The organism is Bacilli bacterium, from assembly GCA_035326105.1.
Lineage (GTDB): Bacteria > Bacillota_I > Bacilli_A > RFN20 > CAG-826 > UBA7706.
Genome location: DAOKYO010000001.1, coordinates 57,672 through 113,448, shown reverse-complemented (window position 1 = coordinate 113,448; position 55,777 = coordinate 57,672). Strand labels below are relative to the sequence as shown.

Below are 55,777 nucleotides of genomic sequence, written 5' to 3'. Positions count from 1 at the left end.
ACAATTTCTGCGTCTATTGTGGTTTCAATATTAATGATCTGTTTTAACCTATTTGGCAACGGTCTCCGTGATGCCTTTAACCCATCATTGAAGGGAGTTGATTAATATGGCGACAATAAAAAAAGTTCCTGAGCAGGAAGTTGTTATCAGCGTTCGCGACTTGAAGATTTCTTTCTTTACAGACAATGGGCGTGTTCACGCCGTCCGGGGAGTGAGTTTTGATTTATACAAAGGAGAGATTCTTTGTATCGTTGGGGAGTCGGGATCGGGTAAATCGGTGTCGGCCAAGACGATTATGGGAATCCTACCCGGTAATGCCCGGATTGATTCGGGAAGCATTATGTTTGAAGGTGAAGATTTGACGCAAGTATCGGAAGAAGAATTCCACCGGATTCGGGGTAATAAGATTGGAATGATCTTCCAGGATCCGCTCTCTTCTTTAAACCCAATTATGAAAGTGGGCAAGCAAATCACCGAAGCGGTCATTATTAACAGTGACAAAATGAAGCAGAAGTTTGACGACATTATTGCGCCTACAAATATCAAGTATAAAAACGATCAAGCGAAGATTTTCCATAAGGTCGATGGTATCCAAACGGCGATTGCTCTTAGAAAGAAAGAAACCAAGGAAGCCATCGCAAGTGTAAAAGCCATTTCGAAACGCAATCAAGTCAAAAAGTTGAAAGCGGATTTACGGGAAGAAGAAATCAAGATTAACCGTGAAGTAACGACTTTGCTAAAAAAGTTGGACTTGGCCATTCAAGAAGAGAAAAAGAAAATTAGCTTGGCTCAAGCAGAGATTGAAACGAAGATTGCTTTTAAAAACAATGAATTTAAGGAAGCAATAAATGCTGTTAAAGCCGATAAATTACTTAATGAAGAAGAAAAGGCGACGAAAGTCAAATCGCTTACGGCCGTTTTTGAAAAAGAAAAAATTCAAGCCGAGAACGATATCGCTAATTTAAAAACAAAATTAATCCCATTAATTCAAGATCGGGACGAAAAAGTGGAAGCGGCGAAGAAAGCCGCCCTGGAAAAGATCACCCTTAAGCGCGATGAAAAAAATAAAGAAATCGCTGCTGTTTTGGCGGATGATTCAATTTCAGTTGCTGTTTTAAAAGAAAAAATTCGCGAGTTAAAATTAACTTTAAGAGATGATAAAGCGAAGGCAAAACGCGAAATTGCCGATTATAAGGCAGAGATGAAGCCGATTATTCGCGAAGATAAGGCAAAATTAAAAGTCGTCAAGAAAGAGGCCAAAGCGGAAGTTAAGGCCTACAAAGCTGATTTAGTCAAAAAACGGGATGAAAAGATTGCCTCTTTGGGCGAACGCTTGAAATCCGCCAAGACCAATGGCACTAAAGCGGAAGTTAAGAAGATTGAAGAAGAAATTGCTAAAGTGAAATCCGAATACGTAGACTCAATTAAAATTACGCGTTCAGAAGCTAAAAAAATGGCAATTAAAGTTATGACCGAAGTGGGTATTCCCAATGCGGAAAGACGTTATAAGCAATATCCATTTGAATTTTCCGGTGGTATGAGGCAAAGAATTGTTATTGCCATCGCCTTGACGCAAAATCCAGACATTCTTATTCTCGATGAACCAACCACGGCACTTGACGTTACTATTCAAGCTCAAATTTTGGAGTTGGTTAACAACTTGAAACGCAATCGTAATTTATCGGCAATCTTTATTACCCATGACTTAGGTGTTGTGGCCAATATGGCTGACCGTGTAGCGGTTATGTATGCAGGTAAAATTGTTGAGTACGGATTAGTTAATGAAATTTTTTATGATCCACGGCACCCATATACGTGGGCGCTACTATCATCAATTCCGGATATCGATAGTAAAGAGCGGCTTGAAGCCATTCCGGGTACGCCACCCAATATGATTTATCCGCCTGTTGGAGATGCTTTTGCTTTGAGAAGTCATTACGCAATGGCGGTCGATTTCAAAAAAGAGCCCCCACTTTTTAAAGTGTCGGACACTCATTTTGCGGCGACTTGGCTTCTTGATCCGCGGGCACCCAAAGCACAAATGCCAAAAATTGTTAGCGAACGGATTCGTATTTCGCTCGCTCGGGCCAAGAAAGAGGAGGCGAAAGTCAAATGAGAACAGTTAGTTTTAAGCAAGAATTAGTCGATAAAGACATTGTCCTCTCCGTTCGTCATCTTAAACAGTTCTTCACTGTGGGCAGCGGCGCGAGTAAGTTTCGGACAAAAGCCGTTCATGACGTGTCGTTTGATATAAAAAAAGGCGAGGTTTTCGGACTTGTTGGTGAATCCGGCTGTGGTAAAACCACCACCGGACGCTCCATTATTCGCCTATATGACATCACTAGCGGCTCGGTCTACTTTAAGGGCTACCGGATTACGGGTGGAACCCGGTGGAACGAAAAAGAAATTAAATGGACCAAAATTCGCGGTAAAAAGCAAATTGCCGAATTAAAACAGCAAATGCGCGACGAAATTAATGATTCAAAGACCGAAAACGAAGAATATAACGAACCGTTAATTGCGAGTATTAAGGCCCGTTACAATGAAAAAATTAATGCTATTAGAACCCATATTAATGAAGTTAGAGTGCAAGAAAAAGAAAATATTGCGCAGATAAAATATGACAACCGGCATGTTGATCCTCAATTAATGAGCAAGATTCAGATGATTTTCCAAGATCCTACTGACTCGCTTGATCCGCGGATGACGGTTGAGGATATTATTCAAGAAGGTTTGCACATTCAAGGAATGCACGATCGAGCTGCTAACAGCAATCGAGTCGTAGAAGTTCTAGAAAAGGTTGGTTTGATTGCTGATTATGCCTCCCGTTACCCCCATGAATTCTCTGGCGGTCAACGGCAAAGAATCGGTATTGCTCGGGCCATTATTATGAACCCCGAATTTCTTATCTGTGATGAACCAATCAGCGCGTTGGACGTTTCGATTCGAGCCCAAGTCATTAACCTTCTCAATGATTTAAAAGATGAGATGGGTTTAACTATGATGTTTATCGCTCACGATTTGTCGGTGGTTAAATACTTCTGTGATCGCATCGCGGTTATGTATTTTGGGGAACTTGTAGAGATGACTACGAGCGAAGAATTGTTTAGGCATCCCCTTCATCCGTATACGAAAGCCTTGCTATCGGCGATTCCTAAGCCAGATCCATTAAGCGAGAAAAAACGGAAGCGGATTATTTATAACCCACTCACGGATCACGACTACAGTAAAGAGAAGCCGGAACTTCAGGAAATTATTCCCGGACACTTTGTTTTAGCCAATAATGCTGAAATTGAAAAGTATAAAAAAGAGATGGCTGCGGCCGATGCTGAGGTCGCTGTAGCGGAATAAAAAAACAGGCATCTGGTTAAATACTGGATGCCTTTAATTACTATTGAGGTAAATATTATATGTCAAAAAAAGATGTTACGGAATCAAAGAAACTGATTCTATGGATTATTGCCACCCTTATCATCGGAGTGTTTTTTGCTCTAATATATTTTTTAAGAGCGGACTTTAGTTATCGTGGATTAAGCGATGCTTTTTTCATTCCGGGAGTGACAATGCTAGGAGGAGTAATTCTTCTTTTAGTCGGTCGTTCCGGTTTTTTTGACAATGTGTCTTACTTCTTTGTTCGTCTGCGTGATTTTAGTCATCGCAAGGGAACCAAGTCTTTTGAGGACGCTTATGAGTATCGCGAATATAAACATTCGCGGCGGGATAGCGAACGACCTTACCTTTTGCCATTTTTAATTTATGGCGGTACCTTTGTCGTTGTCGGCATTGTATTCTTGGTATTAATGCTCGCTCAAAAATGAAATTGCGTCCTGATTTATGGTTTTGATAAATCGGGACTTTTTTCATTTTATCACTTCTAATATAATTATCATTGGTAGGAATAATATGAATAACAAACAGCCGTTAAAACGTTTCGCTCGCATTATCGGCGATGATAAAATAGATATTTTAGCCAATAAAACCGTGGCGGTTTTTGGTCTAGGTGGGGTTGGTGGAAGTGCCTGCCAAGCGCTTGCACGGGCGGGTATTGGCACAATTTATGCCTATGATCACGATGTGGTAGATATAAGCAATATCAATCGTCAGGCGGTGGCTTTCTTTTCAACAATTAATAAAAGTAAGGTTGAAGTAATGAAACAGCAGGTTAATGATATTAATCCGGAAATCATTTTCCGGGGTTACGATGTTTTTGTCAATCAGGACAATATCGGCGAAATACCCTTTTCATCATTCGATTATGTGATTGATGCGATTGACAGTGTCGGAGCTAAGGTGGCATTAATTGAGCGAGTCAAGCACTTAAACATTCCCATTGTTTCCTCTTTAGGCGCGGGGAATAGAATGGATCCGACAAAATTAACAGTGATGGATATATATCAAACTAAACTTGATCCTCTAGCCAAAGTAATGCGTCACGAATTAAGAAAAAAAGGCATTGTGTCTTTAGATGTGGGTGTTAGTTTAGAAACCCCCATTGAAATTAAAGATGCCGAAAATAAGCGGACTCCGGGCAGCTCCCCGTTTGTGCCCAATGCCATGGGGCTAGTTCTTGCCGCTTACGCGGTGCGGGTAATTCTTTCTCAATATGATTGATCTAAAAGAACCGATAATTGATACTGATCGTTTGCTGCTCCGGCCCTTTCAAGAGGGGGACGCCCTTTTCTTCTACATAAATATTGCAAGTGATTATCGGGTGACAAAATATTTACTTTGGCCACCAACGCAGAATATGGAAGAAATGGAATTAATGCTCGAACAATGGATTAAAGATTCACAAGAATCTTTTTCTTATCGATTCGCTTTACTGGAAAAAAACAGTTTTGAAGTTATCGGAATGATTAACATTGTTGAAATTGATTATCAAACGGAAACGATGGAAATTGGTTATATGCTGGCGCATCGCAAATGGAATAAAGGATATATGCGAGAAGGATTAGAAGCAGTGATGAATTTTTTATTCCAAAAAGTCAAAGTAAAGGGAATTAAGGCAAGTGTTTTTGTTAATAACATATCTTCGCTGCGCTTATTAAAGAACCTCGGTTTTCAAATTGTTGACCAGGATACCTATGATATTCAAGGCCATGATGAACAGATATATCACTTATTTTTGAAGGCTCAATAAACCGCAATTTATTTATCTTAGTGTTTATATTATAATAAAACTAACACTATGAGCGATTTTAGAAGTAAGTGGCGATATATAGGCGCCTTTCTTAGAAGTATGCCAGCGGTTATTCTCTACCGCTTATTTCGAATTAAACCGCATTATGATCGCCTAGGAAATATTCGTCATATTACCTTTAGTGAAAGTGATGAAGTTATTAAAAACGCAATTCAAGGAAGCCAACCATTCGCCGCCATCCGCTTTGGTGGCACGGAACTGAGCGCTATCAACAATTATGAAAAAATTCGTTTGGGCTTTAAACGCGGATATAAACGCAAAGTCAAAAGGAGTATGAAAATCAATGGCGGCTTTTTTCCAACAACAAAAGAGCAACTGAATTATTATGGTAAATATTTACAAGAGCATCTTTCTGAAGCCGATATTCTCGGTATCAGCGGACTGCATATGGAAAGTTATTATCATCGTAATTTTACACCGGCCGCCACCCCAATTCAAAACTGGGCACTTGACCCCCTATTGGGAAGTTGGAGTCCCCTTCTTAAAGGGAAAAAAGTTTTAGTTATTTCTCCTTTTGCCGATCAAATTGAGAGCCAATATAGACGACGTCTTAAACTCTTCCCCAAGGACAGCAACCTATTGCCCGAGATGAAATTAATGACAATAAAAATGGTAATGAGCAATGGAAGTTCGCACCCTAAGGACTATGGAAGCTGGTTTGAAGTTCTCGATAAGATGAAACTTGAAATATTAAAAAAAGACTTTGATATTGCGCTGGTGGGCGCGGGAACCTATGGGACCCCGCTATGTCTTTTTATTAAAGAGTTGGGCAAAAAGGCAATTCAATCGGGTGGAGCGACACAGTTGCTGTTTGGAATTATCGGGAAGCGTTGGGAAAATCGGTCACCGATAAAAGATTATCGCAATCAGTATTGGGTGCGGCCGGACCCAAAACCAGAGGGATATGAAAAAATTGAGAAAGGATGCTATTGGTAAATCGTTATGGATGAAACGAAAACAGCAAAAAAAGAAACCAATTCAAGTTCTTTATTTGGCTTCTTTCTGATTGAAATTGTTTTCTTTTTAGGACTTAACCTTGATTATAACGGAACTTTTATTCGCCTGTTGGGAATATTTGTTCTTGCTTATGGTCTTTTCTTAGCAATTAATGGCCATCTTGTTTCATGGAAGCAAGAAAAGAAAATATATTTAATGGCGGGTGAATTGGTTTTGCTTATATTTGGGATTGGGATGGCGTCGTCGTTGATGTTTTCTTCCTCGGGATTTATAAACGTAATCAGTTTATCGCTTGGCTTTGTAAGTTTTTTCCTTTTGGGACGTTTATTTCGCATTTTTAGTGACTTTTCATTTACACATATTATTTTGGCTTTTGCCCTTGGAATGACGCTTCTTCTACTAATTTCTCTAGCGACGACATTCATTCGTTATGGCTTTTTATACCGCCTGATTTATAGCGGGAAAGTGGTTTATTTTGATGGAGCTCCCATTCATCTTGATCGGGAGGCAACCTGGCTTTATGGGTTTAACCTTTATGAGACTTCGATGGATGGAGTGGGTATGTTTATTGTCCCCTTTGCTTCTTTGTCGATTCCAAGCCTTTTTTACGCTCTTGAAACGGCAAAGATAAAGAAGAAATGGTTTCTTTTTGTTATACCATTTGCTTTCTTGCTACCCCTGCTAGTTTTCCCCTACATTCAGGGCCTGATATATTTACTGCCCCTTATCATCATACTTATTATGCTTGAATTGACGCGGCTTTATCCCCGAGTTATGAAAATTGTGTGGATAACCCTGGCGGCAATTGCTTTTTGTGGCCTTGCGGCAGCTGTTTTTTGGGCTAACGATGCTGCGTGGGCCATCAAACTAATCGACAGCAATTCCCTAATACATTCGCTTTTTTCACACCCCTATATTGCTCGCTATAAAGAAGCAATTGCCGATACTTTTAAATATCCGTTTGGCACGCTTAATTTCTTCAGTGATGGGCGTACCTACTCAACGCAGAATATCTTGCTTGACACTCTTCGCCAGGCGGGAATAATTCCCTTTTTTGCGCTTGTGACTTTATTAGTTATGATGATTAAAGAGAGCATTCGTACTTATTTTGGCGCGCATAATGCAATCATGAAGTTTACGTATATATCATTACTGCTTTCATTTATCACCTACGCTTTAATTAACTATCCGTTTGTTCCTTTAATGGATGCGAGCAATCAAATATCTTTTCCGTTGGCCAATAACGGCATCTGGCTATTTCTCATATTGTTATTTGGTTATTGCCTAGATCATACTCAAAAAAGCAAGGGGGTAATTTAAAATGAAAGAAAGACTTAATAGATGGAAGGCAATCCTTGTTTTATTACCAATATTGATTTTATCCTCCTGCGGAACAATGACTCGGGAAATTTATGAAGATGGTCAATTTGAGGATCCGATTTTTGGCGCCAACTACTATACGTATCTTCCTGCCACCCTTAAGACGGCCACGGATTTTCGTACTTATCAACTGGATGAAAGCAATTCAAAATACGGGGAAATCACCAACAACACCTTCACTCAGTCGCTAGCAGCGCAGGACGTTATTAGAAATCTTCCTAACGCGGCGACTATTTTTAATAAATTATATGGGGAGAATTCTACTTTAAATGATTATGAGCGAACGGATGCTTACTATGAGGAGAATGCCTTAGGAAAAGTTAATGATAGTTTTCGGTATGGATATTTTTCCAAATTGACAGATGGACTTGCTCATTGTGATGGAAGTGGGGCTCGAGTCCGAATTCAAGCCGCCGAAGATGGATTTGGAACGATATTTAATCAACAGTTAACTCAGTACTACTCGTTTGTTCTGGCGCTTCGAGGAGGAACTGATATTCCCTGGGGCAGCAGTGAATATCCGGTTATGAGCAATGAAGATGCCCAAGCAACGATTGCACTGACACTCAGCTTTTATGTTATGAATAGCGATTTTGCCACCTATAAACGAATATCATTCACTAAAACCATAGAAACAAGAACCGATGATCATGGTTCCAATACCAACATACTTCAGTTTTATTTTAGCGATGTAATGGGAAGTGAAATGGAGCAAATAAAAAATGCCTCCGGCTTTTCTTTAAATTATCAAATGTTGGAACACAATGTCTTAAAACCCGGGGGCGTCAGTCAAGATTTACCTTATAAATTTGGCCTTATGATCTATGAGACGGAACTCCCATCTTCGCATTGGAATTAATTTATTTTTAACCATTGTCCGATTATTTCATCCGCTTTGGGATTGTCAAATTTTAGAGTTCCTTTAGCGGGAGTGAAAGTGCATTCGCCAAAGTATATTTTCCCTTTTATCGAATATAAATCGACGCGGACAAAAGGGAAACCTTTAGCGATTAATTCAGCGATGGCAACCATTTTTTGATACGCTTCCGGCCATTCGATTTTGTCTTCTTCCCGGCTTTGCCAGCCATTGAACTGCGCCTCGGGAAAGGGCGTTTTATCGATATAATAATTGTTGTACTTTATATCTTTGCCCCGTCCGGTGACAATATAAAGATAGCGAGCCACACCACCGAAAACATGAATTTTAAACTCATCGGGCAACCGGTTGTCTTCACCGATATATTCTTCGATTAAAATCTGGGGCTTTATTCGCGAATAATGAGGTTCCACAGTTGCTTTTCCGTAGTCTTTATTCAGCCATTCCGAAAACTTTTTCTGACTTTGAGCATAATTCATTTTCCTTTTATCAATTATGATTTCATTAAAGCCGGAAGCGTGTGAGCATTTTAAAACAAAAGATGCGGGTAAAGAAGAAAAATCAATATCGGAAAAAGCTTGATAGTGACCATAATCAGGAATAAGAATATTCTCCAGCCCGAGGGCCCTTATTTCGTCGCGAACTTGTACCCGATCGCTGAAGGCGATTACTTTGGGATTTTTCGCATCAACAAAAAGGCGTAGATACTGAAGTTTTTCGGTATATAAAGAGGGGTGTAGGAGATTTAGTTTATGACCGGTGATGTAGCGATACTGCAGTCTCACATAAAGGGAAGAAGAAAAGAAACGAATAATCGGCTGTAAAAACTTGGCAATACTGCGCTTAATGCGGTTTTCTTTTAGTCTAGGATTCATGTTCAATCTCCTTCTTTGGGGTTAAAAAACTAGTTACCAGTTTTTCTTTGCTGACGGCAAGTAAGAATGTATATGCAATACCGTCAATTAAAATAATTATTAGTATCTTAACAAAGGGCGTGCCACCAATAATGGTTTGTAGATAATATGTCAGCGCTCCGATGATTGTTCCGGCAACAATGATTTTTAAACTGTTCAGGTTAAATAAGGCGGATTTAATATATTTCCACGCTCCGACAATTAGGACAATTAAAACAATCAGGTCGCTTAAAGCTGTGGCGACGGCTACGCCTATAACCGGACGACTTTGAAAAACGGTCTTTCCCAATATAATACAACCAACGACATTTAGCACCAGACCGACGGCAATTGTCCAAAGATATATTTTTTCCTTTCCCATCGGTAAAAGGATGCTTGAAAAAATAATATCAGCCAGCGAATAGGTGATTACTAAGGATGAAATGATGATGACGCTTAAAGTGGCATTGCTGATACTGCTATCCGTCCAGGTGCCGCTAAGGTTGCTGTTGACTAGAAAGGCGATGATGTCCGGAGCTAAAATCACTAAGGCGACATACGCTGGTATGGCGATAAAAAGTGCAATATTAGTTGCATACCGAGCTAAGTTTTTGAAGAAAAACTTATTTTCATTTTGATAAAGCCGCGTTGCTCGAGGAATAAAAACCGCGCTCAAAGAAGTGATGATTGTAATGACGATTTCACTGCCTTTCACCCCGATTGCGTAGGAACCAACACTTGCGGTGCTCGGGTCTAATATCCCCAGAATAATGGTATCGGTTTGGTTATAGAAAGTTAAAACGATCGTGAGGACTCCCATTGCAAGAATGGGCTTGATGTACTGACGGAAGTTATATTCGCCCAAGGGTTTTAAACTTACGCCTTCTTTCTTGAGAAAAGCAAGGTTAAAAACCACGGTAAAGATGGTGTTTAAAAAGGCTAAAGCAGCATATAGAATAAGCTGTCGCGAATTATGAACAAAAGATATAATCAAAAGGCTTCCGATAGTCAAGGCAAAAATAGAGCGCACAGCAATATAAAAATGTTTTTCTAAACTGATATAGACCCATTCAAAAGATAAAGCTCCGAGTAAAAAGTTAATCGATAAGATAAAAATCAGACGCCTAATTAACTCGGGCTCAGCTGTCCAACTGGACGGCAATGAAAAGGCTATAGCAATAAGAAAGACAAAGGAAATAAGCGTGGTAATCAGCTGAAGAATAAAGAAGGTCTGGACTTTGCGCGAAAAAGCAACTGGATCATCCCGGACTTTTGCGCATTCGCGGATGGCAAGATTTGGAATTCCTAACTTGGCAATAATCAGAAAATAGTAAACAAAAGTATTGGCCAAGGTGTATTGACCCATACCGATATCGCCTAAGGCCCGCGCAGCAAAAGGGAAACTTACGAACGATAACACGGTGATGGTTACCGTGCGAATTAGGTTGATAACAACCGAACTGCGAATATTAGGGCTACTGTTAAGATTTGATTTCATGAATAAGGTCTTCTTCACTTCTATTAATTTTTAGTAATAAACTCTCGATTTTTTTGCCGGTTATTTCTAACCCAAAAATGGCCACCATCCTCTGCTGTGATGAAAGAATAATTTTTTTCCTCTGTCCCCAAGATAAATTCAAGGCTTGATTAAGACCAAAGGCGATCTCTTCCTTTGAACCGCGGCCCAAAGAAATGTAAGCATCGGGTAAATTAGCGGTTAAAATCTCATGGTCGGTCGACAGTAGCAAGCCACCATTCTCAATAATACTGATAATTTTACTGGGGAAGGAGCGGAGATTTTTCTCGTATTGTCGAGGATTTATCACCCCGATTGAACGGTTGATATAGCGGTTGTTGGTTTCGGGATCAATGGGGCCTAAAAACTCAATATGGGAGTTATTTTGTCCGGTTGCTTTAATCGTTTCGGTCAATGGTCCATAGCCAGCCATAATTAATTTGTCATTCTGCCCAAAGGAAATGAATTCGAGAGACTTTAAAAGATTAATTATTCCATACTGTTTATAAAGCGCGCCTGAAAAATAAAGACAAGAGTCGGTTTTTTTAGTCGGCTCAAGAATTTTTTCCTCATCGATAATCGTCGGAATAATAATTGTTTTCTTGGGCCGACCGATTAATTTGTTTAAGCCTTCACTGATGGCGATGTAGCCGTGATGATGCTGGTAATTCAGCCAGATCAGTGCTCGTAAAAGCGGTTGTATACTCTGCACTTTAAATGGATCATCTGTTATTACGGCTATCCGCTTCAAATGATATTTTTGCGAAACTTCTTTAGCCAGCCGGCTGATGAGAAGATTTATGGCGTCGAAAACAATGATTGGCATTTCTTCTTCACCTTCTAAAAGATGCGGAAAAAGGTTTAAAAACGATTTTTTTAAAGCCACCTTACGATTTACGCCTTGGTTTTCAATCGGAAGATAAATATAATTTTCCTTTCGGTGTTCGGGAATAATATCCACTCCCAAAGTTTTAGGGGTGATTGGGCGAAAAGAAACCACACTAACTTTTGCCACTTTCATCAGCGATTTAATCACTTTGCGGTGAAAGAGCTGATTGGATGGATTCGGTTTAACTTTGGATAAATTGAACAGTTCATTAAAGTCATCATCCAACATCGAAGTTGTTAAATAAATAATTTTCATAAGCCCAAGTCCTCAATTATTGCTTTGTGAGCAGAAACCATCTTTTCGATGGTATTTTTTTTAGCGGTCGCCAATGCCGAAAGGCTCATGTCCGTGTTGAGACTATCGATATGAGCAATAATTGCCTCGTCATTGTCCGGGTCTACTAAAAAGCCGTTTTTTCCTTCTTTAATTAAAGAACGAGCGGATATTATTTTGCTACTGGCAATAACCGGCAGACCTTGAGACAAGGCTTCATTAATCATATGTCCATAGATGTCTTCACGGGAAAGGAAGATGGCGCCATCAGCGTGGCAAATAAATTTTAATAAATCAGTATGACTCATAAAGGGAAAGATATACACATTGCGCAAATGCCTTTTTTTTATTATTGACTGATATTTTCTTCTTTCGGGGCCCTCGCCAATGAGAACTAAAGCGCAATCGGAATTTGCCTTGCTCCATAAATTAAGCAAATGAACATTATTTTTACGGGCAATAAATTGCCCAAAAGAAACGAAGATATGCGAATGGAAAATTTTATTTTTTTCCCAAAAAGCGCGTTTTTCCTCCCTCGACAGCAAAGACGGAAGTATCTCATCAGCCGTGATTGTCGCATAAGGATAATGGCATATTATTTCTTTTGCGATTCCATACCGCGACAAGTATTCATCGGCGATGGTCGAAGGAGAGAGATAACGATAGGCCCCCTGAAGCATTTTCTTTTTAAACCAAAATTTCAATTTTGATTCATCTTTAACGATGCCGCCGTTGATTGCAAAAAGATAAGGGATGCGCCTTGCTTTTAAAAAGTGCAAGCCGATCATTTCGGCAAGCGTTGAGTATCCATTAATAATTACCAAATCGTATTTATTCTTCTTTAATTCACTCCTAATTCCCCAAGAAAAAAAGTTTTCTTTACCGAGGGATATTCCGTTTATTTTATGAAGTTTAAAGGCGTACCTTTTTTCATGGTAAAAAAGGGAAGGACGATTTTTCGCTTGCAAACGCTCAAAAATAACATGGATATCAAAGAAAGAAGATAATCCATTATAGAGGGCAACTTTGTAAGGAGCCGGATGGTTGAAAACAAACAAGATTTTTTTCATAACTATTATAATTATACATAATTATTTCCGAAAAAAGGCGATAAATATGCTACAATTTATCCGGTAAATGCTATGGAATGGAAAGATTTTTTTAATATCGTGAAAGAAAAGCCATATAGCAAAACATTGCATGCTTTTCTCGATGACGAATATCGTCACCATATATGCTATCCTCCGCGGAACTTAGTGTTCAATGCTTTTAATCTCACGCCGTTAAAAGAGGTCAAAGTCGTAATTATTGGACAAGACCCCTACCATGAGCCCCATCAAGCAATGGGGCTGGCTTTCAGTGTCCCCAACGGCGTTCCACTGCCACCTTCACTTCAAAATATCTATAAGGAAATCGGCAACGATTTGGGATTAAAGATGAAAGAGGAAGGGGATTTGACTTATTTAGCCAAACAAGGTGTTTTGTTGCTTAATGCCCGGCTTAGTGTGCGGCGAGGTAATCCGCTTTCGCATAATGTAGAGGGATATCAATTGTTTTTGGCCGATGTAATGGAATTACTGGATAGGCAGGATCAGCCGATAGTTTTCATGCTTTGGGGAAATTTTGCTCGTTCACTAAAAAAGCTCTTGCATAATGAAAGCCATCTCATCTTAGAAAGCACCCATCCGTCCCCCCTTAGTGCCAATCGGGGAGGCTTTTTCGATACGCATCAGTTTTCTCGGGCCAATGAATATTTAAGAAAGCATGGCTTATCGCCAATTGATTGGCAGAACTAATCGTGGTATAATCATTCTTGTCGGGAGCTGGGCTTAACCTGGCTGAGAGGACTTGTTTTCCAAGTCGACCGCACCTGATCCGGGTAATGCCGGCGGAGGTAATGAGGTTATATACTTACACTTCACTCCTTTCCGCTGGAAAGGATTTTTTCTTAAAAGGAAAGAGGTAAGTGTATGGAGAAAAAATCATTCTGGCAGTTGTTGAATAGCGATAAGGCAAGAAAGTTGGTTCTTGCAATTATCGCCGGTCTGGTTGCTGTTGCATTTTTTATTCCCCCCGTTTTTAGTGAAGGGGAGGCGGTTGCTAGTTGGAGTTTATTGAGCGGAGGAAATAGCGGCAGCGCTGTTTGGCTTGGCTTGGCTATCTACTTATTGCCGATAGTTGGCGCTGTTTTATTCATTTTCAGGCGAAAATCCATTTTGCTAAGCCTGGCATTTTTTAGCGAATTACTCGCCCTTGTTTTAACCCTGACTTTAGTTTTTATTGCCAACGAATTCAACAAGGACAATGGTGTTGTTTACACCTTTGGCATTGGTTTAGGAATTATTGCAGGCTTATTGCTGGTCGGCACGGTCTATGCTTTAATGCCAATCTTGGATCAGTCTCATTTTACGGTTCGAGAAATTTCGGAAATATCTGTTTTGGTGGCTTTAGCATTAGTGTTAGATCGTTTTGCTCGGATTCCAGTCGCCATTGGAGGCGCCGGTTCCATCAATTTGGGAATGATTCCACTGTTTTTGATTGCCTATCGCCTAAACTTTTCCAAATCGTTTTTAGCGATAGGAGTTATATTTGGATTGATATCTTGCCTACTGGATAATTGGGGGCTCTATACTTTTCCTTTTGATTACTTTTTAGCCTATGGTGCGATTTCGTTCGCGGGGCTTTTTTCCAATCTTGCCTTTCCTAAAGATGCCAACAAAGTCAGCTGGCAAAATTTGGTTTTCTTTGCGTTATCGGTTTTTGTCGGAATTTTCGGCCGCTATATCGGAAGCACTATTTCTAGTGTTGTCATTTATGGCACGACATTAATTGGCGGTTTGGAGTATAACTGGTATATATGGGCCAGCGGCCTGGTTACTTTGGTCATATTGGGAGTGCTGTATCGGCCGTTTATAACCATTCGGAAGTTATTTCCGGTTAAAAACAACTAACTTGTTTTAATATCGTCTATGTTATAATAAATTATAAAAGATGGTCAAAGGAGGTAGTATCCGATGGCTAAATACATAGCGATGGATAATCGAGAGTTGGAAAAGCGAATTGAGCGAAAGGAAGTTGGGGCTAAACACGAGCTTGCTCGGCGATTGGTTCAAGGCGAAAATATCGCCGAGGACGATGCCCGAGGATACGCTTTGGCTTTGGAAGCAGCGGAAGAAGGCTATGCACCGGCTAAAACTGTGCTTGGATATTGCTATTTTTATGGCAAAGGCGTTAAGCAAGACGAAAAACAAGGAGTTGATTTCTTTCTTCAAGCCGCCGAAGGAGGCCATGATGCCGCCCAGTACAATATGGGAATCGCCTATGAACGAGGATCGGTAATTGCTGTTGATTACGAGAAAGCTTATGCGTGGTATGAAAAGGCTGCTGCCCAAAACTTCGCCAAAGCGTTCTATAAACTTGGCTTCTTCCAAGAGATGGGCTATGGGCGACCAATTGATTTGAATAAGGCATTTGCCTTTTATTTGGAAAGTGCCGAACGCGGTTATCGCAAAGCTCAATATATCGTTGGTCTATGGTACTCGTCAGGTCGAGGCATAATTAAGGATCTTGACTTGGCCCGCAACTGGCTTACAAAAGCCGCGGTTCAGGGATTTGGCCCGGCGAGAACAAAATTAAAAGAATTGGGCTAATAATTGACCATCTGTTAAACAGATGGTCTCTTTTATATTTAATTAAATGGTTTATATAGTAAAAAAAGCGATTTTTTGCTAATATTAACATGCATATGAGGAGATAAGAATATGGAAAATTGGTTAGTTGATCTAGAGACAAAAAGACATGAGTTTTTAAAATTTTATAAAAAATTCCGAACGGTTAACACGGTTTTAATGTTTGTAGTGTTAATTGCGATTTTACCCGTTATGATGTTTATTATGCCAATTGAGGGCTGGGGAACATGGGCCGCCATCATCATTGTTATGGTTTTGCTAGCTGGCGTTTTTGTTTATGGAAACTACATGAAGAAGAAGACAAACGCTGGAGCGGAAAAATATATTGATGAGTATTATCAAACGGTCGACAAATACGTGTTTGAAAGTGCGGACGTTAAGGATTATGAGCAATCAACCAGTGCAAAGTTTACAACCGAGCAATTCGTCAATGCCCATATTCTTAAATATATCGGACAATCAGCCTCACGCAATGTCGTAACCTATAAGGTCGATGATAAGAGCGTCGCCATTAGTGACTATGTAGCCTACACCTATGGTACAGGTCGGCATAAGCGACTTAATGCGCTCTTCGTTGGAAAATTTATTGAGGCGGACAACAAAGTTGAAGATCTTCAAACATTGATTTTCTTGAAACCAAAGATTAGTTCCGAGGGAGCGACCGGACCTAATGATCACGATGATCTCAATACGATTATCGATGATCAAGATATTGCCATCTATTCAAATAAGTCTAAATCACAGGCAGTTGACAAGGAAGTCTTAAGTCTATTAGAAAAAATTCCCGTTGGTCAGCATATTGTCGATTTGTCGCTTTCCATCTTGGCGGGAAAGACTTACATTGCAATTTCCTTAAGTGATCGGTTAATGAATGTTCCGTTAGAGCAAAGCGTCGGCATTGAAGCCATCAATGAGTATAAGAAAACAATAGAACTAATAAACAAGATTATCAGCAAACTATAATAGCCCTTCGGGGCTATTTTTGTACTTCAACAAATGCTATATATTCAGTCTAACATGTTGCAAAAGAACTTTTTACTCTCATGATTTAAGAAATCGTTTTTAAGCTGTCAAAATAGCAGTGAAAAGTAACGGAAAGGTTAATAAAGTAGACTGATATTATCACATATCAACTTTATCTTTATGAAGGTTGCTCAATAGATATGATGGAAGAGAAAAATTATTACTTTATATATCTCACCGGCTTACAACTCCTTATTTATATGTAACTAGTCAAAACGAAAATTGATAAAATAGTTTAATCTTAAAAGAAGAAATCCCAAGGCCTCTTCTTTAGAAATTTGGCTTAAGTTTACTCAAGCCGATTTTTCTCGTTGTCGGAAATATAAAAGAGAACTAATTCAATTAAAGTTTAACAAATTAGAGTCCGGCCCAATTGATTTGTTTTGGTAAGGGTTCACTACTTGCCGTTTCTCAATTTTAAATATTTCATATATTTTGGAAATGTGCGCAGGAATGAGAAGCAATGGCGATAGTATTCGCAAAACTATTGGAAAATTTAACTTTTGCGAATATAATCAATATGAAAGGTGATTGCCATGATAAAAAGAACTGGTTATATAAATAAACTATTGAAGTATAAAGATCGAGATTTAATAAAAATTCTTACTGGAATTCGCCGTTGTGGCAAGTCCATATTACTTTTCGAATTATATTATGACAAATTATTAAGTTTGGGAGTTAATAAAAATCACATAATCAAAATAAATCTTGAAGCTGCTTCTTCGTATAGTCTTCGAAAAAGAGAGTCCTTCGTATCATATGTTAATAGTCAAATTAATGATGATTCCAAGTATTATCTGTTAGTAGATGAGATACAGTTTCTCGAAGAATTTGAAGAGGCAGTAAACGGCATTCGTGTTGACTATAATATCGATATTTATCTTACCGGCTCGAATTCAAAACTCCTTTCAAAGGATATATCTACAGTGTTAAGAGGTAGGAGCATAGCTATTGAGATATTTCCGTTGTCTTTTCAAGAGATATATGAAAGTTTGGGCGGCGATAAAAACTCTTTATTAAACGAATACTTCCAATATGGGGGGCTACCTTATCTTCAAGATATTGATAAATCTGAAAAGATAGACTATCTAAGAATGGTCGATGAAACGGTAGTTCACAAGGATATTATAGAAAGATACAGAATCAATAACATTCAAATGTTTGGAGCGGTTTATGATTTCTTGTGTTCTAATATTGGCGCTTACGTGAGTTCTTATAAAATTGCCAATTCATTGGTCAGTTATGGATTTAAAAATGTTAGTCATGAAACTGTTGGTAATTTTTTAGAGTACTTATGTGACGCGTATTTGTTTTATAAAGTTAACCGCTACGATATAAAAGGTAAAAATTATTTAAAAACTTTAAATAAATATTATTGCTGTGATATTGGAATGAGAAATGCAAGAGTTAATTTTCGTCAAGTAGAAGTAACACATACCTTAGAAAATATAGTTTATTTAGAATTGCTAAGGAGAGGATACTTGGTCGATGTGGGTAAAAACTATCAAAATGAGATAGACTTTATTGCAAGAGGAGTTTCGGATACATATTATATTCAAGTCGCCTATACTATTAATTTAGAAGAAAAGAGAGAACAGGAACTTTCATCTTTTAGGAGCATTAATGATGGCTTCAAAAAAATAATAATAACAATGGATTCAGATCCCTTCACGTTGTTAGAGAATGGATATAAAAAACTGAACTTACTCGATTTTCTATTAGACAACGATGCCCTCAAAAAAATATAGTTTTAATGTTGAGTTGTTGCACATTGGCTTACAATGAGAGCGATCAATCTTCTTTAAATGATTTAGATGGTTTCTTATTAAATGGCACCGGGTGAAGTTGGAAATGATTGGGCTTCCTCTATCGAGAAGCAAGCATTAGACAATCAAAAAGATTCAGATAATTGCTTCGCTTAAAGGAAGATAAGATACCTAATTGTTTCACATCGGCTGTTGACCAACCTATGATAGCCCTTCGGGACTATTTTTATTTTCGATACCGGCAGCGACTATGATATAATCAACTTGAGATTTAATCTATGCCTCCGGGCTCGTAATGCGAAAGAAGAATTTTACTATGGAAGAAAAGCGCCGATGGTTGGCCATCCAAGGTTATAAGCACGATGGTCAACTTCATCGATATTGGGAACACAATTATCTTTTGGAGGAAAATGAAGATTTTTTTATTGTGGCTTCAACGCGGACAAAAGTAGTCGAAGCCGATGGCCGATACTGGTATACACGCGAACCGGCGATAACCTTTTTTAGCAAAAAAGAATGGTGGAACACAATCGCTATGATTAAAGATGATGGAATTAGCTTTTACACTAATATTGCCTCGCCTTCCATTATGGATAAAGGCTACATCAAATATATAGATTATGATTTGGACGTTAAACTTTTTGCCGACGGCACGATGCGACTGCTAGATGAAAAGGAATATCGGAGACACCGCAATCAATATGCATATGGCAAAGATCTGGATTTTGTACTTCGCAACCAAACCAATTTAATCATTGAAAAAATGAAAGAAAAACAATTTCCCTTTATAGATGAAGTGGTTGAAAATTATTATCGCGAGTTTAGGCAACTGCAAAAATTAAAGTGAAGCCTTTATATCTTTGATGATAGATTCGATTTCTTTTAGGGCGGGGGCTAATCGCCGGATTTTGCCTTCATAACCGGCAATATCGCCGGCGGCATATAAGTGATTGGCAATTTTAAAGCCATTACTACATTCAATGCCAATTCCTAATTTTGGAAGTCCGAAGTTATCGCTTAAAGGGATATTGCCATAATTTACCATAATATAGTCGACCGGTAACCGCTCAATATTTTTTGTCTCGACATTTTGAATTTCAAGGGCCGCGAGTTCTCCGTTGTCACCAATTAACCGATACGGAATATAAGGGGTGAGTATTTTGACAATTTGGTTGTTTTTTAAGGTTAAAATATTGCCGCGAAATTCATTTCTTCGATGAATAAGTGTGACTTTGGTGGTCACTTTGGAACACATATCGGCCCAATCAATCGCGGAATCTCCTCCTCCGAGAACGATGACACGCTTGTCCGTCAAAAATTGATAATCTTTGAGCGAATAATGAATGGCGGAATATTTGTCCTCATCGGGGATGCCCATCGGCCGCGGGCGGTAGACGCCAAGTCCGGTGGCTATAACTACATCATCCGCGAGAATACTTGTTTTATCATCGAGTTCAATTTCAATGGGGCTCTTTTGATAATTGACGGTTGTAACTTTATGACCAAAACGAAAAGCTATCGAATCCTTTTTGGCGGCCACTTGCTTTAATAGCAGGGCGATATAATCCTTCGCCTTTATTAATTCAATTCCCGGAATATCGGTAATGTCCTTTTCCGGATATAACTCGGTCAGTTGACCACCGGCAGAGTCTCTTCCTTCAATAATAAGCGCGGGAATATTTTCACTGCTAGCCTTTAGAGCAGTTAACAGTCCAACCGGACCGGCGCCGATGATAAGTAATGGAACTCGCGTTTGATTCATAATTTACCTCATATTCTTCTTTTCTTAATGATACCATTATATTACCTCACTTAGATAAATATGATTTTCGGTGTATTTAAAAATGCTAAATGCTATAATTAGCCCGCAAAGAGGAGTTTGCTATGAAGTATACTTTTTTTACAAAATCAGCTGCGGAAACAACCGCTTTTGGTTCACATATTGTCGAATTTCTTCAAGCCGGAGACGTGATTACAATGACGGGGGATTTAGGCGCGGGGAAAACAACCTTGGCTCGAGGCATTGCGTCCGCCCTAAAAATTGAAGAAAAAGTTATCTCGCCGACTTTTAACATCATGAAATGCTATTTTTTTGGGACGATACCCCTCTATCATATTGATGCCTATCGTCTTGAAGATGGGAACAAAGATATTGGACTAGAGGAGTATATTGAAGGTGATGGCATCTGTCTTATCGAGTGGCCGCAGTATATCGGAGAGTTACTTCCCAAAGAAAGATTAGAAATTCGCATTATCAATGTGGGAAATGACAATCGCGAAATAACTTTGGACAGCGATGGCAGCGAACACTATGCGCAAATTATTTTGCAATTAAAAGAGGGCATATGAAATGATTACTTTATTATTGGATAGTTCCGGCACAAATATGTCGGTAGGCTTGATGGAGAGCAATCAGCTTTTGGATGAAATCAATGAAGAAGCCTGGCAAAGACAAAGCGAGAAAATGGTGCCGGCAATTGATTTTCTTTTAAAGAAACACCAACTTGATCGCCGCGATATAGAAAAAATTATCGTAGGGATCGGACCCGGTTCTTATACTGGGGTACGAATTGCCGTGACGATAGCGAAAGTTATCGCCGTGGCTTTAAAAATAGATATTTATCCGGTTTCTTCCCTCGCGATATTAGCCCATTATGAACAGCCCACGGTTTGTTTACTCAACGCGCGGAGCAATCGTTCATATGTCGGTGTTTATGAGCAAGGAAAGACCATTTTGGCGGATACTATTATGAGCAATGATGAAGTTAAGGACTACCTTTTATTACATCCCGATTACTTGATTTCGGGAAAAGTTTCCTATCTTGGGTTGAAAGAAGTGCCTCAAGATCCGTTGGCAACAATGGTCCAACTGGCACCAAGTTTAAAAGCGGCTTCACAGCCGCTGGCCGTCAATCCGGTTTATTTAAAGGACTGATATATGGAAGAAAAAAAATTACTAGTAAGACCAATGAGTGAAAAAGACCTTCCCGATGTTTTAGAAATTGAAAACCAAGGGTTTATTTCTCCTTGGACGGAAAGCCAGTTTTTGTATGAATTAAATGAGAATCCGGTAGCGACACTTATGGTGCTTACATATGGTGAAAAGGTGATAGGCTTTGTGGATTTTTGGATTACTTTTGACAGTGCATGCATCAATCAGATTGCCGTCACTAAGGAACTTCGCGGCCATAAGTTGGGAAAGTTGCTGATGACCGATACAATTGCGCGCATTGAGGGAGTGGAAGAAGTAAAAGCCATCACATTGGAAGTAAGGGTTCATAATGATGTGGCTATTAACTTTTATTTGAGTTTTGATTTTGATATTGTCCTTACTAAAAAGCAATATTACGACAATGGCGATGATGCATACTATATGATGAAAGTGGTGAGAGAATAATGAGTACGATATTAGCAATTGAATCAAGTTGTGATGAGACCGGAGTGGCGATTGTTCGCGATGGTAATTTGCTGTGTAATATTGTTTCCACACAAATTGAAGTGCACCAAAAGTATGGCGGTGTAATGCCGGAAATTGCCAGCCGACTTCATGCAGAAAATATTGGAGTTTGCCTCCAAGAGGCCCTTCAAAAGAGCGGGGTTAAACTTGAGGAGGTTGATGCCTTTGCTGTCACGCGCGGACCGGGATTAATCGGCGCTCTTCACGTCGGACTTCAGGCGGCGAAAACTTTAGCCATGCTATATCAAAAGCCTTTAATTCCAGTTCATCATCTTGCCGCGCATATTTACGCAAACGAATATGTCGCTCCAATGGTTTTCCCGCTTTTGGCGGTGGTTGTAAGTGGAGGGAATTCAGAATTGGTGATTATGCGCGACCATCTTAATTTTGAAATTATCGGTGAGACAAAAGATGATGCTGTCGGTGAATGCTATGATAAGGTGGCTCGGGTATTGGGATTACCCTATCCGGGCGGAATTCCTATCGATCGTTTAGCATCTACAGCCGAACCCATATATTCTTTACCCAATCCGCTTCATAACGGAAATACCTATGACCTTTCGTACTCGGGATTAAAGACGCATATTATCAACTTAGTTAATATGGCAAAAATGAAGGGTGAGACAATTGACGTGCCAGGGATGTGCGCCTCTTTTCAAAAGGTTGCCATCGGGCAAATTATAGATAAATCGGTGCGAGCAGCCCGCGAATATCAGGTTAAGCAAGTTGTGCTGGCCGGTGGAGTTTCAGCCAACTCTTATCTTCGGAGTCAATTGCCTGAAGAATTAAAAGCGGATAATATTCCGGTCATTCGTCCGCCGATGTGGTGCTGCACCGATCAAGCAGCCATGATTGCCAAATTGGCTGAAAGATTATATACGGAGCATATTTTTGCACCTTTAACTCTCGGTGTTGATCCAAACTGGCCGATTGATCATTTTCGTGATTTTTGATGATTTAATGGTGTCAATGCAATATAATTATTAAATAGTAAAACTTCGAAAGGAGCTCTTTTATGGCACAACCAGAGGTAATTCGCTATATCTATGAGATGTTGGTTAATGGCGAAGAGCAAGACAAGCAAGAATTAGTGACGGAAATTGAACTGAATGGTTGGGTTAGAACCAATCGTAATAACGGCTCAATTGGTTTTATGGAAATTAACGATGGTACGTATTTTAAAAATGCGCAGATTGTTTACGATAAAGGTGAAGGCTTTGATTTTGACACCTTTAGTAAGATAAACACGGGAGCGGCCGTGCAAGTAATCGGCAATCTTGTCCTTACGCCGGACAATAAGCAACCATTTGAGATGCATTTAAAATCATTTGCGGTTTTAGGCGAAGTGGCGGACGACTATCCGCTTCAAAAGAAACGTCATAGTTTTGAGTTTTTGCGGGACATAGCCCACCTTCGTCCCCGTTCCAATACTTTCGGAGCGGTTTTTCGGTTACGGAGTGTGCTTTCGATGGCTATCCATACTTTTTTTCAATCACAGGGATTTGTCTATGTGCATACTCCCATTATCACCGGCAATGATGCTGAAGGAGCGGGAGAAACATTTAAAGTGGCAAGTGGCAAAAACAATTCATTTACAGAGTTTTTTGGCAAACCCGTGAGTTTGACGGTCTCCGGTCAGCTACATGTCGAAGCTTTTGCGATGGCCTATCGCGATGTATATACCTTTGGCCCGACATTTAGAGCTGAGATTAGCAATACTGTCCGGCATGCATCTGAGTTTTGGATGATTGAGCCGGAGATTGCTTTTGCGGATTTAGATGATGATATGAATCTTATCGAGGAATGCATCAAATATTGTATTTCCTATGTGCTTGACGAATGCGATGCCGAGATGGAATTCTTTAATCAATTTATTGATAAAAATCTTCTTGAACGACTTCATCATGTTTTAAGCAGCGATTTTAAGCGAATGCCATATACGGAAGCGATTTCGCTTCTTCAGGAAGCAGTTAAGAATGGTCATAAATTTGACAACCCAAATATTTATTGGGGCATGGACTTGCAAAGTGAACATGAGCGATATATTACGGATAGTGTAGTTCAAGGACCGGTTTTTCTTATAGATTATCCTTCGGAAATTAAAGCTTTCTACATGCGGCAAAATGATGACGGAAAAACCGTTGCTGCCTGCGATCTGCTTGTCCCGGGCGTCGGGGAATTAGTCGGCGGCTCCCAACGGGAAGAGCGGTATGAGATTTTGAAAGCAAAGATGGAGGAACTTGGTAATTTAAAAGATCTCGAGTGGTATCTGGATTTACGCAAATATGGTGGTTGCAAACATGCCGGCTTTGGCATTGGGTTTGATCGTTTGATAATGTACTTAACGGGCATACAAAATATTCGTGACGTTCAACCATTCCCCAGAACACCCGGATCAATTCGGTACTAGGAGTTTATTATGGGGAAGCAAAAGCACAATTTTGATAAAGAAAAAGCCCAACGGCGTTGGAGTGGGCTTTTGATTGCTATTGATATCGTCCTTTTTGCGGCTGTTGTTTATGAAGCTTATTTATTTATTCAAAAATTCTTCTAATCAAGCCTCGGGTTTCGGGGTATTTATAGTTTCGTTTTTTGAGAGATTCTTTGCATCGGATAAATCGTTCAGCTTCTGCTTCGATAAGTCGATTGTAAAAATCTCTTTTTTTAACTTTAAAATCCGATAAATGCGGGCGATGTAAGCCTGAATGACCACTAGCATGTACCCGCCACCGACAATATACAGCGGAACGACAAAGTAACTCATGATAGCTTCGACTTCAAAGTGCGGTGAGTTTTTAACCGGCGGCCAGTCACTGGGAATAACAAGTCCGAAGAAAGAAGACCGCGGTTGATTAGACCAGTCAAAAGTGTAAAGAATGGTTGTGAATCCTTCGTGATCGGCATCCCATAAATTAACCTGATGCCCGATTACGGAATTATAAATTAGATTGGTTGCCAGGGCGACTAAAATAATTAAAAAAGGAAGCGTGAATTGCTTAAACAGAATCTGGCGATTTTTACGATAGGCTTCATGAGCGAAATCCTTGGGGCCAGTGATCATACCGCTGGCGACAAGCGTATGCATGGCAGTGTCAATACGATGCCCTTGGTTACGCATAATTTTCTTAACTAACTCGGTTACATAACCGATGATGACAAACAGGAGAATGAAAATGATGAAAAGAACGAGGATTAAGCGCTTGTCACTCTCGGTTAACTTTATAAACATTGATAATTTGTTGCTCATAATCGTTCCCTTATTTTCTGTTCTTGTCTTCATCTACTTGATTTTCGATGACATTCATAGGCCGGTTGTTGGCATTGTTTTGGGAAATACCGGGGTACATACCGGACTGGTCTATATATCCGGGTTGACCATTGTTTTGAGGATATCCGTTATTTATTTGACCGCTATACCCGGGAGGATAAGCACCGTTATAATTTTGCGGAATGTTAACGCCGTTAAATTGCGTATTGGGAGGGAGTTGGGCGCCATAAAAAGTGGCGTTATTTACATAGAGCGGTTGTTGAGCGTTTTGGGACGGACCCATAGCTTGATTATTTCTTCCCTGCCGGGCCAATTCTTCCGCTGCCTTCCGATCTCTTTCGGTCGGCTCAAAAATTCTCCCGCCACGAAAAAATATAAAGATGGCTTTTAGCAGCATTAACAAATAGGTTAATAAAGCCCAAACAAAACCAACCGCCAGGACAACAACAATCAGCGGTAAAGCGAGAATCGTGAGGACTCCTTGACCCATCTTCTTGAAAAAATCGAGCATATTATTTCCCTCTTTAAACTACATTTTAGAAAAAGTATGTCTATTTAGCAAATAAAAACCAAAAAGATACGTGATATTACTGAAAAAGATGAATGAAAAAGCAATTACAATTTTAGCTGTCGATGGCAAAAAGCTGTCACTGAGAGCGAGAATAACCAGTGTAATGGGAATACTTATTCCGACACTGATCAATGTTGGATAATAGTGAATGCCAATGCTGATTATAATGGTCAGGATGCCAAAAAAAGTACTTATCAGTAAAAGGGGCAGAGTAAGTGGCTGATAGGTAAATGATGAAATTATGGATAATAAGTAAAAGCCAATCGCGAAAAAGAAATTATACTTACTGACACGGTTGTTGGTTTTAATCCCAATTTTGGGCAAATCCTCGCTTAATATCATAAAAGTGAAAGTGGTTTGAACCAAAGATATTATAAGAATAAAAAGGGGCACGATATCGTTAGGATGCGAAAAAGATGAAAGATGAAAGAAAACTAAAAAAGTGGATACCATATCAACCTCATATATAAGTTTTATAATGGGGAGGGAAGCAGCTGTTAGCAAAGTTTGTAAGATAGTTACAAGGATGATTATCCATTGACTGGCAATCTTCCTTTTTATTAGGTAGCCGAAAAGAAGCCCGACGAGAAGAGACGGAAATATATAAAAAATAGTTATTTCCGGTTCTTGCATGGTTAATAGAAAAGACAAAAAAAGTGTAGCCACGCAATATATTGGATAGTACTTGATTTTTCCATAGAGCGTAACTACCGTTGATACCAAGGGCAAGAATAAAAGCAAAAATAACCCGGATGCCGGTAAAAAAGCCGTTATTACGGCAGCGATAACGTTGATGGCGCTGAAAAGAGCCATCATCGACATATTTTCCAGTAAGGTTTCTTTTACTTTCACATAAATATTTTATCACTTCACTATGATTTTTAACTAATGGAAAGTTTGGCAACTACTTTCATAATGATGAAACGTATTATCCGCATATTTATATTGTGTACCTTATTGATATCATGCCATCACCCAAGGGCATTCCTTGAAGACTATCCCAAGGAGCTTGTCATCAGTTGGATGGATCTTTTGCTTCAACAGGAACTAAATTATTATGGTTATATTTTTTCTTATACTTGTCCCTATTGTGAGCAAATAAAAAATCACATTCTTGAATACATTCTAGACGGGAAAAATTCGCTATTCTTAATCGAGTTTGATCCAAGCATTCCGCGTGAAAGCGGAATAAGTATCTTTTATCCGGCAAATAATATTTTTGATTTAAAAATTATCGGAACCCCCACCCTTTTTGTCATTGAAAACAAAGAGGCAAAAAAACGCATTACGGGCGCAGCGAACATTAAAGATTTCATTGTTGAATAAGCTCATTTTAATTTGGCCTTTGGCTATCAATACCCTTCCTAAATATGGTAAAATAATGAAGTTATTTAAAGAGTGGTATTAAAGATGGATTTTCAAAAATTATTAAATGAGCGCCAATATGAAGCTGTAACTACGGCCTCACAAAATGTACGGATAATTGCCGGAGCCGGGAGCGGTAAGACCCGGGTCTTAACATATCGTATTGCCTTTTTGGTTGAAGAAATGAAAGTTCGCCCTTGGAATATACTCGCCATCACGTTTACTAACAAAGTGGCGAATGAAATGCGCGAACGGGCTAAAACGCTAGTTCCCGAAGATATGGGCGCGTATTTAAAAGTCATGACTTTCCATTCTTTTTGCGCTCGTTTTTTGCGTGAAGAGATTACCAATATTGGCTACCCGTCGACCTTTACTATTTTAGATGAAGATGATCAAAAGCGCTTAATGAAGACGATAGCTAGTGAAGAAGGGTATCAAAAATCCGATGAAATCATCAAATTGTCTTTAGCATATCTTTCCAATAAAAAAATGTTGGGCCTCTATCCGGATGATGATACTGAGAGCAAAGTAGAACGCTTTCCGCGAGAAAAAGAATGCCGCCACCTTTGGTCATTATATGAGTCGCGCTTAGCGGCGATGTTTATGCTTGATTTTGATGATTTGCTGTTGAAGGCCATTCAAATTCTTCGTGATTTTCCTTCCACGCGCATTAAGTGGCAAAATCGCTATCAGCACATATTGATTGATGAGTTCCAAGATACAAATGATGTTCAGTTCCAGCTTCTTACTTATCTGCTTAAACCAACAACAGCCTTATATGTGGTTGGCGATCCCGATCAGACAATCTATACGTGGCGGGGAGCAAATCAAAACATTATCCTTGATATTGACAAGCGTTTTCCAGCACTAGAAACCATTATTCTTGATCGTAACTACCGTTCTACTCAAAGCATTCTCGAAGCGGCCAACCGACTGATTGACAATAATAAAAAGCGGGTTAAAAAAGACCTTTTTACCGAAAATGAAAAGGGTAATCCGGTGGTTATTAAGCGAACATTTTCCGGCGACGAAGAAGCCTCTTGGGTGGCCGACCAAATCAATAGTTTGAAGGCCATCGATCCGGAATTTTCTTATAAAAAAGTGGCCTTATTATATCGTTCTAGTTATTTGACGCTTCCGTTTGAAACGGCGTTTACCAATCGGCATATTCCCTATGTCATATATGGCGGTATTCGATTTTATCAACGGAAGGAGATCAAAGATGTTGTTGCTTATTGGCATCTGTTGATCAATGCGAAAGATGACATTTCCTTTGAAAGAGTGGTGAATGTTCCCCGGCGCAACGTTGGTGAGAAATCACTGGCTTTATTAAAGGATGAAGCAAGAAAAAATGAATATTCTTTATTGGAATATCTTTTATTTTATAAGGATGAATTTCAGAGTTCGCTGCGAGAGAAACTATTGACGAACTTGACCTCTCTAGCTAAGACTATTGACTTTTACGCCAAAAAATTGAATGCCAATCAGGAAATATTTTCCGATATTCTGCGTGAATACATTCGCGAAGTTGGATATTTTGATTATTTAATTGAAGATAAGGAAGAGGGACCCGAGCGGCTGGAAAACATTGAAGCTTTATTTAGTGATGCACTGAATTATATAAAAAACAATCAAGACGGAACGTTTATCGATTATCTTAACAATATAACTTTGCAAAGTGCCCAGGACGAAATGGGAAGTGGAGATTTCGTATCGCTGATGACGGTCCATACGGCGAAGGGTCTAGAATATCCATATGTTTTTGTGGTTGGATTAAACGAAGGCGTTTTTCCCAGCAATCGTAGTTTAGAGGAAAACGGCTATATTGGGCTGGAGGAAGAACGCCGCTTATGTTATGTGGCTTTTACTCGGGCGGAAAAAAGGTTATATTTATCCTGTAATGCCGATTATTCATATGTGCTCCAGGCTAAAAAAATTCCCAGTCGCTTCTTTAAAGAAGCAAAGCTTGACTTTGAAATTCATCGTAACTATCACTCGTCATTAAGCGATGATACGCCGCTATTTACGGATAAGAAGTTTGGCGGCGGATCAAAACCGACGGAAGATAAAAAAGTTAACGGGGAAACGTGGCAAAAAGGCGATTATCTTTATCACAAAGTCTTTGGCCGCGGGCGAGTAATTGAAGTTATCGACAATAGTATTCTTGATGTTGATTTCGAGACTGTTGGCCGCAAGCGCATGATGGCCAACCATCCATCTTTGGAAAAGGTAAAGAATGAAGGTGATCTTTCATGAATGATTTGCTTCGTATAAAAGAGTTGCGCGCCACATTAGAAAAATTCAATTACGAGTATTACGTACTTGATAATCCATCGGTCAGTGATGCAGAATATGATCGGCTCATGAATGAACTTACGATGCTTGAAAAAGAACATCCCGAAGCCTACGATGCGCTTTCCCCTTCGCAAAGAGTGGGTGGTCAAGTAATAAGCGAGTTCAAAAAAGTGAAGCATAAACGCCGGATGATATCATTGGCGAATGCTTTTAATGAGGACGAAATGATTGATTTCGATCACCGGGTAAAAGAGCTGTTAGGCACGGATGGTCCAATTAAATATATGGCGGAAATGAAAATTGATGGGCTGGCCATGAGCCTCGACTATGGAGACGGACGACTCAATTACGCGGCTACTAGAGGCGATGGTGACGTAGGTGAAGATGTGACCAGCAACGTCATTACTATCAAGTCGATTCCAACTAAAATATCCGTAAGCGCCCCTTTAGAAGTCAGAGGGGAAGTTTATATGCCGAAAGCCTCTTTGAATGAGTTAAATCGCCTTCAAAGTAGCGATGGGAAACCGCTTTTTGCCAATGCCCGCAATGCCGCTGCGGGGAGTATTCGTAACCTCGATAGTTCGGTTGCGGCCTCAAGGAAACTGGATGCCTATTGGTACTATTTCGTCAATGCTGACGAATTTAAAGTTCATTCACACAGCGAAGCACTTAATTTTATTCAAAAACTTGGTTTTAGAACAAACCCTGAACGAAGAATTTGTAATGGAATTGAAGAGGTTTTAGAGTACATAAAAGAATATACCTTAAAGCGGCCAACGCTTGCTTATGATATTGATGGTATCGTGGTTAAAGTTGATAACATCGATGATTGGGATGTGCTGGGATATACCGCTAAAACTCCTCGTTGGGCTATTGCCTACAAATTTCCACCCGAAGAGGTAACCACGACTTTAAAAGATATTGTTTTCACTGTCGGAAGAACGGGGAAAATAACTCCCAACGCGGTTCTTTCCCCTGTACGGGTAGCGGGATCTTTAGTTCAAAGAGCAACTCTACATAACGAGGATTTCATCTTAGAACGCGAACTTCGCGTGGGCGATCAGGTAATCTTAAGAAAAGCCGGCGATGTCATTCCGGAAGTGGTTGGGGTTTCGCAGGGAAAAAGAACTGGCGATGAGAAACCTTTTGCGATGATTACCCATTGTCCAGAGTGTGGTACGCCGTTGATAAAAGTTGAAGCAATGCATTTTTGCCCCAATGAAAATTGCCCGGCCCGAAATGTTGAAGCTCTGATCCATTTTGCATCTCGTCCGGCTATGGACATTGATGGACTCGGAGAAAAAATTATCGAACTCTTCTTTAATGAACATTTCTTAGTAGATATTCCAAGCATTTATCATTTAAATGAGCATCGGGAAGCTATCATTGAGATGGATGGTTTCTCGCACAAGTCAATCGATAATCTTCTATTGGCCATTGAAGCGTCAAAGAATCAATCGCTTGAGCGGCTCATATTTGGACTGGGAATTCGTGAAATTGGGGAGAAAACCGCTAAAATTCTCGCAATTAAATATTTATCGCTTAATCGCTTGTTAGAAGCGGAGTATGATGAACTATGTGCGATTGATGATATCGGACCGGTGGCCGCCCAATCAATCATTGACTATGCCCATGATGAGCATAATAGGGCAATGATTAAGGGCCTTGATAATGTTGGTGTAAATATGAACTATTTAGGGCCGATGGTTCGAAGCGATTCTTTCTTTTCGAATAAAACGGTTGTTTTAACGGGCACACTTGAAAAATATGGCCGCCGCGAAGCAACGGAGATGCTAGAAAATCTTGGAGCTCATGTCAGCGGAAGTGTCTCCAAAGCAACGGACATTGTCATTTACGGCAATGAGGCGGGAAGCAAATTGGACAAGGCGCAAAAATTAGGTGTGCTAACGATGGATGAAGACGAGTTTATATCTCATTTAGGAATGTAGAGGACTTTATATGAAAGAAATTACAATTGATGTTTTAAAAGATGCCGCTCAAAGATTAATGTTCGATATGAGCGATGAGCAATACGCTAAACTCTTCGACGAGTTTAAAATCATTACGCGCCAGATGGATTTAATTGGACATATCGACGGAGTGGATGATGCTCAACCGATGACCTTTCCGTTTGCGAGTGAAACCGACTTTATGCGGGAGGATGTCCCCACCGAACCTCTTCCGGTAAAAGAGGTGCTTCGTAATGCTTCAGAAGTACTTGATAATCAAATCAAACTTCCCAAGGTGGTAGGATGATTATGAAAAAATATTCACTTTATTCCGTAGCCGAACTGCATGATTTACTAATTAAAAGGGAAGTCACTCCTTTAGAACTTGTTCAAGAAGCAATCCGGCTTTTAAAGGAAGATGAAAATAACGTTTTAGAAGCTTCAATGGAGAAGGAAGCTTTGGAGGCGGCATCAAGCCTTGGTGAGCCTCAAGCGGATGCCCCTTTTTGGGGAATTCCGGTTTTAGTAAAAGACAATTACTCAACACAGAATGTTGAAAGTACCGCCAGTTCAGATATATTAAATGGCTACCGCCCGGTCTTCGACGCTGAAGTGGTTGCTCGTCTTAAGAAGCAAGGGGCGGTTCTGATTGGTAAAACCACGCTTGATGAACTAGCGATGGGAGGAAGCGGAACGACTGGACATAAAGGCATTACCTATAATCCGTGGGACAAGAAACACGAACGAATGATGGGTGGTTCTTCCTGTGGCTCGGCCGCCGCCGTTGCGGCGGGAATAGTTCCTTTTGCCTTGGGCTCGGATACCGGAGATTCGGTTCGTAAACCGGCTTCTTTTGGTGGCCTGGTTGGCTTCAAACCAACCTGGGGACGGATTTCTCGTTTTGGGCTCTTTCCTTTTGCCCCTTCGCTTGATCACGTCGGATATTTTACCCGTTCCGTGCTCGATGCCGCTTTAGCGCTTGAGGTTTTAGCCGGTCGCGATGACAAGGATGCTACTTCCTCTTCACGGAAAGTGGAAAAATACAGCGCTTCTTTTTCGGGCGTTAAGGGAAAAGAATTAGCCGTTATTGACAATATAGTCAGCTCCATTAAAGATAAACAAAATCTTAATGATTTTAATTCCTTACTGGATAAATTGGCGGCTGAAGGAGCGCATATTAATCATGTCAAAATGGATGCTAAACTTCTCAATGCCATCTATCCGACATATATTGTTATTTCCTGTGCGGAAGCTACGAGTAATAATGCGAATTTAGACGGGGTTAAATTTGGCCCTCGCTTCGGCGGAAGCACCTATGAAGAAGTTATGACCAACGCTCGGACAAAGGGTTTCTCCGAACTTATTAAGCGCCGCTTTGTGATTGGCAGTTTCGCGCTTATGAAGGAAAATCAAGAAGTGCTGTTCTTAAGAGCACAGAAAGCGCGAAAATTAATTGTGGACGCGGTTAATTCCATCCTCGCCGACAATGACTCGATTATCCTTCCGGCGGCTCCGTCAATTGCCCCGTTATTTCATGAAGATGCCGACAAATTATCCGATACTTACCTAGTTGCCGACAATCATCTGGCATTGGGAAATTTTGCCGGCTTGCCGTCAATTACGATTCCTTTATCAATCGAAAAAGGTATGCCTCTCGGTATTAATATTATGGGACGCCCCTTTGAAGAAAGTACCGTTTTGTCGATTGCTTTAGTGGCTGAACAAATAACCGGCCTTAAGGGACTATGCAGCGGGAGGGATGAATGATTATGAACTTTGAAGCAGTTATCGGCCTTGAAATCCATGTTGAAATGAAGACTAAATCGAAGATGTTTTCTTCAGCGCCAATCGACTTCAACGCCGCGCCAAACTCACTGGTAAATGCGGTTGATATGGCTTTTCCGGGAATTATGCCCGCGGTTAATAAACAAGCCGTAATTAATGCGATAAGAGTTAGTAATGCCTTACATATGACGATAGATCATACGATTGTTTTTGACCGTAAAAATTATTTTTATAGTGATTTGCCGAAGGGCTATCAGATTACTCAAGACAAGCGCCCCATTGGCCGTGATGGTTATTTGGAAGTAAAGGTGAATGACACAGTTAAACGAATTGGCATTGAGCGTTTACATATGGAAGAGGACACCTGCATGCAGCACCATCTAACCGATTGCACGCTCCTTGATTATAACCGGGCGGGTATCCCCCTAATTGAAATCGTTTCTCGACCCGAAATCCGCAGCGGTCTTGAGGCGATGAAATATGTTGAGAAAATTAGAGAAATCGTCACTTATTCGGGAGTGAGCAATGGAAAGATGGAAGAAGGCTCGCTCCGTTGTGATGTTAATGTTTCCCTGCGTCCGGTTGGCAGTGAAAAATTTGGAACTAAGGTGGAAATAAAAAATCTCAACAGTATCGCCAATATTGAGCGGGCCCTTGATTATGAAGTAAAACGTCAGGAAGAGATTCTCTTGGCGGGCAAAAAAGTGATTCAGGAAACACGTCGTTATGATGAAGCGGAAAAGGCTACGATCAGGATGCGTCTTAAAACGGATGCGGTTGACTACAAGTATTTTACGGAACCGAACATCACTCCGATTGTCTTATCCGAGCAGTTCGTTAAAACGGCTATTGCCACCTGTCCTGAGTTGTACGATGAAAAAGTTCGGCGCTTCACTGCAAATTATGGCTTGAGCGAGTATGATATTTCAGTATTGCTTTTGGACCAGGGAATTGCCGATTATTATGATCAAGCCGCCAAATACACTAAAAACTATAAAGTTTTGGCCAATTGGATTATTGGAGATGTGAGTGGCTATCTTAATCGTGAAATAATTAAAATTGAGGAATTTTCAATATCGCCCGAGCGTTTAGCCGATTTGGTAAATATCATTAATGAGGGCAAAGTATCCAACAAACAAGGCCGCGAAATATTTGAAAAGATGCTTCTTTCTTTGGATGACCCGGAAAAAATCGCAAATGACAACCATATGATTCAAATCAGCGATGATAGTTTCCTACTGCCGATTGTAAGTGAAGTTTTAGATGCCAATGCTCAGTCAATCGATGATTACCGCAACGGCAAAGACCGGGCTCTGGGATTTTTGGTTGGCCAAGTTATGAAGAAGAGTCAAGGAAAAGCCAACCCCAAATTAGCCAGCCAAATGGTTTTAGAAGAACTAAAAAAACGCATTTGACATCATTATTTTGTTGACATTCGTTTGATAGTTGCTAGTCTTATTTCAGACGAAGGTGTTGTCCTTGCTTAACCACCTTCAAGAAAACAAGGAGATTTTTTTATGAGCAAAATGACAGTCCGTGATTTCACGGATAATGCGATGATTGCGGCGGCATATGCAGTCGTGACAATCGTTACTTCCGGTTTCTCTTACCTGGGAATTCAATTCCGAATAGCCGAGATTCTTGTTCTGCTGTGTTTCTTTAATCCGAAATATGTGATTGGCGTAAGCCTTGGGTGTCTTATTAGTAATTATTTTTCACCCATGCAGATTCCGGACATGATTTTTGGGACGGGAGCCACAATTGTCAGTTCACTTCTGGTCGTCTATTCAAAGCGATTGTGGATTGCTAGCATTTTTCCAGTGTTAATCAATGCTCCGGTCGTTGGATTAGAACTATATTACGTACTGGGATTGCCCTTTTGGCTTAGTTCCGGTCAGGTGGCAATCGGAGAAGCGACAGTAATGGTCATCGGGTTACTAATTTTTTATCCTCTTAGTCAAAATCAATACTTTCACCGTTTACTACGTTCGCGGCGAATAAACAAATGAGGTTTAAATGAAGGATTTTTATTTAGAAATACTACATGTCGACAAAAATTCGAAGGCCAGATATGGTCTTTTGCATACTCCGCATGGTGTGGTAGAAGTACCGATGTTTATGCCGGTTGGAACTTTGGCGACTGTAAAAACGATATCTCCAGAAGAACTTAAAGATATGGCGGCAGGCGTAATTCTCGCTAATACCTATCATTTATCAATCCGGCCAGGGGAAGATATAATTGCTCGGGCGGGAGGGCTTCACCACTTTATGAACTGGTCAGGCCCAATTTTGACAGACTCGGGCGGCTTCCAGGTATTTTCACTTGCGGAAAATCGTTCAATCAGTGAAGAAGGAGTGGCTTTTAAAAATCATCTCAATGGGGACAAGTTATTTTTTTCACCGGAAAAAGCTATCGAGATTGAAGAAAAACTGGGCGCGGATATTATTATGTCATTTGATGAATGTATCCATTATCCGGCCGATTACTCCTATGCTAAGCAATCAACCGAGCGCACTCTTCGCTGGGCGCAACGGGGACTTGCCGCTCATAAACGCTTAGATCAGGCACTTTTCGGAATTGTTCAGGGAAGTTCTTTTCCCGATCTTCGCCGGCACTGTGCCGAGGAGTTGGTGAAGATGGATTTTCCGGGTTATGCTATCGGCGGAACATCTATCGGTGAACCCAAACAAGTTTGCTTTGATATGCTGGACATGACGCTTCCTTATCTAACGGAAGATAAACCCCGTTATCTCATGGGAGTCGGTTCTTTGGATTATATTTTGGAAGGCGTTGCCCGTGGCATCGATATGATGGATTGTGTTCTTCCTACTCGCATTGCACGACACGGAACTTTGATGACCTCACAGGGAAGAATTAACATTCGCAAGGCTCAATACAAAGATGATTTCACTCCGCTTGATCCGGAATGCGATTGCTATACTTGCCGTAATTATTCCCGAGCTTACCTCCGTCATCTTTATGTTACGGATGAGGCCTTTGGGAAAAGGCTTTTAAGTATTCATAATTTACGATTTTTAATCCGAATTATGGAAGGAGCCCGGGAAGCGATAAAAAATGATTGTTTTCTTGAATATAAGAATAAAATTCTCGCCCAATATGGTGATGAAAGAGGCTTTTAAATATGGATATCGATTTGTTCGACTATTATCTTCCCGAATCTCAAATTGCTCAATATCCTGAGCAGAAGCGGGATGATTCACGGCTACTAGTGGCTAATTTCTTTAATAAAACCTATGAAGATAAGCATTTTTATGACATCATTGACTATCTAAAACCGGGGGATGTGCTGGTTCGGAATAATACAAAAGTTATTCCGGCTCGCTTAATTGGAACCAAAGTACCCACGGGAGCCCGTGTTGAGGTTTTATTACTGCGGCAACTTGATCATTCAACTTGGGAGTGTCTACTAGGAAACGCCAAAGCGGTAAGAGTGGGAACGAAACTGGCATTTGGCGATGGCTCCTTGCTCACCGCGCACTGCGTCGGTTCATTCGACGAAGGAATCCGCCATTTAACATTTGAATTTGACGGAGTTTTTATGGAAATTCTCGAACGCTTGGGAACCATTCCCCTACCTCCGTATATTCAAGACAGTGCGGAAAAGTATGCCTCCTATCAAACAGTTTATGCCAAGGTTGAAGGATCGGCGGCAGCGCCGACAGCGGGTTTTCACTTTACAAATGAGTTATTTGCGCGCATTAAGGCAAAGGGAATTGAAGTTTATGATATAACACTAAACATCGGCTTGGGAACTTTTCGTCCGGTGAAAGTCAAGGACACAAAAGATCACATAATGCATTCCGAATATTATTCAATGGAAGAAGATGTGGCGGAAAAATTAAACAAGGCCAAAGGCGAAGGCCGAAGAATTATTGCCATCGGTACCACTTCGACGAGAACTCTCGAAGCTGTGATGCAAAAATATGGAAAATTTGTTGGTTGCAGTGGTTCGACCGATCTTTTTATCACACCGGGATATAAGTTTCTTGGTATTGATGCGCTTATTACAAATTTCCATCTTCCTAAGTCAACCTTGGTTATGCTGGTTAGCTCACTGGCAGGTCGGGAATTTATTTTGGCGTGCTATAATCATGCTGTAAGGAGTGGATATCGCTTCTTCTCTTTTGGAGACGCGATGTTTATATATGGCGGGAAAGATTAATTACTATCAAGAATCATTAACTATTATTGAAAAAATTAAAATAAGTCATAAACGACCGCGTATTTTAATGCACGTTTGCTGCGGTCCCTGCTCAACCAGTCCTCTGGTTTTTCTGACACAGTATTTTGACGTAACGGTATATTTCAACAATTCAAATATTTACCCGCAGTTCGAATTTCAAAGGCGACTGGAGGAATTGGAACATTTTTTGCTCGATTTTGAGCGGGACTACCACCATAAAGTCAACATTATCACCCCCCAATATGACAATGCTGATTACACCCAAAAATTTCTTGCTCCGCTTGCTAAAGAAAAAGAGGGTGGCAAGCGATGTTTTGTTTGCTATCGGGCGCGAATGGAAGCTGCTTATAACTTTGCCGAGCGCGAGGGGTTTGATTTCTTTACAACCGTTATGACTATATCACGGCAAAAAGATTCGCAAGTATTAAATGCCATCGGGGCTGAACTTGAAAAAAGCCATAGCAGAACTAAATATTTTTTTAGCGATTTTAAGAAGGCGGGCGGACAGGAATTACGCGATAAAATGGTGAACACATACAATCTTTATCATCAGCTGTATTGCGGATGCGTCTACACCTACGGCGAAGGCGAAAAACGCCGTAAAACCCTGCTGGCCAAGCAAAAAGAAGAGGCGATAAAATCATCATCTAATGTTGTTTTTGAACTAGAATCAGACAACAAATAGTGCTTTATGAATGATTGTTTTTAGTTATGAACTCGGCTATGACCGAGTTTTTTTGATGTCGTAGTAACCATATTTTTTTTGATTTTATTATATAAATAGGCATTTTTACTTGACGCATAGGTGTCTGGAGCGTATGATTTCACTGTTGCTTCACGTGTTGATTTGCGAGGTTGCCGACACACCCACAAGCGTTGTCATGAATGGATGTCGGGGAATTTGCAAAGAGCGTAAGAGGCAAAGCCAGTTAAGTGTAGGAGGAACAAATTCATGGCTAAAACGAAAAAAATCCGTGTTCGCTTGCAAGCCTATGATCATCAGCTCCTTGATGCGAGCGTTGAAAAGATCATTGACTCAGCGAAGAAATCAGGTGCGACCATCGTCGGACCGATTCCGCTTCCAACGGAGAAGCAAGTCTATACTATTTTACGGGCCGTTCATAAATATAAGGACGCTCGGGAACAATTCGAAATCAGAACCCATAAGCGGTTAATTGACATCGTCAATCCAACCAAAGAGACCGTCGACATTCTTCGCCGGCTCGACTTACCTAGCGGCGTTGATATCGATATTAAACTATAAGGAGGCAGGACATCATGAAATCAATTCTCGGACGTAAAATGGGAATGACCCAGGTGTTCGCCGAAGACGGAACGATGTATCCGGTAACGGTCGTCGAAGTCTTACCGAACGTTGTCACCCAAATCAAGACTGTTGAAAAGGACGGCTATGAAGCTGTTCAAGTCGGCTATGAAGAAAAGAAAGAATCACGCGCTAATAAGGCGGAGAAGGGTATTTTTGCGAAAGCGAACACCACTCCCAAGTATGAACTTGCCGAACTTAAAGGCGATGAGTTGGCTAAATTCCAAGTTGGCGAACAAATTAATTGTGATTTATTTGCCAAGGGCGAAATTGTTGATGTTACGGGCGTGAGCAAAGGCCGCGGATTTACCGGTCGCATTAAGCGCTGGCACTTCACAATCGGACCTAAGGGACATGGATCAGGCTTCCACCGTACCAGTGGCTCCACCGGAACCAACGGTCGTACTGATGCTAAGATTCACCCCGGAAAGAAAGCTGCCGGACATTCTGGCAACCAACAAACCACTGTTCTTAATCTATTAATCGTCGATGTACTCCCAGAGAAGAACGCCATTCTTATTAAGGGCGCGCTCCCAGGACCAAAGAAATCACTCGTTACAATTCGCAGTGCGGTTAAAGAACAAAAGGGCAATCCGAAAGTTGCGAAACCGATTATCAATCGGTCCGCAGAGTAATCGAAGGAGGACACCAAGATGGCAGAAGAAAAAATTAAAACCATTTCTTACCCGGTTGTTAGTCAAACGGGCGAGAAAACAACAACTGTCCGTCTGGCCGGCGAAGTGTTTGGCATTGAGCCAAATAATCAAGTTATGTTTGATGCCGTTCAGACCTATCAGTCGAATAAACGCCAAGCAACGGCTAAAACCAAATATCGGAGCGAAGTTTCCGGTGGCGGCAAAAAGCCTTGGCGGCAAAAGGGTACGGGACGTGCCCGTGCCGGCAGCAGTCGCTCAACCATTTGGGTCGGTGGCGGAAAAGTTCACACTCCAGATGGCAATCAAAACTACGCTTTAAGCCAAAATAAATCTGCGCATGCATTAGCGCTTCGCAGCGCTTTATCGCTTAAAACCGCAGCCAAAGACCTAATCATTGTTGACAGTGTCAAATTTGAAGATAGCAAAACCAAATCGGCAGTTTCCTTTTTAAAGGCTATCGCTGCTGAAGGCAAAATTCTCTTAGTGGCGGAAAACGACAATCTCGCTTTAGCCGTTCGCAATCTTCCCTTCGTCAAATTAGTCGACAAGACCAATGTGGCGGTTTATGACCTTCTCAACGCTGACAAAGTTGTCTTCTTAAAAGAAGAACTTAAAGATCTCGAAGGAGGACTTAAATAATGGCAAAAAAGAAAGTGGAAGTTGCTGAAGTTGTTAAAACTTCCAAGGCAACCATTAAGCAATTCGATACGATTGTTCGTCCGGTTATTACCGAGAAGACCATGGCTTTGATGCAAGCCCAAAATAAGGTTACCATCGAAGTTCCGGCTTCCAGCAATAGAACGGAAATTAAATTGGCATTTGAAGCCGTATTCGGCGTTAAAGTCGAAAGCGTCAACATTGCTAATGTCCGGGCTAATAAAACTCGCCGGGGTGGCCGTTATGAAGGCCGTATCCCAGGTTATAAGAAAGCGATCGTGCAAGTCGCCGAAGGCGAAGCTATCGATCTCTTCAAAGAATAAGCCATAAGGCAAATATAGGAGAAAAAGAAAATGTCAATTCGTAATTATCGGCCGTACACTCCGTCGCGGCGCAATATGACCAATTCGACGTTTGAAGAAGTTACCAAACGCGCTCCTGAAAAAAATCTTACCGTTTCTCTTTCGAAAAGCGGTGGCCGGAACAATACCGGAAAGATTACCACCCGTCACATCGGCGGTGGCCATAAGCGCAAATATCGGTTAATTGACTTCAAGCGCAATAAAGATGGAATCGTCGCTAAGATTGTCGCAATCGAATATGATCCAAATCGCAACGCCAACATCGCTCTCGCTGTTTATGCAGATGGTGAAAAGCGCTATGTTCTCGCCGCTAAAGATATGGTGGTTGGAACGGAAATTATCAGTGGCGAGGCTACCGACGTTAAAGTCGGAAATGCTATGCTTCTAGTAAATATTCCCGAAGGTACTTTAATTCATAACATTGAACTTGCTCCTGGCAAAGGCGGACAAATGTGCCGTGCGGCCGGAACAAGCGCACAAATTCTTGGTAAAGAGGGAAAATATGTTATTCTCCGTCTTCAATCAGGCGAAGTTCGTAAAGTGTTGGGAACTTGCCGGGCAACTGTTGGCTCGGTAGGCAACGAAGAATTCAACCTTATTAATTTAGGTAAGGCTGGCAAAAATCGTTGGAAAGGTATGCGCCCAACTGTCCGTGGTTCAGTTATGAACCCGAATGATCACCCGCATGGTGGTGGTGAAGGCAAATCGCCGGTCGGTCGTGATGCTCCTCGGACTCCTTGGGGCAAGCGTGCCTTAGGTGTTAAGACGCGGAAACAAAAGAAGTCCTCAACCCGGCTAATTGTACGCCGGCGTAATGGCAAATAATCGTAAAGGAGGAAAATGAAATGGCTCGTAGTTTGAAAAAAGGCCCATTCGCTGATGCCTACTTATTAAAGAAAGTTGATGAACTCAACAAAGCGAATAAAAAAGAAATTATTAAGACTTGGTCCCGTCGTTCAACCATCTTCCCGTCATTCGTGGAACATACCTTTGCGGTTTATAATGGTCACGAACACATTACCGTGTACGTCACGGAAGATATGGTCGGTCATAAACTCGGCGAATTTGCTCCGACGAGAACCTTTAAAGGACACACCGGACATACAGCTGAAGATAAGGCCGCCGCGGCAGCGACGTCTAAGAAGTAAAGGAGAATGACACATGGCAAAGAAAGAAAAGAAAACTGAAGCTAAAAAAGTGGAAGCCACTCCGGAAAAAACTCCGGTGACGGAAGCGACAGCGACAGCTAAAACCGTGCGGATTACCCCCCGCAAAGTCCGTCTTGTTATCGATTTAGTTCGCGGCAAAGCGGTCAACGAAGCCCTTGGCATTCTCGCTAATGTCAATCGTTCTGCTTCCTCGCAAGTGGCGAAAGTCATCAAGAGTGCAGCAGCTAACGCTACAAACAATTTCGAAATGGAAGCTGATAAACTCTACATTGCAGCGATTTATGCCAATGAGGGAGCTCGGCTGAAAAGATTTATGCCTCGGGCCAAAGGATCGGCTTCAGGCTTGGTTAAAAGAACATGCCACATTACCGCTGTGGTCAAGGAAAGAGAGTAGGAGGAATAATCAATGGGACAAAAAGTTAATCCAGTTGGAATGCGGATTGGTATCAATCGTCAGTGGAGTTCACGTTGGTTTGCTAACAAGCAACATTTCGCTTCCTTCCTTGCGGAGGATATCGTCATTCGCCGTTATCTTACCAAAAACCTTAAAGATGCTCTTCTCTCACATGTTGAAATCGAAAGAGTCAACACGGCGGAAAGCGGATATTCGGTTAATGTCAGTGTTTTTGTTGCTCGTCCCGGTGTGGTAATCGGACAAGACGGAGCCAACATTAATCGCATCAAGAAAGAACTTGCTAAACTGGTCAAGACCGGAACTCTTCGGATTGATGTGGTTGAAGTCAAGAACCCAGATTTTGATGCCAATTTAGTTGCCCAGTCAATCGCCAAGCAATTAGAGGAGCGTGCCAGCTTCCGTATTGCGCAAAAGAAAGCGATTCAACGGGTTCGTAAAGCTGGAGCTAAAGGTATTCGTACCTTAGTTAGCGGTCGGTTAGGCGGGGCGGAAATTGCTCGTAGTGAAGGATATAAAGAAGGAGTCATTCCTCTTCATACTCTTCGGAGCGATATCGATTATGCCTTAGCCGAAGCCCACACAACTTATGGACGTCTCGGCGTCAAAGTTTGGATCTGCCGCGGTGAAATTCTACCCAGCAAAAAAGAGAATAAAGCGAAAGGAGAGTAATCGAAATGTTACAACCAAAACGCGTTAAGTATCGTCGCCCGCATACTTTGTCTTATGAAGGCAAGGCAAAAGCTGGCACCGAAGTCAACTTTGGTGAATTCGGTCTCCAAGCTTTAAACGGTAATTACATTACCAATCGTCAAATTGAGAGCGCTCGTATCGTTCTCAGTTCATACACCAAAAGAAGTGGTCAGATTTGGATTAGAATCTTCCCACAACTTGCTAAAACGAAAAAACCAGCCGAAGTCCGTATGGGTTCCGGTAAAGGTTCACCAGATAGCTGGGTTGCCGTCGTCAAACGGGGAACAGTAATGTTTGAAATTGGCGGCGTTCCGGAAGAACAAGCCCGCGAAGCACTCCGCTTAGCCGCTTATAAACTTCCCGTCCAAACCCGCATTGTCGCCCGGAAGGAGGGTAAATAATTATGAAAATCAGCGAAATTCGTGAATTAACTGATCAAGATTTAGCCGCGAAGCTTTATTCCTTAAAAGAAGAATTATTCAACCTCCGGCGGAAACAAGCAGTTGGCCAACTTGAAAATGGCAAAGAAATCACTCGGGTTCGGAAAGATATTGCCCGGACCAATACCGTTATTAGAGAACGGGAATTGGGTATTAAATAGGAGGACCGGTTATGGAAGAAACACGTAAAAGTCCCCGTCAGATGATTGGGGAAGTCGTCAGCGACAAAATGAATAAGACCATCGTGGTCTCCGTTGAAACCCACAAGCGCCATCCTAAGTACGGTAAGCGGGTGAAATACGGAAAGAAATATTATGCTCATGATGAGAACGGCGTAGCCAAAGAAGGCGATTTAGTCTTAATTGCCGCCACCCGCCCCCTCAGCGCCCTAAAGCGTTGGCGGCTGGTCAAGGTTCTTACCAAAGCGGATATTTCGGTTAAAGAAGCCTTAGCGGAAGAGCAAGCCGCAGATGATGAAATTGCTCATGAAGTAAACGAGTAAGGAGGACAGGTCATGATTCAGAAAGAAACAAACTTGGTGGTTGCGGATAATTCTGGTGCCCGGTCCGTCCGTGTCTTCAATTTATACGGAGGCAGCACTCGGAAATCATCAACCATCGGTGATATCGTTCTTTGCGCAGTCAAAGTCGCTTCACCAAACGGAAAAGTTAAAAAGTCGGATATCGTCAAAGGTATCATCGTTCGAACAGTCAAGCCGATTCAACGGGCTGACGGTTCAACCATCGGCTTCGATGACAATGCCATTGTCTTAATTAATGATGACGGCACCCCAGTGGGAACCCGGGTCTTCGGTCCGGTTGCCCGCGAACTTCGAGAAAAAGGCGAAGGAGCAATGAAGATCATCTCGTTGGCTCCGGAAGTTCTATAAGGAGAAACGCACATGATGAAAATCAAAAAAGGTGACAAGGTCATCGTTATCGCGGGAAGCGATAAAGGTAAAGAAGGCATCGTTCAACGCGTTTATCCAAAATTGGAGAAAGTTGTTGTTGAAGGTGTCAATGTTCATAAGAAACATAAGAAACCAACTCAAAAAAATCCGGAGGGCTCCATCCTTGAAATCTACGTTCCGCTTCATGTCAGCAATGTTGCGGTAGTTGATCCCAAGACCAAGAAAGCCACCCGGGTTAAAATTAGTGTTGATAAAGACGGAAATAAAGTTCGGGTCGCGAAAAGCGGCGCGAAATTGGATTAAGGAGGACCGTTGATATGGCAGAAGAAAAAGAAGTAAAGACTACCGCCAAAAAAGCGGCCGCCAAGACCACCGCTAAGAAACCGGCTGTTAAAAAGGCAGCGGCCCCTAAAGCGGTCAAAAAAGTTGAAGCAAAAGAAGAAGCGGTTGCGGAAGTGAAAAAAGCAGCGCCTAAGAAAAAGGCAGCCAAAAAAGAAGCTCCTAAAGCCCAAATCGTTAATCGCCTTGCGAAGCGTTATAAGGAAGAAGTTGTGGCTGAATTAATGAAGAAATTCAATTACAGTTCAGTTATGGACGTTCCTGCGCTGGAGAAGGTTGTTATCAATATCGGTGTCGGCGACGCTACGGTTAATGCCAAGGCGCTTGAAGATGCCGTCCGTGAATTAGCGGATATTACCGGTCAGGCTCCAGTGGTTACGAAGGCAAAAAAATCAATCGCTTCCTTCAAACTGCGTGAGGGTCAGTCAATCGGATGCAAGGTTACTCTTCGCGGTGTTCGGATGTATGACTTCATCGACAAGTTATTCTCCATTGCACTTCCTCGGGTCCGTGACTTCCGGGGCGTGAGCAAAAACGCTTTTGATGGCCGCGGTAATTACACTCTTGGTGTTAAGGAACAATTGATCTTCCCAGAAATTAATTACGATAAAGTAAGTAAAATTCGGGGTATGGATATCGTCATCGTCACTACGGCGAAGACCGATGCTGAAGCGTATGCCTTGCTTGAACAACTAGGCATGCCTTTCCATAAGTAAGGAGGAACCACAGAATGGCAAAAACATCAATTAAGGTTCGGCAAAGCCGGCCACAGAAGTTTAAAGTTCGGGAATACACTCGCTGCCAACGCTGCGGGCGTCCTCACAGCGTCTACAAGAAATTTGGTCTCTGCCGGATTTGCCTGCGCGAACTTGCGTATAAGGGCGAAATTCCAGGCATGAAGAAAGCCAGTTGGTAAGGAGGAAACTGAGAATGAGTATGACAGACCCAATCGCGGATATGCTTACCCGGATCCGGAACGCGAATGCGCTCCATTATGAATCGGTTTCCATGCCGAGCAGCCGGATGAAAGCACAAATTGCGAAAATATTAAAAGAAGAAGGCTTCATCGTTGAATACAAAGTCGAAGGTGAAGTTAAGAAGAATTTAACCGTCAGTCTAAAATATGGCGACGGCGGCATCCGGGTTATCTCCGGATTAAAGAAAATTTCTAAGCCGGGACTTCGGGTTAATGTTTCGAAAGAAAAATTACCGCGGGTTTTAAAAGGATTAGGAATTGCCATTATATCTACATCACAAGGTTTGATGACCGACAAGAAAGCTCGTTCCTTAGGAATCGGCGGCGAAGTCATTGCCTATGTGTGGTAAAGAGGAGAAACTCACATGTCACGTATTGGAAACAAAGTCATCGATGTGCCAGCGGGCGTAACCGTTAGCGTGTCGGGCAATGTCGCCTCCGTCAAAGGCGCCAAAGGCGAATTGGTTGTGCGAATCCCGGAAAATATTTCGGTGGTTGAAGAAGGCACCCAAATTTATGTCAAGCGGGCTAATGACGATCAGCAAAATCGGGAGAATCACGGGACAACTCGGGCTCTCTTACACAACGCTATCGTTGGTGTTAGTCAAGGATTTAAGAAAGTTCTTGAAATCGAAGGAATCGGTTTCAAAGCGACTCAAGACGGAAAAAATGTTCGACTCGATATCGGCTTCAGCCATCCGGTCTTCATTGCTCCCGAAGAGGCAACAACAAGTATCAGTGTCAAATCCGCAACCGAAATTTGGGTTGAAGGCATTGACCGTCAATCAGTTGGTCAAACGGCAGCGACAATTCGCGGTGTTCGGCCTCCAGAACCTTACCTAGGTAAGGGAATTCGTTATCAAGGCGAGTATATCTTACGGCGTGAAGGAAAACGCGCCGGTAAAAAGTAATAGGCGAGAGGAGAGAAATTAGGTATGATTAATAAAGAATCTAAAAATGTCATCCGGATGCGTCGGCACGCTCGTGTGCGGGCAAAAATCTCGGGAACGGCTTCGGCTCCACGCTTATGTGTTTTCCGCAGCAACAAGCACATTGAGGCTCAGTTAATTGACGATGTCAAGGGTGTTACCTTGGCCGCGGCAAGTTCGCTCAGTTTGAAACTTGAAAATGGTGGCAACGCGGAAGCGGCTGAACTAGTCGGTGAGGCAATTGGAAAAGCTGCCTTAGCCAAAAATATTAAGAAAGTGGTTTTTGATCGGGGCGGCTATGTCTATCATGGTCGCGTAAAGGCGCTCGCAGAAGGTGCCCGTAAAGCCGGTCTTGAATTCTAAGAGGAGGAACAACACATGGTAGAAGACAAAAAAGAATTGGTTGAAGAAACCGAAGTTGCCGGTAGTGAAGAAGTTGTTTCTGAAACTAGTGGCGAAGAGGCTCCTAAAGCCAACCGTGCTCAACATGGTGCTCCTCGTGGTGATCGTCGCTCACGCGGTGACCGCCGTGGTCAACGTCGTCCTCGTCGGGAAGTAAAGGAATACGAAGAACGGGTTGTTTCCATCAATCGTATTTCGAAAACCGTTAAGGGCGGGCGTCGGCTTCGTTTCGCCGCTGTTGTCGTCATTGGCGATGGCAAGGGCAAATTTGGTTTTGCCAATGCGAAGGCGGCGGAAGTGCCGGATGCAATTAAGAAGAGCCTAGAGTTAGCCAAGAAAGACATGCACAAAGTCGAAATGGTCAAGGGCGACACGATTGCTCATGAGATCGTCGGCAAATTTGGCTCTTGCCAAGTTTTCTTAAAACCGGCTCCTGAAGGAACCGGAATTATCGCCGGCGGACCTGTGCGGGCGATCTTGGAACTCGCTGGTATTCGCAATGTCTATTCAAAGGTTTATGGTTCACGTCAACCGCTCAATATTCTTCGGGCGACAACCAACGGACTTGATAACCTTAAATCATACGCGCAAGTGAAGGCGCTCCGGGGGAAATAGTCCTTAAGGACTTTCTCTCATTTACCTAGGAGGTGCAAATCATGAAACTAAATGAACTCGTTTATAACGATGGTGCGCGTAGTAAGCGTACTCGCCGCGGTCGGGGTCCGGGATCGGGCTTAGGCAAAAACGGCGGAACTGGTAACAAAGGTCAAAATTCACGTGGTAGTAAATCATATACTCGTCTCGGTTTTGAAGGTGGTCAAAATCCTTTATTCCGGCGGTTGCCAAAGCGTGGATTCCACAATGCGGGAACGACCTATGCGATAGTTAATCTTGTTGACTTAAACCGTTTTGCGGATGGAGCGACGATTACTCCAACCGAACTTGTAGAAGCGGGATTGGTTAAAAAAGAATTTGACGGTGTAAAAGTGCTTGGCAATGGAAAAATTGAAAAGAAATTAACCGTCAAGGCCAACAAATTCTCGGCCTCGGCCGAAGCGGCCATCAAAGCAGCCGGTGGTTCGACTGAGGTAATCTGATATGAAAAAACTGGCAGCCATTTTTAAGAATAAAGAAATTGTGGATCGAATTTTCTTCACAATAATGATTTTACTTGTTTTCCGGATTGGAGCGGCTATTACCGTTCCTGGGGTGAACATCGATAATTTCTCTTTTGCGAACAGTGATGCTTTAAGTTTGATGAATATGCTCGGCGGCGGAACTCTACAGAATTTTTCTGTTTTCGCCCTCGGCGTTTCGCCTTACATTACGGCTCAAATTATTGTCCAACTCTTAACCATGGACGTGCTTCCTGCGCTTACTGAATTAAGCAAGCAAGGGCAATACGGCCGGAAAAAACTGGAAATGGCTACCCGTTATCTGACTTTGATGCTTGGTGCCGTTCAGGCATACGGCATTATCAAAACAATGGAAAACAGCAGTTATATTACGCTGGCTGATACATCGTTTTGGGGCTATGCCTACATTGTGACGATCATGCTGGCAGGAACAATGCTGGCGATGTGGCTGGGCGATCAAATTACAACTAAAGGTATCGGCAATGGTATTTCCATGATTATCTTCGCCGGTATCGTTGTTTCTTTGCCGAATCAGATTCGGAGCGCCTATTCACAATGGCTGGCCGCTAAATTTGGTCAGACGACGGAAAGAATCTTAACCGGAGCTCTTCAGTTTGGAGTCTATTTATTGGCTTTTCTCATTATTATTGCTTTTATTACGTTTATTGAAAGTTCGCAACGCCGCATACCGGTTCAAAATGCCGGTAAAGGCGGGCAGATGGCTAAATATGCCAAAGCTAGTTTCTTGCCAATTAAGGTAAACGCTAGTGGAGTTATCCCCGTCATCTTTGCTTCTTCAATTATGACGGCGCCGCAAGTCATCGTGAGTTTCATTACGGGAGCGGATACCAACGCGGAATGGCTGAAGGTCTTCTCGACCTCATCGCTAGTTAAAATGCCTTGGTTTAACGATGCCACTTGGCAGATGCCGTGGGGATTTATTATCTATATATTCCTAGTTGTGCTCTTTACTTTCTTCTATGCGAAGATTCAGATTAACCCCGAGAAATTGGCGGAAAATTTTCAAAAGAACGGTTCGTATATTCCGGGCATTCGTCCCGGAAATGAAACGGAACGCTATGTCGGTAAAGTGGTCAACCGGGTTACGGTTATCGGTGCGATTTCCCTTGCGTTAGTCGCGGCGTTGCCAATCGCTCTTGTTTTATTGAAGATTGTTCCCGATCAGAGCATGGCTCTGGGTGGAACGGGACTGATCATCGTCGTTGGTGTGGCGATTGAACTTAACACCCAAATTGATGGACTTATTGCCGGAAAGAGCTTCGATGAAGTTATCCGTCCGGGAGGAGGAATATTCTAATATGCTAAACATTATCTTGATGGGGCCACCGGGAGCCGGCAAAGGCACTCAGGCCAAAAAGTTGATTGCAGCTTATGGAATCCCCCATATTTCAACCGGAGATATGTTCCGGGAAGCCATCAAAGCCGGTACTCCGCTCGGAAAAGAAGCGGCTGGCTATATCAACGAGGGACGACTTGTTCCCGATGAAGTGACAATCGGCTTAGTGAGGGAACGTTTATCGAAAGCGGATTGCCAACATGGATATTTACTTGACGGCTTTCCTCGGACGCTTCCGCAGGCCGAGGCCCTTAAGGAATTGACTTCCGAGTTACATTCCCCAATCAGCGGCGTCATTAACTTCTCCTGCGACAAGGAGGAGCTTATTCGTCGGATTAGTGGTCGGAGGGTATGCCGTAATTGCGGGGCCCCATATCACATCGAAACTCTGAAACCGAAGGTTGAAGGAGTTTGCGATATCTGTGGCGGAGAATTATATCAACGTAAAGACGATACTGTCGAAGCGTTGGAAACCCGTCTCAGTGTCTATTACAAAGATACCAAACCGCTCGAAGAATTCTATCGTCAGGAAGGCCTTCTTCACGAAGTTGATGGTCTGCTTGGCGTCGACGAGCTGTTTAAGAAAATCAGCGTCATTTTCCGCGAGGTGGATCAGCGATGATCATACGCAAATCGATGCGTGAAATTGAGTTGATGCGGGAAGCCGGACACATTGTCGCTTTGGTGTTCAAAGAACTCCAACCCCACTGTGTGCCTGGCGTCACAACCGCCGAGTTAGACAAGCTGGCTGCTGAAGTCATTAAGAGTAACGGAGCCATCCCAACTTTTAAAGGCTATGGTGGCTTTCCGGGAAACATTTGCATATCGGTAAACGATACGCTCATCCACGGAATTCCGAGTAAGAAGATTGTTCTAAAAGAGGGAGACATCGTTTCCTTGGATGTTGGAGCAACCTATAAGGGCTATTGCGGGGATGCCTGTCGTACCTTCCCTGTCGGGGAAGTGACGGCGGAAACAAAGCGCTTGGTACTTACGACAAAGGAAAGCTTCTGGACCGCAGTCCGAGAAAATGCGAAACCGGGAAACCGGCTATCGGATATCTCTCATGCGATTCAAAATTATTGTGAAGAGCGGGGGTACACCCTCCCGCGCGACTACACCGGTCATGGTATTGGCCGGGAGCTCCATGAAGATCCGTACATTCCTAACTATGGGGAAGCCGGACATGGACCCATCCTTCGCGAAGGCATGTGCTTGGCGATTGAACCGATGGTCAATCAAGGTTCAGTGAGCACGCGCACTATGGCGGACGGATGGACGGTGAAGACGGTAGATGGCAAATTGTGCGCCCACTACGAGAACACCATAGTAATAACTGCGGACGGCTTTGAGCCGTTGACCGTATTACCTGATGAGGAGTGGTAACATGGCAAAAAATGATGTAATTACCGTCGAGGCAGTCGTCGTCGAGTGTTTGCCGAACGTAATGTTCAATGTGCAACTCGAAAACGGCGTCGTAATTCTGGCCCACGTTTCTGGTAAAATCCGGATGCACAATATTCGCATTCTACCAGGTGATAGAGTTACGGTTGAAATTTCGCCTTATGATTTAACACGGGGCCGCATTACTTACCGGTTCAAGTAGTAACCGGAACGAGGAGGAAAAATTTTATGAAAGTAAGACCCTCAGTCAAACCTATTTGCGATAAGTGCAAGGTTATTCGTCGGCATGGCAAAGTCATGGTGATATGCTCTAACCCCAAGCATAAGCAAAGACAAGGTTAATTTAGGAGGAAACAGAATATGGCACGTATTGCAGGTGTAGATATTCCAAATGAAAAACGGGTTGTGGTTTCTTTGACCTATATTTATGGTATTGGTTCATCCCGCGCCCAAAAGATTTTAAAAAAAGTAAATATCAGTGAGGATATTCGGGTAAAAGATTTAAACGATGAGCAATTAACGGCGATTCGTAACGAAATTAACCACGTCAAGGTTGAAGGTGATCTTCGCCGGGAAGTGGCCATGAATATCAAACGACTTGAAGAGATTGGTTGCTACCGGGGCATTCGCCATCGGAAGGGATTACCAGTTCGTGGACAATCCACCAAAACCAACGCTCGTACGCGTAAAGGCCCACGGAAAACCATCGCCAATAAGAAGATGGCTACCCAAGGTTAATGAAAGAGAGGACAATCTAATATGGCACAAACAACTAAAAAGAACAGTGTCCGGAAAAAGAAAGTCAAACGTAGTTTTACCAAAGGTATTGCCCACGTTCACTCGACTTTCAATAACACTATCGTCACTATTACCGACGAGGCCGGAAATGCGATTGCCTGGAGTTCAGCTGGAGCCTTAGGCTTCAAGGGCTCCAAGAAGTCCACTCCTTGGGCGGCTCAACTTGCGGGCGAAGCCGCGGCAAAATCAGCTGTCGATCAAGGAATTAAATTCGTCGATGTCAATGTCAAAGGCCCAGGTCAGGGTCGGGAAGCTGCCGTTCGCGCGCTGCAAGCGGCCGGATTGCAGGTTACTTCGATTACTGATACCACTCCAATTCCCCATAACGGTTGCCGCCCACCAAAGCGGCCCCGGGGCTAATAGTTTGGCTACTTTAAAAAATAGGGAGGAAAACTAAATGTCAAAAATTGCACACCCTTTCGAAAAACCGGAATTTAAAGTTGCTACTTTCGATGATACAACGAACTATGGAAAATTCGTCATTGAACCACTAGAACGGGGATTTGGCCTAACCATTGGAAATAGTTTGCGGCGGGTATTGCTGAGCTCTTTACCGGGCGCCAGTGTTTACGCGGTTGAAATCGAAGGAGCGCGCCACGAATTTGCGGCTCTTGAAGGCATTGTTGAGGATGTTACGACCATCATCTTAAATTTGAAAGATTTAGTCTTGAAAATCGACGATGAGGAGAATGTTAATAAGCGACTTGAAATTGACGTCATGGGACCGACAACCGTCCGTGCGGGCGATATTAAAGTTCCGGGTGGCGTCACGATTGTCAATCCCGATCTCGAGATTGCCCACATTGCCGAAGGCGGTCATCTCAAGATGATTATGCACGCCCATAACGGCCGTGGCTATGTTACTTCCGAAGGAAACAAAGCGCTTCATCCTACCTTACCGGTTGGCGCGATTGCGACAGACAGCAATTACTCACCGATTACCAAAGTGTCGTATACGGTCGATGGAACTCGTGTGGGTCACGATACCAACTTTGATCGTTTAACACTTGAGGTTACCACCAATGGCGCTATGCGTCCGCAAGACGCGGTGGCGCTTAGTGCGCGTATCCTGATGGCTTATTTCGATGAATTCGTTTCCTTGGATGAAAAAACTAAGGATGTCAATATCCTTAAGGATCCGGTGGAAGAAGAAGGCAATAAATTCGAAAATATGACCATTGAAGAACTTGATTTATCTGTTCGGAGCTATAACTGCTTAAAGCGGGCCGGCATTCAAACAGTTCTCGAGCTCACTCAGAAGTCTGAAGAAGAAATGATGAAAGTTCGCAATCTAGGAAAGAAATCGCTTAAGGAAGTCAAAGATAAATTGGCGGAGATTGGCCTTTCCTTCCGCGACTTTGAGTAAGGAGTAACAATATATGGCAACAATTGGACGTAAAAACGTTCATGGTAAAGGCGGCGTAAGGTTTAAGGCTGGCTATACTGTGAGTAAAGATAAGGCGATGCTTCGCAATGTCGTAAGCCAACTTATCGTTAGTGGCAAAGTGGTCGTCACCGCTAAAGTCGCTAAGCAATTACAAAAGGAAGCCGATCACCTCGTAACTTTAGCTAAAACCGGCGATTTACACAGCCGGCGTTTAGCGGCAGCCTACGTTCGTGAAGGTATTAAGAATGCAAAAGGAGCGACGGCGCTTGAGGTTCTCTTCAACGAAGTCGGACCGGCTTATAAAGACCGTAAAGGTGGTTATACCCGCATTCTAAAGCTTGTCAATCGCAAAGGTGACAATGCACCGATGGCGATGATTGAATTTGTTAAATAATTAAATTGAGCACCTGCGGGTGCTCTTTTTTTAAAAAAATAGTGGCGTCTTTCCCATTAATTAGTATAATCAAAATATAGAGTTTATAAGAAAGGATGCTGTTTATGGGGAAAACAAAAAGAGTAATCGGGCCAATAAGCCCGTTGACCGGAATTTCAATTGCCTTAATTATTCTTGGTGCCCTTCTAGTTTGGCTAAGAATTTCCGCTTTGAATATTATTATTTTCGTTATCGGTGTCGTAATGGCTTGCTTTGGCGCCATCACCGTATTTGATTCGCTCAAAGGCCGCAATAAAGACAAGTTTATTTTTCTTTTAGGCGGCTTTGAAATGGTCGTTGGTGTTTTAATGGCGGTCTTTTCTGATCCTTTAGTCAAGGTCGGTTTTGTTTTATTAGGCGTGGCTATGGCCTTAATCGGCCTCCTGCAACTGATTGATAATTATCGTTTCCATACCGGCTCACATCAACTGGCTTTTGGAATTATACGGATGGCCATCGGCGTTTTGCTTATTATTGCTCCTTTTATTGGAAGCAATATCAATGAGATATTTATTTTAGTCGTGGGCATTATTTCCATCAGTGCCGGGGTTTTCTTCTTAATGCTGGAAGATTGAGTATATGGTTAGTCTTCAAAATAATAAATATGGTAATATTATCATATTAGAAATAGGAGGAAATCTGTATGGCAGCTTCCAAAAAAGGTAAAGGTTATTGGTTTGGCTCAACTTGGATTGTCTCTCTCATTATCTCGATTATTCCAATCGTGAACTGGTGGGCGGGGGTCATCCATAGAGTAGTCAAAAAGAACTACCTTGGGGCGATTGTCTACGTATTCTTTGGAGCAATTCTTGGATTCGTTGACTTTGTCACCATCTTATTAGGCAACAAGATTGTTTTCTTGGCTTAAGTAAAAAATCCCGACGGCGAAATAATGCTTGCAGTCGGGTTTTTATTTGCCTGAAATCGCAATAAAATTGCCGCTTTTGCACATCCGCTGTCCGCAAAGAAAATCCGACAAATTTTCCACTGATATTTCTTTTAAAAAAAGAGTAAAATAAACATGTTTCGCGGAGGCTCTTATATGTTTAAAAATGTTATCTTTGATCTTGATGGAACGCTGGTCAATTCTATCGGTGATTTAGCCGATTCAATTAATAAAGCGATTCTGAAAGTTGGCTACCATGCATCCTTTAGTGAAGAGGAAACGATGGCGTTGGTTGGAAGCGGAACCGACGTAATGATCGCGCGGGCTTTAAGTAAATGCGGTTTAGATCAAAAGATGAAAGACGAAGTTAAGAGTCACTATCTTGAAATATATCAGCATAATAACACCAACTTTTCTTATGCCTATCGAGGACTATCGGATTTGATCAAAGAATTAAAAAAATCGAACATTCGTATTTTCTGCTGCACTAATAAGCCGGATGACATAGCTCAAAATGTCGTTAACTTTTTTTACCCGGATTTGTTTGATGCGATATTGGGACAAAAAGCGGGAATGCCGGTTAAACCCGATCCATATGCCGTCAATCTGCTTATCGATACATATGCTTTGGATAAAATAGAAACTCTGTTTGTCGGCGATAGTGATGTCGATGTTAAAACCGGGGCCAATGCTGAATTAGATGTCTGCTGGGTAGGATGGGGATTTCGCAAATACTCCCAAATTCAGGCCTTGGGGCCAAAGTATATGGCGGCGTCCGTTTCGGAACTGAAACAGATAATTCTTAAGTAAGTATTTTCTTCTTATCGCCTTTGTTTTTTATTTGTTTCGACCGAGTCTAATCTTGGCGTTTTCGGCAAATAAATCGTATTTTTTCGTATATATATCGTTTTATTTTCATGTTATAATTTTCATAGGGTGAGTATTTATGAATTTGCAATTTTTCAATTCTTTAAGTAAAAAGGTTGAACCATTTTTTCCGCTAGAAGAGGGAAAAATTTCGATGTATGTTTGTGGCCCGACCGTCTATAACTATGTTCACATCGGCAATATGCGTCCAGTTGTCGTTTTTGATACGCTTCGGCGCTTTTTTGAATATATCGGCTACGATGTCACTTATGTCAGCAATTATACCGATGTCGATGATAAAATTATCACTCGCGCACTGGAGGAGCATACGGACGAGCAAAGTATTGCTCGCAAGTATATCGCCGCCTTTGAACAGGCTTTGACTGATATTCACTCACGTAAACCCAATATCGCTCCTAGGGTCACGGAATATATGGATCAGATAATTTCCTTCATAGGGAAACTTATCGAAGCCGATGCGGCTTACGAGGTTGATGGGGATGTTTTTTTCAGAGTCCAAAGCGATAAGAATTATGGCGAGCTTTCAAACGTCCAAGTTGATGACATGCTGGTCGGTGCGCGAGTAGAAGAAAACGAAAAAAAGGAATCACCACTGGATTTTGCTTTATGGAAGAAAACGAAAGTGGGAATTAAATGGTCCTCACCATGGGGTGAAGGTCGGCCGGGTTGGCATACCGAATGCGTGGTTATGATCGACTCTATTTTTCCTAAACGCTACATCGATATTCATGGTGGGGGTTTCGACTTGAAGTTTCCTCATCATGAAAATGAAATCGCCCAATCGTTAGCGGTCAATCACAATCACTTGGCTCATTTCTGGATGCATAATGGCTTTATCAATATTGATAATGAGAAAATGTC

Annotated in this window: 70 protein-coding genes, 2 pseudogenes and 1 riboswitch (2 of these 73 only partly in view); of the genes and pseudogenes, 64 read left to right on the top strand and 8 right to left on the bottom strand. The window is 41.9% G+C overall.

The window, feature by feature from the left end; translation table 11 throughout:
- From PKC96_00610 to PKC96_00570, 9 genes are all read left to right on the top strand, one after another.
- Positions 1-105, top strand: the 3' end of a protein-coding gene (locus PKC96_00610) for an ABC transporter permease (GenBank protein ID HML99825.1). 1,848 nt of this gene lie to the left of the window's left edge; the window shows 105 of its 1,953 coding nt (coding positions 1,849-1,953); its start codon lies beyond the left edge, outside the window; the stop codon is at positions 103-105.
- Position 106: 1 nt separating this feature from the next.
- Complete coding sequence (locus PKC96_00605; protein ID HML99824.1) at positions 107-2,116, top strand: ATP-binding cassette domain-containing protein; 2,010 nt, start codon at positions 107-109, stop codon at positions 2,114-2,116.
- Entirely contained in the window at positions 2,113-3,351 is a 1,239-nt protein-coding gene (locus PKC96_00600) for an ATP-binding cassette domain-containing protein (protein ID HML99823.1), read from the top strand. Before PKC96_00605 ends, PKC96_00600 begins: the two co-directional genes overlap by 4 nt.
- A gap of 59 nt (positions 3,352-3,410) precedes the next feature.
- Positions 3,411-3,818: a DUF3899 domain-containing protein gene (locus PKC96_00595; GenBank protein HML99822.1), complete on the top strand. Its 408-nt coding sequence runs from the start codon at positions 3,411-3,413 to the stop codon at positions 3,816-3,818.
- 85 nt (positions 3,819-3,903) lie between these two features.
- Complete coding sequence (locus PKC96_00590; GenBank protein ID HML99821.1) at positions 3,904-4,611, top strand: tRNA threonylcarbamoyladenosine dehydratase; 708 nt, start codon at positions 3,904-3,906, stop codon at positions 4,609-4,611.
- Positions 4,604-5,140: a GNAT family N-acetyltransferase gene (locus PKC96_00585; GenBank protein HML99820.1), complete on the top strand. Its 537-nt coding sequence runs from the start codon at positions 4,604-4,606 to the stop codon at positions 5,138-5,140. Before PKC96_00590 ends, PKC96_00585 begins: the two co-directional genes overlap by 8 nt.
- Positions 5,141-5,239: 99 nt before the next feature.
- The gene (locus tag PKC96_00580) at positions 5,240-6,136 is read left to right on the top strand and encodes a hypothetical protein (GenBank protein ID HML99819.1); all 897 of its coding nucleotides are present in this window, start codon (positions 5,240-5,242) and stop codon (positions 6,134-6,136) included.
- A 6-nt stretch (positions 6,137-6,142) separates the two neighbouring features.
- Complete coding sequence (locus PKC96_00575) at positions 6,143-7,477, top strand: hypothetical protein (GenBank protein ID HML99818.1); 1,335 nt, start codon at positions 6,143-6,145, stop codon at positions 7,475-7,477.
- 1 nt (position 7,478) lies between these two features.
- Positions 7,479-8,396: a hypothetical protein gene (locus PKC96_00570; protein ID HML99817.1), complete on the top strand. Its 918-nt coding sequence runs from the start codon at positions 7,479-7,481 to the stop codon at positions 8,394-8,396.
- On the opposite strand, the gene PKC96_00565 is transcribed toward PKC96_00570, so the two are convergent.
- The 4 genes from PKC96_00565 to PKC96_00550 are packed head-to-tail and all read right to left on the bottom strand — an operon-like array spanning position 8,393 to position 13,055.
- Positions 8,393-9,289 carry an ATP-grasp fold amidoligase family protein gene (locus tag PKC96_00565; protein ID HML99816.1) on the bottom strand — a complete coding sequence of 299 codons (897 nt, stop codon included), beginning with the start codon at positions 9,287-9,289 and terminating at the stop codon, positions 8,393-8,395. The genes PKC96_00570 and PKC96_00565 overlap by 4 nt on opposite strands.
- Positions 9,279-10,805 carry an oligosaccharide flippase family protein gene (locus PKC96_00560; protein HML99815.1) on the bottom strand — a complete coding sequence of 509 codons (1,527 nt, stop codon included), beginning with the start codon at positions 10,803-10,805 and terminating at the stop codon, positions 9,279-9,281. The genes PKC96_00565 and PKC96_00560 overlap by 11 nt, the downstream gene beginning before the upstream one ends.
- The gene (locus PKC96_00555) at positions 10,789-11,967 is read right to left on the bottom strand and encodes a hypothetical protein (protein ID HML99814.1); all 1,179 of its coding nucleotides are present in this window, start codon (positions 11,965-11,967) and stop codon (positions 10,789-10,791) included. The genes PKC96_00560 and PKC96_00555 overlap by 17 nt, the downstream gene beginning before the upstream one ends.
- Entirely contained in the window at positions 11,964-13,055 is a 1,092-nt protein-coding gene (locus tag PKC96_00550; GenBank protein ID HML99813.1) for a glycosyltransferase, read from the bottom strand. Before PKC96_00550 ends, PKC96_00555 begins: the two co-directional genes overlap by 4 nt.
- A gap of 72 nt (positions 13,056-13,127) precedes the next feature.
- On the opposite strand from PKC96_00550, the gene PKC96_00545 reads away from it, so the two are divergent.
- From PKC96_00545 to PKC96_00520, 6 genes are all read left to right on the top strand, one after another.
- Entirely contained in the window at positions 13,128-13,781 is a 654-nt protein-coding gene (locus tag PKC96_00545; GenBank protein ID HML99812.1) for a uracil-DNA glycosylase, read from the top strand.
- Positions 13,782-13,791: 10 nt separating this feature from the next.
- Positions 13,792-13,900: riboswitch (TPP riboswitch) on the top strand.
- Positions 13,901-13,955: 55 nt separating this feature from the next.
- Positions 13,956-14,936 carry an energy-coupled thiamine transporter ThiT gene (locus tag PKC96_00540; protein HML99811.1) on the top strand — a complete coding sequence of 327 codons (981 nt, stop codon included), beginning with the start codon at positions 13,956-13,958 and terminating at the stop codon, positions 14,934-14,936.
- 63 nt (positions 14,937-14,999) lie between these two features.
- A complete protein-coding gene (locus PKC96_00535) occupies positions 15,000-15,635 on the top strand; it encodes a tetratricopeptide repeat protein (GenBank protein ID HML99810.1) in 636 nt (211 codons plus the stop codon).
- A 111-nt stretch (positions 15,636-15,746) separates the two neighbouring features.
- Positions 15,747-16,637 (top strand): hypothetical protein, encoded by an 891-nt coding sequence (locus PKC96_00530; protein ID HML99809.1) that lies wholly within the window; start codon positions 15,747-15,749, stop codon positions 16,635-16,637.
- A 596-nt stretch (positions 16,638-17,233) separates the two neighbouring features.
- Complete coding sequence (locus PKC96_00525) at positions 17,234-18,445, top strand: ATP-binding protein (GenBank protein ID HML99808.1); 1,212 nt, start codon at positions 17,234-17,236, stop codon at positions 18,443-18,445.
- Between the two features lie 334 nt (positions 18,446-18,779).
- Positions 18,780-19,310 (top strand): DUF402 domain-containing protein, encoded by a 531-nt coding sequence (locus PKC96_00520; protein HML99807.1) that lies wholly within the window; start codon positions 18,780-18,782, stop codon positions 19,308-19,310.
- On the opposite strand, the gene PKC96_00515 is transcribed toward PKC96_00520, so the two are convergent.
- Positions 19,302-20,225 (bottom strand): NAD(P)/FAD-dependent oxidoreductase, encoded by a 924-nt coding sequence (locus PKC96_00515; protein HML99806.1) that lies wholly within the window; start codon positions 20,223-20,225, stop codon positions 19,302-19,304. The two genes, PKC96_00520 and PKC96_00515, sit on opposite strands and share 9 nt — an antisense overlap.
- A gap of 122 nt (positions 20,226-20,347) precedes the next feature.
- Here PKC96_00515 and tsaE point away from each other — a divergent pair, with 122 nt between their 5' ends.
- The 6 genes from tsaE to PKC96_00485 all read left to right on the top strand — a co-directional run bounded on the left by tsaE (position 20,348) and on the right by PKC96_00485 (position 24,474).
- A complete protein-coding gene (tsaE, locus tag PKC96_00510) occupies positions 20,348-20,812 on the top strand; it encodes a tRNA (adenosine(37)-N6)-threonylcarbamoyltransferase complex ATPase subunit type 1 TsaE (protein ID HML99805.1) in 465 nt (154 codons plus the stop codon).
- A 1-nt stretch (position 20,813) separates the two neighbouring features.
- Positions 20,814-21,398, top strand: coding sequence for a tRNA (adenosine(37)-N6)-threonylcarbamoyltransferase complex dimerization subunit type 1 TsaB (gene tsaB, locus PKC96_00505; GenBank protein HML99804.1), 585 nt, complete (start codon positions 20,814-20,816; stop codon positions 21,396-21,398).
- A gap of 3 nt (positions 21,399-21,401) precedes the next feature.
- On the top strand, positions 21,402-21,860 hold the full coding sequence (gene rimI, locus PKC96_00500) for a ribosomal protein S18-alanine N-acetyltransferase (protein ID HML99803.1): 459 nt from the start codon (positions 21,402-21,404) through the stop codon (positions 21,858-21,860).
- The gene (gene tsaD, locus PKC96_00495) at positions 21,860-22,873 is read left to right on the top strand and encodes a tRNA (adenosine(37)-N6)-threonylcarbamoyltransferase complex transferase subunit TsaD (protein HML99802.1); all 1,014 of its coding nucleotides are present in this window, start codon (positions 21,860-21,862) and stop codon (positions 22,871-22,873) included. The genes rimI and tsaD overlap by 1 nt, the downstream gene beginning before the upstream one ends.
- Before the next feature lie 62 nt (positions 22,874-22,935).
- Positions 22,936-24,330, top strand: coding sequence for an asparagine--tRNA ligase (gene asnS, locus PKC96_00490; GenBank protein HML99801.1), 1,395 nt, complete (start codon positions 22,936-22,938; stop codon positions 24,328-24,330).
- Positions 24,331-24,339: 9 nt separating this feature from the next.
- Positions 24,340-24,474, top strand: a complete 135-nt coding sequence (locus tag PKC96_00485; protein ID HML99800.1) for a hypothetical protein — start codon at positions 24,340-24,342, stop codon at positions 24,472-24,474.
- On the opposite strand, the gene PKC96_00480 is transcribed toward PKC96_00485, so the two are convergent.
- From PKC96_00480 to PKC96_00470, 3 genes are read right to left on the bottom strand one after another with little or no spacing between them, the layout of a single operon-like run.
- On the bottom strand, positions 24,475-25,167 hold the full coding sequence (locus PKC96_00480; protein ID HML99799.1) for a hypothetical protein: 693 nt from the start codon (positions 25,165-25,167) through the stop codon (positions 24,475-24,477). It lies immediately after the preceding gene.
- A 10-nt stretch (positions 25,168-25,177) separates the two neighbouring features.
- Positions 25,178-25,699 (bottom strand): hypothetical protein, encoded by a 522-nt coding sequence (locus PKC96_00475; protein HML99798.1) that lies wholly within the window; start codon positions 25,697-25,699, stop codon positions 25,178-25,180.
- Positions 25,700-25,717: 18 nt separating this feature from the next.
- On the bottom strand, positions 25,718-26,611 hold the full coding sequence (locus tag PKC96_00470) for a hypothetical protein (protein HML99797.1): 894 nt from the start codon (positions 26,609-26,611) through the stop codon (positions 25,718-25,720).
- 171 nt (positions 26,612-26,782) lie between these two features.
- Here PKC96_00470 and PKC96_00465 point away from each other — a divergent pair, with 171 nt between their 5' ends.
- From PKC96_00465 to cysS, 43 genes and pseudogenes are all read left to right on the top strand, one after another.
- The gene (locus tag PKC96_00465; GenBank protein ID HML99796.1) at positions 26,783-27,085 is read left to right on the top strand and encodes a hypothetical protein; all 303 of its coding nucleotides are present in this window, start codon (positions 26,783-26,785) and stop codon (positions 27,083-27,085) included.
- Positions 27,086-27,169: 84 nt separating this feature from the next.
- Positions 27,170-29,380 (top strand): 3'-5' exonuclease, encoded by a 2,211-nt coding sequence (locus tag PKC96_00460; GenBank protein ID HML99795.1) that lies wholly within the window; start codon positions 27,170-27,172, stop codon positions 29,378-29,380.
- On the top strand, positions 29,377-31,368 hold the full coding sequence (gene ligA, locus PKC96_00455) for an NAD-dependent DNA ligase LigA (GenBank protein ID HML99794.1): 1,992 nt from the start codon (positions 29,377-29,379) through the stop codon (positions 31,366-31,368). Before PKC96_00460 ends, ligA begins: the two co-directional genes overlap by 4 nt.
- A 10-nt stretch (positions 31,369-31,378) precedes the next feature.
- The gene (locus PKC96_00450) at positions 31,379-31,675 is read left to right on the top strand and encodes an aspartyl/glutamyl-tRNA amidotransferase subunit C (GenBank protein ID HML99793.1); all 297 of its coding nucleotides are present in this window, start codon (positions 31,379-31,381) and stop codon (positions 31,673-31,675) included.
- A gap of 2 nt (positions 31,676-31,677) precedes the next feature.
- A complete protein-coding gene (locus PKC96_00445) occupies positions 31,678-33,135 on the top strand; it encodes an amidase family protein (GenBank protein ID HML99792.1) in 1,458 nt (485 codons plus the stop codon).
- 2 nt (positions 33,136-33,137) lie between these two features.
- Positions 33,138-34,568, top strand: coding sequence for an Asp-tRNA(Asn)/Glu-tRNA(Gln) amidotransferase subunit GatB (gatB, locus tag PKC96_00440; protein HML99791.1), 1,431 nt, complete (start codon positions 33,138-33,140; stop codon positions 34,566-34,568).
- A gap of 102 nt (positions 34,569-34,670) precedes the next feature.
- Positions 34,671-35,162 (top strand): QueT transporter family protein, encoded by a 492-nt coding sequence (locus tag PKC96_00435; GenBank protein HML99790.1) that lies wholly within the window; start codon positions 34,671-34,673, stop codon positions 35,160-35,162.
- Between the two features lie 7 nt (positions 35,163-35,169).
- A complete protein-coding gene (gene tgt, locus PKC96_00430; protein HML99789.1) occupies positions 35,170-36,294 on the top strand; it encodes a tRNA guanosine(34) transglycosylase Tgt in 1,125 nt (374 codons plus the stop codon).
- Between the two features lie 2 nt (positions 36,295-36,296).
- A complete protein-coding gene (gene queA, locus PKC96_00425; protein ID HML99788.1) occupies positions 36,297-37,337 on the top strand; it encodes a tRNA preQ1(34) S-adenosylmethionine ribosyltransferase-isomerase QueA in 1,041 nt (346 codons plus the stop codon).
- Positions 37,321-38,043: an epoxyqueuosine reductase QueH gene (locus PKC96_00420; protein HML99787.1), complete on the top strand. Its 723-nt coding sequence runs from the start codon at positions 37,321-37,323 to the stop codon at positions 38,041-38,043. The genes queA and PKC96_00420 overlap by 17 nt, the downstream gene beginning before the upstream one ends.
- A 267-nt stretch (positions 38,044-38,310) precedes the next feature.
- On the top strand, positions 38,311-38,622 hold the full coding sequence (rpsJ, locus tag PKC96_00415) for a 30S ribosomal protein S10 (GenBank protein HML99786.1): 312 nt from the start codon (positions 38,311-38,313) through the stop codon (positions 38,620-38,622).
- An 11-nt stretch (positions 38,623-38,633) separates the two neighbouring features.
- The gene (rplC, locus tag PKC96_00410) at positions 38,634-39,317 is read left to right on the top strand and encodes a 50S ribosomal protein L3 (protein HML99785.1); all 684 of its coding nucleotides are present in this window, start codon (positions 38,634-38,636) and stop codon (positions 39,315-39,317) included.
- Between the two features lie 18 nt (positions 39,318-39,335).
- A complete protein-coding gene (gene rplD / locus PKC96_00405; protein HML99784.1) occupies positions 39,336-39,977 on the top strand; it encodes a 50S ribosomal protein L4 in 642 nt (213 codons plus the stop codon).
- Complete coding sequence (gene rplW, locus PKC96_00400) at positions 39,977-40,318, top strand: 50S ribosomal protein L23 (protein ID HML99783.1); 342 nt, start codon at positions 39,977-39,979, stop codon at positions 40,316-40,318. Before rplD ends, rplW begins: the two co-directional genes overlap by 1 nt.
- A gap of 30 nt (positions 40,319-40,348) precedes the next feature.
- Complete coding sequence (gene rplB, locus PKC96_00395; protein HML99782.1) at positions 40,349-41,182, top strand: 50S ribosomal protein L2; 834 nt, start codon at positions 40,349-40,351, stop codon at positions 41,180-41,182.
- Between the two features lie 20 nt (positions 41,183-41,202).
- Positions 41,203-41,505 (top strand): 30S ribosomal protein S19, encoded by a 303-nt coding sequence (gene rpsS / locus PKC96_00390; protein HML99781.1) that lies wholly within the window; start codon positions 41,203-41,205, stop codon positions 41,503-41,505.
- 13 nt (positions 41,506-41,518) lie between these two features.
- Positions 41,519-41,920: a 50S ribosomal protein L22 gene (gene rplV, locus PKC96_00385; protein HML99780.1), complete on the top strand. Its 402-nt coding sequence runs from the start codon at positions 41,519-41,521 to the stop codon at positions 41,918-41,920.
- Between the two features lie 12 nt (positions 41,921-41,932).
- Entirely contained in the window at positions 41,933-42,610 is a 678-nt protein-coding gene (gene rpsC / locus PKC96_00380; GenBank protein HML99779.1) for a 30S ribosomal protein S3, read from the top strand.
- A gap of 5 nt (positions 42,611-42,615) precedes the next feature.
- Positions 42,616-43,032: a 50S ribosomal protein L16 gene (gene rplP / locus PKC96_00375; protein ID HML99778.1), complete on the top strand. Its 417-nt coding sequence runs from the start codon at positions 42,616-42,618 to the stop codon at positions 43,030-43,032.
- A gap of 2 nt (positions 43,033-43,034) precedes the next feature.
- Positions 43,035-43,232, top strand: coding sequence for a 50S ribosomal protein L29 (gene rpmC, locus PKC96_00370; GenBank protein ID HML99777.1), 198 nt, complete (start codon positions 43,035-43,037; stop codon positions 43,230-43,232).
- An 11-nt stretch (positions 43,233-43,243) separates the two neighbouring features.
- A pseudogene (rpsQ, locus tag PKC96_00365) lies at positions 43,244-43,504 on the top strand (30S ribosomal protein S17).
- An 81-nt stretch (positions 43,505-43,585) separates the two neighbouring features.
- On the top strand, positions 43,586-43,960 hold the full coding sequence (rplN, locus tag PKC96_00360) for a 50S ribosomal protein L14 (GenBank protein HML99776.1): 375 nt from the start codon (positions 43,586-43,588) through the stop codon (positions 43,958-43,960).
- Between the two features lie 15 nt (positions 43,961-43,975).
- Positions 43,976-44,284, top strand: a complete 309-nt coding sequence (gene rplX, locus PKC96_00355; GenBank protein HML99775.1) for a 50S ribosomal protein L24 — start codon at positions 43,976-43,978, stop codon at positions 44,282-44,284.
- A 209-nt stretch (positions 44,285-44,493) separates the two neighbouring features.
- A complete protein-coding gene (gene rplE, locus PKC96_00350; GenBank protein HML99774.1) occupies positions 44,494-45,036 on the top strand; it encodes a 50S ribosomal protein L5 in 543 nt (180 codons plus the stop codon).
- Positions 45,037-45,050: 14 nt separating this feature from the next.
- Positions 45,051-45,236, top strand: a complete 186-nt coding sequence (locus PKC96_00345) for a type Z 30S ribosomal protein S14 (protein ID HML99773.1) — start codon at positions 45,051-45,053, stop codon at positions 45,234-45,236.
- Positions 45,237-45,250: 14 nt separating this feature from the next.
- Positions 45,251-45,646, top strand: coding sequence for a 30S ribosomal protein S8 (gene rpsH / locus PKC96_00340; GenBank protein ID HML99772.1), 396 nt, complete (start codon positions 45,251-45,253; stop codon positions 45,644-45,646).
- A gap of 15 nt (positions 45,647-45,661) precedes the next feature.
- Positions 45,662-46,207 carry a 50S ribosomal protein L6 gene (rplF, locus tag PKC96_00335; GenBank protein ID HML99771.1) on the top strand — a complete coding sequence of 182 codons (546 nt, stop codon included), beginning with the start codon at positions 45,662-45,664 and terminating at the stop codon, positions 46,205-46,207.
- 24 nt (positions 46,208-46,231) lie between these two features.
- Positions 46,232-46,588 carry a 50S ribosomal protein L18 gene (gene rplR / locus PKC96_00330; protein HML99770.1) on the top strand — a complete coding sequence of 119 codons (357 nt, stop codon included), beginning with the start codon at positions 46,232-46,234 and terminating at the stop codon, positions 46,586-46,588.
- 171 nt (positions 46,589-46,759) lie between these two features.
- Positions 46,760-47,242 (top strand): annotated as a pseudogene (rpsE, locus tag PKC96_00325) (30S ribosomal protein S5).
- A gap of 41 nt (positions 47,243-47,283) precedes the next feature.
- The gene (rplO, locus tag PKC96_00320) at positions 47,284-47,724 is read left to right on the top strand and encodes a 50S ribosomal protein L15 (protein HML99769.1); all 441 of its coding nucleotides are present in this window, start codon (positions 47,284-47,286) and stop codon (positions 47,722-47,724) included.
- Between the two features lies 1 nt (position 47,725).
- Positions 47,726-49,081, top strand: a complete 1,356-nt coding sequence (gene secY / locus PKC96_00315; protein HML99768.1) for a preprotein translocase subunit SecY — start codon at positions 47,726-47,728, stop codon at positions 49,079-49,081.
- A 1-nt stretch (position 49,082) separates the two neighbouring features.
- Positions 49,083-49,742: an adenylate kinase gene (locus PKC96_00310; protein HML99767.1), complete on the top strand. Its 660-nt coding sequence runs from the start codon at positions 49,083-49,085 to the stop codon at positions 49,740-49,742.
- Positions 49,739-50,506, top strand: coding sequence for a type I methionyl aminopeptidase (map, locus tag PKC96_00305; protein HML99766.1), 768 nt, complete (start codon positions 49,739-49,741; stop codon positions 50,504-50,506). Before PKC96_00310 ends, map begins: the two co-directional genes overlap by 4 nt.
- Position 50,507: 1 nt before the next feature.
- A complete protein-coding gene (gene infA, locus PKC96_00300; GenBank protein HML99765.1) occupies positions 50,508-50,726 on the top strand; it encodes a translation initiation factor IF-1 in 219 nt (72 codons plus the stop codon).
- A gap of 26 nt (positions 50,727-50,752) precedes the next feature.
- Entirely contained in the window at positions 50,753-50,866 is a 114-nt protein-coding gene (gene rpmJ, locus PKC96_00295; protein ID HML99764.1) for a 50S ribosomal protein L36, read from the top strand.
- Between the two features lie 18 nt (positions 50,867-50,884).
- Positions 50,885-51,262, top strand: a complete 378-nt coding sequence (gene rpsM / locus PKC96_00290; GenBank protein HML99763.1) for a 30S ribosomal protein S13 — start codon at positions 50,885-50,887, stop codon at positions 51,260-51,262.
- Positions 51,263-51,283: 21 nt separating this feature from the next.
- Positions 51,284-51,682: a 30S ribosomal protein S11 gene (gene rpsK / locus PKC96_00285; GenBank protein ID HML99762.1), complete on the top strand. Its 399-nt coding sequence runs from the start codon at positions 51,284-51,286 to the stop codon at positions 51,680-51,682.
- A 37-nt stretch (positions 51,683-51,719) separates the two neighbouring features.
- A complete protein-coding gene (locus PKC96_00280; protein ID HML99761.1) occupies positions 51,720-52,688 on the top strand; it encodes a DNA-directed RNA polymerase subunit alpha in 969 nt (322 codons plus the stop codon).
- Positions 52,689-52,701: 13 nt separating this feature from the next.
- A complete protein-coding gene (gene rplQ / locus PKC96_00275) occupies positions 52,702-53,103 on the top strand; it encodes a 50S ribosomal protein L17 (GenBank protein ID HML99760.1) in 402 nt (133 codons plus the stop codon).
- A gap of 104 nt (positions 53,104-53,207) precedes the next feature.
- The gene (locus PKC96_00270) at positions 53,208-53,717 is read left to right on the top strand and encodes a DUF308 domain-containing protein (GenBank protein HML99759.1); all 510 of its coding nucleotides are present in this window, start codon (positions 53,208-53,210) and stop codon (positions 53,715-53,717) included.
- A gap of 68 nt (positions 53,718-53,785) precedes the next feature.
- On the top strand, positions 53,786-54,010 hold the full coding sequence (locus PKC96_00265; protein ID HML99758.1) for a hypothetical protein: 225 nt from the start codon (positions 53,786-53,788) through the stop codon (positions 54,008-54,010).
- A 174-nt stretch (positions 54,011-54,184) separates the two neighbouring features.
- On the top strand, positions 54,185-54,838 hold the full coding sequence (locus PKC96_00260) for an HAD family hydrolase (protein HML99757.1): 654 nt from the start codon (positions 54,185-54,187) through the stop codon (positions 54,836-54,838).
- Positions 54,839-54,980: 142 nt separating this feature from the next.
- A protein-coding gene (cysS, locus tag PKC96_00255; protein HML99756.1) for a cysteine--tRNA ligase crosses the window boundary here: on the top strand, positions 54,981-55,777 show its 5' portion. Its footprint extends 532 nt past the window's final position; 797 of the gene's 1,329 nt are visible here — the first part of the coding sequence; it begins with the start codon at positions 54,981-54,983; the stop codon falls past the right edge of the window.

Bases quoted from the DNA above. Each gene is read 5' to 3' on its own strand.
- PKC96_00265 (HML99758.1), top strand. From the start codon at position 53,786: ATGGCAGCTTCCAAAAAAGGTAAAGGTTATTGGTTTGGCTCAACTTGG.
- PKC96_00280 (HML99761.1), top strand. From the start codon at position 51,720: ATGTCAAAAATTGCACACCCTTTCGAAAAACCGGAATTTAAAGTTGCT.
- PKC96_00465 (HML99796.1), top strand. From the start codon at position 26,783: ATGGATCTTTTGCTTCAACAGGAACTAAATTATTATGGTTATATTTTT.
- PKC96_00420 (HML99787.1), top strand. From the start codon at position 37,321: ATGGCGGGAAAGATTAATTACTATCAAGAATCATTAACTATTATTGAA.
- PKC96_00270 (HML99759.1), top strand. From the start codon at position 53,208: ATGGGGAAAACAAAAAGAGTAATCGGGCCAATAAGCCCGTTGACCGGA.
- PKC96_00445 (HML99792.1), top strand. From the start codon at position 31,678: ATGAAAAAATATTCACTTTATTCCGTAGCCGAACTGCATGATTTACTA.
- PKC96_00600 (HML99823.1), top strand. From the start codon at position 2,113: ATGAGAACAGTTAGTTTTAAGCAAGAATTAGTCGATAAAGACATTGTC.
- rpsK (HML99762.1), top strand. From the start codon at position 51,284: ATGGCACAAACAACTAAAAAGAACAGTGTCCGGAAAAAGAAAGTCAAA.
- PKC96_00310 (HML99767.1), top strand. From the start codon at position 49,083: ATGCTAAACATTATCTTGATGGGGCCACCGGGAGCCGGCAAAGGCACT.
- PKC96_00525 (HML99808.1), top strand. From the start codon at position 17,234: ATGATAAAAAGAACTGGTTATATAAATAAACTATTGAAGTATAAAGAT.
- PKC96_00545 (HML99812.1), top strand. From the start codon at position 13,128: ATGGAATGGAAAGATTTTTTTAATATCGTGAAAGAAAAGCCATATAGC.
- PKC96_00260 (HML99757.1), top strand. From the start codon at position 54,185: ATGTTTAAAAATGTTATCTTTGATCTTGATGGAACGCTGGTCAATTCT.
- rplN (HML99776.1), top strand. From the start codon at position 43,586: ATGATTCAGAAAGAAACAAACTTGGTGGTTGCGGATAATTCTGGTGCC.
- PKC96_00565 (HML99816.1), bottom strand. From the start codon at position 9,289: ATGAATCCTAGACTAAAAGAAAACCGCATTAAGCGCAGTATTGCCAAG.
- rpmC (HML99777.1), top strand. From the start codon at position 43,035: ATGAAAATCAGCGAAATTCGTGAATTAACTGATCAAGATTTAGCCGCG.
- PKC96_00460 (HML99795.1), top strand. From the start codon at position 27,170: ATGGATTTTCAAAAATTATTAAATGAGCGCCAATATGAAGCTGTAACT.
- asnS (HML99801.1), top strand. From the start codon at position 22,936: ATGGCACAACCAGAGGTAATTCGCTATATCTATGAGATGTTGGTTAAT.
- PKC96_00435 (HML99790.1), top strand. From the start codon at position 34,671: ATGAGCAAAATGACAGTCCGTGATTTCACGGATAATGCGATGATTGCG.
- PKC96_00560 (HML99815.1), bottom strand. From the start codon at position 10,805: ATGAAATCAAATCTTAACAGTAGCCCTAATATTCGCAGTTCGGTTGTT.
- PKC96_00485 (HML99800.1), top strand. From the start codon at position 24,340: ATGGGGAAGCAAAAGCACAATTTTGATAAAGAAAAAGCCCAACGGCGT.
- ligA (HML99794.1), top strand. From the start codon at position 29,377: ATGAATGATTTGCTTCGTATAAAAGAGTTGCGCGCCACATTAGAAAAA.
- PKC96_00475 (HML99798.1), bottom strand. From the start codon at position 25,699: ATGCTCGATTTTTTCAAGAAGATGGGTCAAGGAGTCCTCACGATTCTC.
- PKC96_00450 (HML99793.1), top strand. From the start codon at position 31,379: ATGAAAGAAATTACAATTGATGTTTTAAAAGATGCCGCTCAAAGATTA.
- PKC96_00555 (HML99814.1), bottom strand. From the start codon at position 11,967: ATGAAAATTATTTATTTAACAACTTCGATGTTGGATGATGACTTTAAT.
- tsaB (HML99804.1), top strand. From the start codon at position 20,814: ATGATTACTTTATTATTGGATAGTTCCGGCACAAATATGTCGGTAGGC.
- rplV (HML99780.1), top strand. From the start codon at position 41,519: ATGGCAAAGAAAGAAAAGAAAACTGAAGCTAAAAAAGTGGAAGCCACT.
- rplF (HML99771.1), top strand. From the start codon at position 45,662: ATGTCACGTATTGGAAACAAAGTCATCGATGTGCCAGCGGGCGTAACC.
- tsaE (HML99805.1), top strand. From the start codon at position 20,348: ATGAAGTATACTTTTTTTACAAAATCAGCTGCGGAAACAACCGCTTTT.
- PKC96_00480 (HML99799.1), bottom strand. From the start codon at position 25,167: ATGAGCAACAAATTATCAATGTTTATAAAGTTAACCGAGAGTGACAAG.
- tgt (HML99789.1), top strand. From the start codon at position 35,170: ATGAAGGATTTTTATTTAGAAATACTACATGTCGACAAAAATTCGAAG.
- gatB (HML99791.1), top strand. From the start codon at position 33,138: ATGAACTTTGAAGCAGTTATCGGCCTTGAAATCCATGTTGAAATGAAG.
- PKC96_00535 (HML99810.1), top strand. From the start codon at position 15,000: ATGGCTAAATACATAGCGATGGATAATCGAGAGTTGGAAAAGCGAATT.
- secY (HML99768.1), top strand. From the start codon at position 47,726: ATGAAAAAACTGGCAGCCATTTTTAAGAATAAAGAAATTGTGGATCGA.
- PKC96_00605 (HML99824.1), top strand. From the start codon at position 107: ATGGCGACAATAAAAAAAGTTCCTGAGCAGGAAGTTGTTATCAGCGTT.
- rplQ (HML99760.1), top strand. From the start codon at position 52,702: ATGGCAACAATTGGACGTAAAAACGTTCATGGTAAAGGCGGCGTAAGG.
- rpsJ (HML99786.1), top strand. From the start codon at position 38,311: ATGGCTAAAACGAAAAAAATCCGTGTTCGCTTGCAAGCCTATGATCAT.
- rpsC (HML99779.1), top strand. From the start codon at position 41,933: ATGGGACAAAAAGTTAATCCAGTTGGAATGCGGATTGGTATCAATCGT.
- map (HML99766.1), top strand. From the start codon at position 49,739: ATGATCATACGCAAATCGATGCGTGAAATTGAGTTGATGCGGGAAGCC.
- rplR (HML99770.1), top strand. From the start codon at position 46,232: ATGATTAATAAAGAATCTAAAAATGTCATCCGGATGCGTCGGCACGCT.
- PKC96_00595 (HML99822.1), top strand. From the start codon at position 3,411: ATGTCAAAAAAAGATGTTACGGAATCAAAGAAACTGATTCTATGGATT.
- rplB (HML99782.1), top strand. From the start codon at position 40,349: ATGTCAATTCGTAATTATCGGCCGTACACTCCGTCGCGGCGCAATATG.
- PKC96_00520 (HML99807.1), top strand. From the start codon at position 18,780: ATGGAAGAAAAGCGCCGATGGTTGGCCATCCAAGGTTATAAGCACGAT.
- rplO (HML99769.1), top strand. From the start codon at position 47,284: ATGAAACTAAATGAACTCGTTTATAACGATGGTGCGCGTAGTAAGCGT.
- PKC96_00550 (HML99813.1), bottom strand. From the start codon at position 13,055: ATGAAAAAAATCTTGTTTGTTTTCAACCATCCGGCTCCTTACAAAGTT.
- rimI (HML99803.1), top strand. From the start codon at position 21,402: ATGGAAGAAAAAAAATTACTAGTAAGACCAATGAGTGAAAAAGACCTT.
- PKC96_00585 (HML99820.1), top strand. From the start codon at position 4,604: ATGATTGATCTAAAAGAACCGATAATTGATACTGATCGTTTGCTGCTC.
- PKC96_00580 (HML99819.1), top strand. From the start codon at position 5,240: ATGCCAGCGGTTATTCTCTACCGCTTATTTCGAATTAAACCGCATTAT.
- queA (HML99788.1), top strand. From the start codon at position 36,297: ATGGATATCGATTTGTTCGACTATTATCTTCCCGAATCTCAAATTGCT.
- PKC96_00515 (HML99806.1), bottom strand. From the start codon at position 20,225: ATGAATCAAACGCGAGTTCCATTACTTATCATCGGCGCCGGTCCGGTT.
- rpsM (HML99763.1), top strand. From the start codon at position 50,885: ATGGCACGTATTGCAGGTGTAGATATTCCAAATGAAAAACGGGTTGTG.
- PKC96_00345 (HML99773.1), top strand. From the start codon at position 45,051: ATGGCAAAAACATCAATTAAGGTTCGGCAAAGCCGGCCACAGAAGTTT.
- rpsH (HML99772.1), top strand. From the start codon at position 45,251: ATGAGTATGACAGACCCAATCGCGGATATGCTTACCCGGATCCGGAAC.
- PKC96_00575 (HML99818.1), top strand. From the start codon at position 6,143: ATGGATGAAACGAAAACAGCAAAAAAAGAAACCAATTCAAGTTCTTTA.
- infA (HML99765.1), top strand. From the start codon at position 50,508: ATGGCAAAAAATGATGTAATTACCGTCGAGGCAGTCGTCGTCGAGTGT.
- rpmJ (HML99764.1), top strand. From the start codon at position 50,753: ATGAAAGTAAGACCCTCAGTCAAACCTATTTGCGATAAGTGCAAGGTT.
- PKC96_00540 (HML99811.1), top strand. From the start codon at position 13,956: ATGGAGAAAAAATCATTCTGGCAGTTGTTGAATAGCGATAAGGCAAGA.
- PKC96_00570 (HML99817.1), top strand. From the start codon at position 7,479: ATGAAAGAAAGACTTAATAGATGGAAGGCAATCCTTGTTTTATTACCA.
- rplW (HML99783.1), top strand. From the start codon at position 39,977: ATGGCAAAAAAGAAAGTGGAAGTTGCTGAAGTTGTTAAAACTTCCAAG.
- rplX (HML99775.1), top strand. From the start codon at position 43,976: ATGAAAATCAAAAAAGGTGACAAGGTCATCGTTATCGCGGGAAGCGAT.
- rplD (HML99784.1), top strand. From the start codon at position 39,336: ATGGCAGAAGAAAAAATTAAAACCATTTCTTACCCGGTTGTTAGTCAA.
- tsaD (HML99802.1), top strand. From the start codon at position 21,860: ATGAGTACGATATTAGCAATTGAATCAAGTTGTGATGAGACCGGAGTG.
- PKC96_00590 (HML99821.1), top strand. From the start codon at position 3,904: ATGAATAACAAACAGCCGTTAAAACGTTTCGCTCGCATTATCGGCGAT.
- rplP (HML99778.1), top strand. From the start codon at position 42,616: ATGTTACAACCAAAACGCGTTAAGTATCGTCGCCCGCATACTTTGTCT.
- PKC96_00530 (HML99809.1), top strand. From the start codon at position 15,747: ATGGAAAATTGGTTAGTTGATCTAGAGACAAAAAGACATGAGTTTTTA.
- rpsS (HML99781.1), top strand. From the start codon at position 41,203: ATGGCTCGTAGTTTGAAAAAAGGCCCATTCGCTGATGCCTACTTATTA.